At 64.0% G+C, this 55,051-nt stretch carries 57 protein-coding genes and 2 tRNA genes (2 of these 59 only partly in view); 32 read left to right on the top strand and 27 right to left on the bottom strand.

Translation table 11 applies throughout. From position 1 onward, the window contains the following. Positions 1 to 1,143, bottom strand: the beginning of a protein-coding gene (locus tag BGP00_RS14560; protein WP_292691148.1) for a DUF2126 domain-containing protein. 2,217 nt of this gene lie to the left of the window's left edge; only the first 1,143 of its 3,360 coding nucleotides appear in the window; its start codon is at positions 1,141 to 1,143; its stop codon lies off the left edge, out of view. A gap of 157 nt (positions 1,144 to 1,300) precedes the next feature. On the opposite strand from BGP00_RS14560, the gene alr reads away from it, so the two are divergent. Next, positions 1,301 to 2,350: an alanine racemase gene (alr, locus tag BGP00_RS14555; RefSeq protein ID WP_292691150.1), complete on the top strand. Its 1,050-nt coding sequence runs from the start codon at positions 1,301 to 1,303 to the stop codon at positions 2,348 to 2,350. A 41-nt stretch (positions 2,351 to 2,391) separates the two neighbouring features. Here the strand turns inward: alr and BGP00_RS14550 are convergent, their stop codons facing one another. Continuing rightward, positions 2,392 to 4,860 carry a TonB-dependent receptor gene (locus BGP00_RS14550; protein WP_292691152.1) on the bottom strand — a complete coding sequence of 823 codons (2,469 nt, stop codon included), beginning with the start codon at positions 4,858 to 4,860 and terminating at the stop codon, positions 2,392 to 2,394. A gap of 299 nt (positions 4,861 to 5,159) precedes the next feature. Here BGP00_RS14550 and BGP00_RS14545 point away from each other — a divergent pair, with 299 nt between their 5' ends. Further along, complete coding sequence (locus tag BGP00_RS14545) at positions 5,160 to 6,203, top strand: AI-2E family transporter (RefSeq protein ID WP_292691153.1); 1,044 nt, start codon at positions 5,160 to 5,162, stop codon at positions 6,201 to 6,203. Here BGP00_RS14545 and BGP00_RS14540 read toward each other — a convergent pair. From BGP00_RS14540 to BGP00_RS14520, 5 genes are all read right to left on the bottom strand, one after another. Further along, a complete protein-coding gene (locus BGP00_RS14540) occupies positions 6,194 to 8,518 on the bottom strand; it encodes an EAL domain-containing protein (protein WP_292691155.1) in 2,325 nt (774 codons plus the stop codon). The genes BGP00_RS14545 and BGP00_RS14540 overlap by 10 nt on opposite strands. 167 nt (positions 8,519 to 8,685) lie before the next feature. Beyond that, the gene (locus BGP00_RS14535) at positions 8,686 to 9,564 is read right to left on the bottom strand and encodes a CoA ester lyase (RefSeq protein ID WP_292691156.1); all 879 of its coding nucleotides are present in this window, start codon (positions 9,562 to 9,564) and stop codon (positions 8,686 to 8,688) included. A gap of 137 nt (positions 9,565 to 9,701) precedes the next feature. Beyond that, complete coding sequence (locus BGP00_RS14530; protein WP_292691158.1) at positions 9,702 to 10,142, bottom strand: chemotaxis protein CheW; 441 nt, start codon at positions 10,140 to 10,142, stop codon at positions 9,702 to 9,704. A gap of 91 nt (positions 10,143 to 10,233) precedes the next feature. Then, a complete protein-coding gene (locus BGP00_RS14525; protein ID WP_292691160.1) occupies positions 10,234 to 10,728 on the bottom strand; it encodes a flavin reductase family protein in 495 nt (164 codons plus the stop codon). 120 nt (positions 10,729 to 10,848) lie between these two features. Beyond that, positions 10,849 to 13,146, bottom strand: coding sequence for an ATP-dependent helicase (locus tag BGP00_RS14520; RefSeq protein WP_292691162.1), 2,298 nt, complete (start codon positions 13,144 to 13,146; stop codon positions 10,849 to 10,851). A gap of 106 nt (positions 13,147 to 13,252) precedes the next feature. Between BGP00_RS14520 and BGP00_RS14515 the strand changes: the two genes are divergently transcribed. Next, a complete protein-coding gene (locus BGP00_RS14515) occupies positions 13,253 to 14,530 on the top strand; it encodes an MFS transporter (RefSeq protein WP_292691164.1) in 1,278 nt (425 codons plus the stop codon). A gap of 212 nt (positions 14,531 to 14,742) precedes the next feature. Here BGP00_RS14515 and rsmD read toward each other — a convergent pair whose 3' ends face one another. Both rsmD and BGP00_RS14505 read right to left on the bottom strand, forming a co-directional pair. Then, positions 14,743 to 15,303 (bottom strand): 16S rRNA (guanine(966)-N(2))-methyltransferase RsmD, encoded by a 561-nt coding sequence (rsmD, locus tag BGP00_RS14510; protein WP_292691166.1) that lies wholly within the window; start codon positions 15,301 to 15,303, stop codon positions 14,743 to 14,745. Then, on the bottom strand, positions 15,300 to 16,355 hold the full coding sequence (locus BGP00_RS14505) for a pseudouridine synthase (RefSeq protein WP_292691168.1): 1,056 nt from the start codon (positions 16,353 to 16,355) through the stop codon (positions 15,300 to 15,302). Before BGP00_RS14505 ends, rsmD begins: the two co-directional genes overlap by 4 nt. 128 nt (positions 16,356 to 16,483) lie before the next feature. On the opposite strand from BGP00_RS14505, the gene BGP00_RS14500 reads away from it, so the two are divergent. After that, complete coding sequence (locus tag BGP00_RS14500) at positions 16,484 to 18,190, top strand: MFS transporter (protein WP_292691170.1); 1,707 nt, start codon at positions 16,484 to 16,486, stop codon at positions 18,188 to 18,190. Between the two features lie 248 nt (positions 18,191 to 18,438). Here BGP00_RS14500 and BGP00_RS14495 read toward each other — a convergent pair whose 3' ends face one another. From BGP00_RS14495 to trpB, 5 genes are read right to left on the bottom strand one after another with little or no spacing between them, the layout of a single operon-like run. Continuing rightward, a complete protein-coding gene (locus BGP00_RS14495) occupies positions 18,439 to 19,755 on the bottom strand; it encodes a folylpolyglutamate synthase/dihydrofolate synthase family protein (RefSeq protein WP_292691172.1) in 1,317 nt (438 codons plus the stop codon). A gap of 23 nt (positions 19,756 to 19,778) precedes the next feature. Beyond that, positions 19,779 to 20,633: an acetyl-CoA carboxylase, carboxyltransferase subunit beta gene (gene accD / locus BGP00_RS14490; RefSeq protein WP_292691174.1), complete on the bottom strand. Its 855-nt coding sequence runs from the start codon at positions 20,631 to 20,633 to the stop codon at positions 19,779 to 19,781. Beyond that, entirely contained in the window at positions 20,630 to 21,430 is an 801-nt protein-coding gene (gene trpA, locus BGP00_RS14485; protein ID WP_292691176.1) for a tryptophan synthase subunit alpha, read from the bottom strand. The genes accD and trpA overlap by 4 nt, the downstream gene beginning before the upstream one ends. After that, positions 21,427 to 21,606: a hypothetical protein gene (locus BGP00_RS14480; RefSeq protein ID WP_292691177.1), complete on the bottom strand. Its 180-nt coding sequence runs from the start codon at positions 21,604 to 21,606 to the stop codon at positions 21,427 to 21,429. The genes trpA and BGP00_RS14480 overlap by 4 nt, the downstream gene beginning before the upstream one ends. Continuing rightward, the gene (gene trpB, locus BGP00_RS14475; RefSeq protein ID WP_292691178.1) at positions 21,603 to 22,853 is read right to left on the bottom strand and encodes a tryptophan synthase subunit beta; all 1,251 of its coding nucleotides are present in this window, start codon (positions 22,851 to 22,853) and stop codon (positions 21,603 to 21,605) included. Before trpB ends, BGP00_RS14480 begins: the two co-directional genes overlap by 4 nt. 301 nt (positions 22,854 to 23,154) lie before the next feature. Here trpB and BGP00_RS14470 point away from each other — a divergent pair, with 301 nt between their 5' ends. Both BGP00_RS14470 and BGP00_RS14465 read left to right on the top strand, forming a co-directional pair. After that, positions 23,155 to 23,628, top strand: coding sequence for an outer membrane beta-barrel protein (locus tag BGP00_RS14470; RefSeq protein ID WP_168603685.1), 474 nt, complete (start codon positions 23,155 to 23,157; stop codon positions 23,626 to 23,628). 218 nt (positions 23,629 to 23,846) lie between these two features. After that, a complete protein-coding gene (locus BGP00_RS14465; protein ID WP_168603684.1) occupies positions 23,847 to 24,311 on the top strand; it encodes a hypothetical protein in 465 nt (154 codons plus the stop codon). Positions 24,312 to 24,353: 42 nt separating this feature from the next. Here BGP00_RS14465 and BGP00_RS14460 read toward each other — a convergent pair whose 3' ends face one another. The 6 genes from BGP00_RS14460 to radC form a co-directional block, all read right to left on the bottom strand. Continuing rightward, a complete protein-coding gene (locus tag BGP00_RS14460; protein WP_292691180.1) occupies positions 24,354 to 24,998 on the bottom strand; it encodes a phosphoribosylanthranilate isomerase in 645 nt (214 codons plus the stop codon). A 4-nt stretch (positions 24,999 to 25,002) separates the two neighbouring features. Further along, on the bottom strand, positions 25,003 to 25,500 hold the full coding sequence (locus BGP00_RS14455) for a GNAT family N-acetyltransferase (protein ID WP_168603682.1): 498 nt from the start codon (positions 25,498 to 25,500) through the stop codon (positions 25,003 to 25,005). 5 nt (positions 25,501 to 25,505) lie between these two features. After that, complete coding sequence (pyrF, locus tag BGP00_RS14450) at positions 25,506 to 26,183, bottom strand: orotidine-5'-phosphate decarboxylase (RefSeq protein ID WP_168603681.1); 678 nt, start codon at positions 26,181 to 26,183, stop codon at positions 25,506 to 25,508. Between the two features lie 9 nt (positions 26,184 to 26,192). Next, a complete protein-coding gene (locus BGP00_RS14445; protein ID WP_168603680.1) occupies positions 26,193 to 26,513 on the bottom strand; it encodes a lipopolysaccharide assembly protein LapA domain-containing protein in 321 nt (106 codons plus the stop codon). Positions 26,514 to 26,622: 109 nt separating this feature from the next. Beyond that, positions 26,623 to 27,936 (bottom strand): adenylosuccinate lyase, encoded by a 1,314-nt coding sequence (gene purB, locus BGP00_RS14440; RefSeq protein ID WP_168603679.1) that lies wholly within the window; start codon positions 27,934 to 27,936, stop codon positions 26,623 to 26,625. Between the two features lie 92 nt (positions 27,937 to 28,028). After that, positions 28,029 to 28,742: a DNA repair protein RadC gene (gene radC, locus BGP00_RS14435; protein WP_292691290.1), complete on the bottom strand. Its 714-nt coding sequence runs from the start codon at positions 28,740 to 28,742 to the stop codon at positions 28,029 to 28,031. A gap of 181 nt (positions 28,743 to 28,923) precedes the next feature. Here radC and BGP00_RS14430 point away from each other — a divergent pair, with 181 nt between their 5' ends. The 10 genes from BGP00_RS14430 (at position 28,924) to BGP00_RS14385 (ending at position 36,654) form a co-directional block, all read left to right on the top strand. After that, on the top strand, positions 28,924 to 32,100 hold the full coding sequence (locus BGP00_RS14430; protein ID WP_292691182.1) for a YdbH domain-containing protein: 3,177 nt from the start codon (positions 28,924 to 28,926) through the stop codon (positions 32,098 to 32,100). After that, positions 32,097 to 32,420, top strand: coding sequence for a YnbE family lipoprotein (locus BGP00_RS14425; RefSeq protein WP_246870142.1), 324 nt, complete (start codon positions 32,097 to 32,099; stop codon positions 32,418 to 32,420). The genes BGP00_RS14430 and BGP00_RS14425 overlap by 4 nt, the downstream gene beginning before the upstream one ends. Beyond that, positions 32,420 to 32,815, top strand: coding sequence for a YdbL family protein (locus BGP00_RS14420; RefSeq protein WP_168603677.1), 396 nt, complete (start codon positions 32,420 to 32,422; stop codon positions 32,813 to 32,815). The genes BGP00_RS14425 and BGP00_RS14420 overlap by 1 nt, the downstream gene beginning before the upstream one ends. Before the next feature lie 433 nt (positions 32,816 to 33,248). Further along, positions 33,249 to 33,473: an AtpZ/AtpI family protein gene (locus tag BGP00_RS14415; protein WP_310014085.1), complete on the top strand. Its 225-nt coding sequence runs from the start codon at positions 33,249 to 33,251 to the stop codon at positions 33,471 to 33,473. A 93-nt stretch (positions 33,474 to 33,566) separates the two neighbouring features. Beyond that, positions 33,567 to 34,355 carry a F0F1 ATP synthase subunit A gene (locus BGP00_RS14410; protein ID WP_168603675.1) on the top strand — a complete coding sequence of 263 codons (789 nt, stop codon included), beginning with the start codon at positions 33,567 to 33,569 and terminating at the stop codon, positions 34,353 to 34,355. A 62-nt stretch (positions 34,356 to 34,417) separates the two neighbouring features. Next, positions 34,418 to 34,645 carry a F0F1 ATP synthase subunit C gene (locus BGP00_RS14405; protein ID WP_168603674.1) on the top strand — a complete coding sequence of 76 codons (228 nt, stop codon included), beginning with the start codon at positions 34,418 to 34,420 and terminating at the stop codon, positions 34,643 to 34,645. A gap of 156 nt (positions 34,646 to 34,801) precedes the next feature. Next, positions 34,802 to 35,293 (top strand): ATPase, encoded by a 492-nt coding sequence (locus BGP00_RS14400; protein WP_168603673.1) that lies wholly within the window; start codon positions 34,802 to 34,804, stop codon positions 35,291 to 35,293. Continuing rightward, positions 35,286 to 35,840, top strand: coding sequence for a hypothetical protein (locus BGP00_RS14395; RefSeq protein ID WP_168603672.1), 555 nt, complete (start codon positions 35,286 to 35,288; stop codon positions 35,838 to 35,840). Before BGP00_RS14400 ends, BGP00_RS14395 begins: the two co-directional genes overlap by 8 nt. A gap of 78 nt (positions 35,841 to 35,918) precedes the next feature. Then, positions 35,919 to 36,113, top strand: coding sequence for a DUF4169 family protein (locus tag BGP00_RS14390; RefSeq protein ID WP_292691185.1), 195 nt, complete (start codon positions 35,919 to 35,921; stop codon positions 36,111 to 36,113). Between the two features lie 187 nt (positions 36,114 to 36,300). Then, positions 36,301 to 36,654: a hypothetical protein gene (locus tag BGP00_RS14385; RefSeq protein WP_292691186.1), complete on the top strand. Its 354-nt coding sequence runs from the start codon at positions 36,301 to 36,303 to the stop codon at positions 36,652 to 36,654. 10 nt (positions 36,655 to 36,664) lie between these two features. Here the strand turns inward: BGP00_RS14385 and gloB are convergent, their stop codons facing one another. Beyond that, the gene (gene gloB / locus BGP00_RS14380; RefSeq protein ID WP_292691187.1) at positions 36,665 to 37,423 is read right to left on the bottom strand and encodes a hydroxyacylglutathione hydrolase; all 759 of its coding nucleotides are present in this window, start codon (positions 37,421 to 37,423) and stop codon (positions 36,665 to 36,667) included. Positions 37,424 to 37,741: 318 nt separating this feature from the next. Then, on the bottom strand, positions 37,742 to 39,445 hold the full coding sequence (gene rpsA, locus BGP00_RS14375; RefSeq protein ID WP_168603668.1) for a 30S ribosomal protein S1: 1,704 nt from the start codon (positions 39,443 to 39,445) through the stop codon (positions 37,742 to 37,744). A gap of 387 nt (positions 39,446 to 39,832) precedes the next feature. Here rpsA and BGP00_RS14370 point away from each other — a divergent pair, with 387 nt between their 5' ends. Beyond that, positions 39,833 to 40,276, top strand: coding sequence for a hypothetical protein (locus BGP00_RS14370; RefSeq protein ID WP_292691188.1), 444 nt, complete (start codon positions 39,833 to 39,835; stop codon positions 40,274 to 40,276). On the opposite strand, the gene BGP00_RS14365 is transcribed toward BGP00_RS14370, so the two are convergent. Genes BGP00_RS14365 through aroA form a run of 3 tightly spaced genes read right to left on the bottom strand, consistent with a single transcriptional unit; the run spans position 40,273 to position 42,493 of the window. Continuing rightward, positions 40,273 to 40,911: a (d)CMP kinase gene (locus BGP00_RS14365; protein ID WP_292691189.1), complete on the bottom strand. Its 639-nt coding sequence runs from the start codon at positions 40,909 to 40,911 to the stop codon at positions 40,273 to 40,275. The genes BGP00_RS14370 and BGP00_RS14365 overlap by 4 nt on opposite strands. Continuing rightward, complete coding sequence (locus BGP00_RS14360; protein ID WP_168603666.1) at positions 40,908 to 41,192, bottom strand: permease; 285 nt, start codon at positions 41,190 to 41,192, stop codon at positions 40,908 to 40,910. Before BGP00_RS14360 ends, BGP00_RS14365 begins: the two co-directional genes overlap by 4 nt. Further along, positions 41,189 to 42,493: a 3-phosphoshikimate 1-carboxyvinyltransferase gene (gene aroA, locus BGP00_RS14355; RefSeq protein ID WP_292691292.1), complete on the bottom strand. Its 1,305-nt coding sequence runs from the start codon at positions 42,491 to 42,493 to the stop codon at positions 41,189 to 41,191. Before aroA ends, BGP00_RS14360 begins: the two co-directional genes overlap by 4 nt. 250 nt (positions 42,494 to 42,743) lie before the next feature. On the opposite strand from aroA, the gene BGP00_RS14350 reads away from it, so the two are divergent. The 13 genes from BGP00_RS14350 to BGP00_RS14290 all read left to right on the top strand — a co-directional run bounded on the left by BGP00_RS14350 (position 42,744) and on the right by BGP00_RS14290 (position 52,374). Next, on the top strand, positions 42,744 to 43,061 hold the full coding sequence (locus tag BGP00_RS14350) for an FYDLN acid domain-containing protein (protein ID WP_168603665.1): 318 nt from the start codon (positions 42,744 to 42,746) through the stop codon (positions 43,059 to 43,061). Between the two features lie 156 nt (positions 43,062 to 43,217). Beyond that, a tRNA-Ala gene (locus tag BGP00_RS14345) sits at positions 43,218 to 43,293 on the top strand. Between the two features lie 23 nt (positions 43,294 to 43,316). Further along, positions 43,317 to 43,392 (top strand) — tRNA-Ala (locus BGP00_RS14340). A 149-nt stretch (positions 43,393 to 43,541) separates the two neighbouring features. Then, positions 43,542 to 44,981, top strand: coding sequence for a signal recognition particle protein (gene ffh, locus BGP00_RS14335; protein ID WP_292691190.1), 1,440 nt, complete (start codon positions 43,542 to 43,544; stop codon positions 44,979 to 44,981). Positions 44,982 to 45,007: 26 nt separating this feature from the next. Next, entirely contained in the window at positions 45,008 to 45,373 is a 366-nt protein-coding gene (gene rpsP / locus BGP00_RS14330) for a 30S ribosomal protein S16 (protein ID WP_168603663.1), read from the top strand. Further along, on the top strand, positions 45,373 to 45,870 hold the full coding sequence (gene rimM, locus BGP00_RS14325; RefSeq protein ID WP_292691191.1) for a ribosome maturation factor RimM: 498 nt from the start codon (positions 45,373 to 45,375) through the stop codon (positions 45,868 to 45,870). Before rpsP ends, rimM begins: the two co-directional genes overlap by 1 nt. Continuing rightward, the gene (locus BGP00_RS14320) at positions 45,867 to 46,223 is read left to right on the top strand and encodes a hypothetical protein (protein WP_292691192.1); all 357 of its coding nucleotides are present in this window, start codon (positions 45,867 to 45,869) and stop codon (positions 46,221 to 46,223) included. The genes rimM and BGP00_RS14320 overlap by 4 nt, the downstream gene beginning before the upstream one ends. Positions 46,224 to 46,342: 119 nt before the next feature. Continuing rightward, a complete protein-coding gene (locus tag BGP00_RS14315) occupies positions 46,343 to 47,086 on the top strand; it encodes a TIGR04222 domain-containing membrane protein (protein ID WP_168603660.1) in 744 nt (247 codons plus the stop codon). 48 nt (positions 47,087 to 47,134) lie between these two features. Continuing rightward, the gene (trmD, locus tag BGP00_RS14310) at positions 47,135 to 47,884 is read left to right on the top strand and encodes a tRNA (guanosine(37)-N1)-methyltransferase TrmD (RefSeq protein WP_168603659.1); all 750 of its coding nucleotides are present in this window, start codon (positions 47,135 to 47,137) and stop codon (positions 47,882 to 47,884) included. Further along, complete coding sequence (gene rplS, locus BGP00_RS14305; protein WP_168603658.1) at positions 47,881 to 48,261, top strand: 50S ribosomal protein L19; 381 nt, start codon at positions 47,881 to 47,883, stop codon at positions 48,259 to 48,261. The genes trmD and rplS overlap by 4 nt, the downstream gene beginning before the upstream one ends. A 126-nt stretch (positions 48,262 to 48,387) precedes the next feature. Then, on the top strand, positions 48,388 to 50,628 hold the full coding sequence (locus tag BGP00_RS14300; RefSeq protein ID WP_292691193.1) for a S9 family peptidase: 2,241 nt from the start codon (positions 48,388 to 48,390) through the stop codon (positions 50,626 to 50,628). 83 nt (positions 50,629 to 50,711) lie between these two features. Further along, positions 50,712 to 51,737: an aspartate-semialdehyde dehydrogenase gene (locus BGP00_RS14295; RefSeq protein WP_292691194.1), complete on the top strand. Its 1,026-nt coding sequence runs from the start codon at positions 50,712 to 50,714 to the stop codon at positions 51,735 to 51,737. 1 nt (position 51,738) lies between these two features. Beyond that, positions 51,739 to 52,374 carry a DUF2238 domain-containing protein gene (locus tag BGP00_RS14290; protein WP_292691195.1) on the top strand — a complete coding sequence of 212 codons (636 nt, stop codon included), beginning with the start codon at positions 51,739 to 51,741 and terminating at the stop codon, positions 52,372 to 52,374. A 33-nt stretch (positions 52,375 to 52,407) separates the two neighbouring features. On the opposite strand, the gene BGP00_RS14285 is transcribed toward BGP00_RS14290, so the two are convergent. Then, positions 52,408 to 53,076 (bottom strand): hypothetical protein, encoded by a 669-nt coding sequence (locus BGP00_RS14285; protein WP_292691196.1) that lies wholly within the window; start codon positions 53,074 to 53,076, stop codon positions 52,408 to 52,410. A gap of 219 nt (positions 53,077 to 53,295) precedes the next feature. Between BGP00_RS14285 and BGP00_RS14280 the strand changes: the two genes are divergently transcribed. Beyond that, positions 53,296 to 53,598, top strand: coding sequence for a hypothetical protein (locus tag BGP00_RS14280; RefSeq protein ID WP_168603653.1), 303 nt, complete (start codon positions 53,296 to 53,298; stop codon positions 53,596 to 53,598). Between the two features lie 179 nt (positions 53,599 to 53,777). Next, a complete protein-coding gene (locus BGP00_RS14275; RefSeq protein WP_292691294.1) occupies positions 53,778 to 54,557 on the top strand; it encodes an alpha/beta fold hydrolase in 780 nt (259 codons plus the stop codon). Here the strand turns inward: BGP00_RS14275 and BGP00_RS14270 are convergent. After that, positions 54,547 to 55,051, bottom strand: partial view of an energy transducer TonB gene (locus tag BGP00_RS14270; RefSeq protein WP_292691197.1) — the 3' portion only. The gene runs 284 nt beyond the window's last position; 505 of the gene's 789 nt are visible here — the last part of the coding sequence; its start codon lies off the right edge, out of view; the stop codon is at positions 54,547 to 54,549. The genes BGP00_RS14275 and BGP00_RS14270 overlap by 11 nt on opposite strands.

Genomic DNA, 55,051 nt, shown 5'->3' with positions numbered 1-55,051 from the left:
TTTGCCTTGCCCGTGATGCAGCAGCGATCCGGGCGCGAATTCATCACGCAGGCGGCGGATCAGCCGGTCGGCATAGGCGGCCTTGGTGGGGCCGACGGCGTCGCTGTTCCATTCGGGCGCCTCGAAATCGCCGTCTGCGATAAAGGTTGGCTCGCCCCCGATGGTCAGGCGCATGTCCTGCGCGGCAATGTCCTCATCCACCTTGTCGCCCAGCGCCAGCACCGCGTCCCAGCGTTCGTCGGTAAAGGGCTTGGTTATGCGCACCGCTTCATGGATGCGGTGGACGCCCATCTCGAAATGGAAATCGACCTCGGCCGGTTCGGCCAGCCCGCTGATCGGCGCGGCGGATCGGTAATGCGGCGTGGCGCAAAGCGGGATATGTCCTTCGCCCGCCAGCATGCCGCTGGTGGCGTCCATCGCGATCCATCCTGCGCCAGGCACATAGGCCTCGGCCCATGCATGCAGATCGCAGACATCCTGCGAGACGCCCTTCGGCCCGTCGACCGGGATCACATCGGGCGTCATCTGGATCGAATAGCCCGAGACAAAGCGCGCGGCAAAACCCAGCCGCCGCAGCAGATTGACCAGCAACCACGCCGAATCGCGGCACGATCCCGAACCGACCTCCAGCGTTTCCTCCGGTTCCTGGACTCCGGCCTCCATGCGGATCACGTAATTGACCGCCTGATAGACCGCCATGTTCACATCGACGAGGAAATCGACCGTGCGCTGCTTCACATCGGCAAAGCGTTCATAGAGCTTTTCGAACAGGGCCCCTTGCGGTTCGACATCGAAATAGGCGGCCAGATCCTCTTTCAGCGCCGGATCATAGGCAAAGGGGCGTTCCTCGGCATAATCCTCGACAAAGAAGTCGAAGGGATTGATCACCACCATATCGGCCAGCAGATCGACCTCGATGCTGAAATGATCGACCGGATCGGGAAACACCAGCCGCGCCAGCCAATTGCCATGCGGGTCCTGCTGCCAGTTGAGGAAATGGTTTTCCGGGCTGATCTTCAGCGAATAGTTGGGCACCTGTGTCCGGCTGTGCGGCGCGGGGCGGAGGCGGATCACCTGCGGCCCCAAACGGATCGGTTTGCTGTAGCGATAGCGGGTGAGGTGGTGCAGGCCAGCTGTGATCATGAACGGGAGTGTGCGCGAAAGGTTTGTGCGCTGCAATATGGAATTGCGGGCCTTGTCAACAAAGCCGGTTGCGCTTTGCCCCCCTGTGGTCCAGCAGGGCGCGTGCAACTGGAGTGACAGGCAAGTGCAGGCGCAAATGGCCCCCGCGCCGGGGGTTTTGACAATCGATCTTGATGCATTGGTGGAAAACTGGCGCCGCGTGGCGCGCGAGGTTGCGCCCGCGCGGGCCGCCGCTGTGGTCAAGGCCGATGCCTATGGTCTGGGCGCGGCGCAGGTGGTCCCGGCGCTGGCAGCGGCGGGTTGCCGCGCTTTCTTTGTTGCCAATCTGGTCGAGGCGCTGGCCATTCGTGCGCTGGTGCCGGATGACGCTTTGCTGGCGGTGCTCAACGGGCTGCATCCGGGGGGAGAGGCTTTTGCCGCCGATGCGGGAATCACGCCGGTGCTGAACAGTATCGCACAGGCGCGGCGCTGGCAGGCTTTTTGCCGCCCGGCGATGCTTCAGGTCGATACCGGCATGGCGCGCCATGGGCTTGGTTTTGAAGAAGCGGTCGTATTGGCGGGCGATGCGGAATTTCGCGGCGCTGTGCCCTTGCTGGCGATTATCAGCCATCTGTCCTGCGCCGATGAACCCGATCGGGCCGAGAATGCCGCGCAATTGGCGCGGTTTGAGGCGGCCGCTGCACTGTTTCCGGGTGTGGCGCGGTGTTTTGCCAATTCGGGCGGGGTGCAATTGGGCGCGGCCTGGCATGGCGATCTGGTGCGGGCAGGCCTGTGCCTTTATGGCGCCGAACCCGCCGATGGGCGAACCGAGCCGTTCCGCCCGGTGGTGGGATTACAGGCCCGCGTGTTGCAAACCCGCACCGTGCCCGCCGGGACCGGCGTGGGCTATGGCCAGACATGGCATGCCCCGCGTGAAACGCGTCTGGCGCTGCTCTCGGTCGGCTATGCCGACGGTTTCCCGCGCAGCCTGTCGGACCGGGGCGCGGTGTGGGCGCAGGGCGCGACATTGCCCATCGTGGGCCGGGTGTCGATGGATGTGACGGTGGTCGATGCCTCCGCCTTGCCCGAGGGCGCGCTGGCCGAGGGGGAACTGGTCGAGATCATCGGCCCGCATCGCCCGATTGAGGCCGTGGCGCAGGAGGCAGGCACGATTGCCTATGAAATCCTGACCCAGTTGGGCGCGCGGTATCAGCGCATCTATCGCTGATGCGATCCGGCGCGGGCGGACGGCCCGCGCCGGAGGCTGCTTCAGAATTCGAACTTCACCGTCGCGCCATAGGTGCGGGGGTCGCCAAGGTTGGCCGCGATCAGGCCCGTGTTGCCGCTGGCCACGGTCAGCATCTCGACATAATTGGTGCCGGTGGCGTTGCGGACCCAGCCATAGATGTCCAGCCCGCGATCCTGACGCCAGCCTGCGCGGAAATTGTGCAGCGAATAGCCCTTTACCCAGGTGTAGATCGAGGCCGAGGCATTGGACGACCAGCTCGAACGATAGGAGGCGTCATAGCCGACATAGACCTCGCCATCCTTGCCAAATAGCTTGGCCGGAACGTTATATTCGCCGCCCCAGCTCAGCGCATATTTCGACACGCCCGGCAGGCGCTGGCCCGAAATGTCGCAACTGGCCGGGCTGAGCGCGCCTGGTACGCCCGCCGCGCCCGGCGTCTGCGTGCCCGTCACGGTGGTGCCGCCCGACAGTTCGGGCGGGCAGGGGGCGGTGGTGAACTTGCGATATTTCGCATCCGTCAGCGCGGCATTCAGATAGGCGCTGAAACGGTCGCTCGGGCGCACCGAGAAATCGCCTTCCAGACCCTGCGTGCGAACCTGTTCGGCATTGGCCAGATAGCCGCGCAGCACGCCCAGCGCGCCATTGGTCACCTGCGCCTGGAAATTGTCGATGGTGGTGCGGAAGGCGGCCAGATTGACCGTCACCTTACGGTCCAGCCACTGGCTCTTGAAGCCCAGTTCGAAATGGTTGACCGTTTCGGGCTTCACTGTGGCGGCGGCCAGAATGGGCTGGCCGTTGGCGTCCGAGGGCACGCCGTTGAGGTTCACGCCGCCCGACTTGAATGTCTTGGCATAGGTGGCATAGGCCCGCACATCGCGCGAAAGCGCATAGGACAGCGTCAGGTCATAGCTGAAATTCCACGCAGAATAACGCGCCGGGAATTGCTGCGAGGACAAGACGCCTGCCTGCGCGCCCAGCAGCGAATTGGCACCCGTGCCCGATGAGGGGAAGATCTGCGTGCCTGCCGAATTGGTCACGACCGAATTGTACCAACCCTTCTTCTGGTCATAATTGAGGCGCACGCCCGGCTGGATGGTGAAGCGGTCCGTCACCTTCCAGCTCAACTGGCTGAAGGCGGCCAGACTGGTGTTGTTGAGGCGGATGTCATTCTTGGCGGTCAGGCCGTTGAGGATGTCGGGCACGCAGGTGGCCGAGGAGCCGGTGGGGCAGATCGCGTCGATCTGGGCGCTGGACAGCAGAAAGCGGCTCGCCGCGCTGCCCTGCTGCTGGGTGCCGGTGGTGTGGACGGCCTGATTGAAGGCGAAGAGGCCCACGTTCCAGTCGAACTTGCTGGTCGAGAGGCTGTAGCGGAATTCCTGCGTGTACTGTTCCTGCTTGGTCGGGTTCTGGCTCAGCGTGGTGATCGGCAGGCCGGTGTAGTCGCGGTCATTCGACGGGTTCCAGTCCCAGAAACGCCATGCGGTGATGCTGGTGAAGGTGCCTGCGCCGACCTGCGCCTTCACCTTGAGCGAGGCGCCGCCGATACGGTTGGTGGCGCGCAATTCGCTGTCGAGGTCGGTTACACGGGCATAGGGATTGGTGCTGGCGGGTGTATAGCCGAGCAGATTGGCCAGCGCCGGGAATTGGCGAGCGGATGAGCGCTGGGTGCTGCCATAGCCGTAATAGACCGTGGCGCAGCACGAGGGGTTCTGCTCGTTGTAATCGGCGGCCAGCGTGACATCCACCGTGGCCGAGGGGCGCCACAGGATTTGCCCGCGCAGGCCCAGATTGTCCTGCGACTGCACCCAGCTCTTGGTCGTGGTGTTATAGATCGTGCCGCCCCGCCCGGTCGAGGACACCGCGATGCGCGCCGCCACGGTTTCCGACAAAGGCCCCGACACGGCCAGCTTCAACTGGCGATAGCCGTAATTGCCGACGGAGATTTCGCCCCGGCTTTCAAAGTTGAAGGTGGGCGCGCGGCTGGTGATGTTGATCGCGCCGGCGGTGGTGTTCTTGCCATAGAGCGTGCCCTGCGGCCCGCGCAGCACTTCGATCTGGCCCGCATCGAGGAAGTCGAAGGTGCTGGCCGCCGCGCGGCTGAAGTAAACGTCATCGACATAGATGCCGACGCCCTGTTCGATGCCATCGTTGGTCAGGCCGAAGGGCGCGCCCAGCCCGCGCAGATTGGCCGCAGAATTGCGCGGGTTCGAGGAATAGAACTGCAAGGTGGGGGCCAACTGCTGCAGCCGATTGACGTTGAACGCGCCCGTCCGCTCCAGCGTCAGCCCGCCCAGCACCGAGATGGCCAGAGGCACGCTTTGGGCCGATTCGGTGCGGTGGCGCGCGGTGACGACGATGTCGCCGGGGGCTTCGGCCTGCACCTGATCGGCGGCGGCTTCTGCGGCGGGGGCCGCATCCTCGGCAAAGACCGGGCTGGCGAAAAGTCCGGCGCTGGCCACGCTGGCGAGGAAAATCTGGCGCAGTTTCATACTCGATCCTTTACCTTTGCAACGCGACACGCGCGTTCAAGTGATGGTGATCGGGAATGCGCATCAGGCATTCCGGCCGGAGCCGGGCGCGGGCCTCATGCGAATGTCCCCCCTGTGATGCTCGTCCTATTAATTTCTATCAATTAGGTAGAGTTGACCTGCTTCTAATCTCAATCTTAAAAATAGACATTCAAGGAAATCTGTTGAACGCCCAAGTCTGGCTAAACGCCGATCACCCTGTTGCCCTGCGCCCCAGGCAGGCTATGCATAGGGGCTTGGTCAATCGGGAGAACCGCCAGATGCAACCGGCGCGCATGTTTCTGTTGGGGCTGGTGGTGGCGGTTTCGCTGGCTTTCGGCTGGCTGGTGGTGCCTTTTTGGGGGGCGGTGCTCTGGGCGGTGATCGTCGCGGTGCTGTTCGATCCGTTCTATCAACGGCTGATGCGTTCGATGCCGGGCCATCCGGATCGCTGCGCGGCGATGGCTTTGCTGGTGGTGGTGGCGGTTGTGGTGTTGCCCGCGCTGGCGCTGGGGGCGGCGCTGATCGAACAGGCCGGGATGCTTTATGCCCGCATCGAATCGGGCCAGATCGACCCCTTGCGCTTTCTGGCCGGGCTGCAGACGCGGATGCCGCACTGGCTGCGGGGGCAATTGGGGGTCGCCGGGCTGGCCAGTCTGGACGACCTGCGGGGCTGGCTGAGCCGCGAGATGGGCGACCTCCTGCGCAATGTCGGCCCGCAACTGCTGCAATTGGGGCAGAGCACCTTGGGTCTGTTCCTGCAATTGGGCGTGATGCTCTATCTGGCCTATTTCCTGCTGCGCGACGGGCGGGCGCTGGGCGAAAAGATCGCGCGTTCAGTGCCGCTGGAGCGGGCGATGACCGATCTGCTGATCGCCAAATTCCTTCAGGCGATCCGCGCAACCATCAAGGGTAGCCTGATCGTCGCCGTGCTGCAGGGTACGATCGGGGGCTTGAGTTTCTGGGTGCTTGGCCTGCCGGGAGCCTTGCTGTGGGGCGTGGCGATGGGAGTGTTTTCGCTGTTTCCCTCGGTGGGCACGGGCTTCGTCTGGGTGCCGGTTTCGGTCTATCTGCTGGCCACCGGATCGGTGTGGCAAGGCGCGGCGCTGGCGGCGATGGGCTTTTTCGTGATCAGCAGCGTCGACAATCTGGTGCGTCCGATCCTGGTGGGGCGCGACACACGGGTGCCTGATTATGTGGTGCTGATCACTACGCTGGGAGGGTTTGAACTGATGGGTTTCAACGGCTTTGTCATGGGGCCCGTGATCGCCGCGCTGTTCATCGCCATCTGGCAAGTGGTGGGCGAGAGCCGCAATCAGGCCTGACGCAGGTGGAGCAGGGCGCGGGCGGTTTCATGCTCGCGCACATGTGCGGCCACTTCGGTGGCGGGCATCGCCCGGGCGTAGAGATAGCCTTGCCCCGTATCGCAGCCCATCGCGATCAGTTGTTCCTGCTGCTGGATCGTTTCCACCCCTTCGGCAATCACCTCCAGCCCGAGGCAATGGCCCAGATTGATGACGATCGAGGAAATCGCCTCGGCATCGCCCTTGGCGCCCATCTGGCCGATAAAGGAGCGGTCGATTTTCAGCAGGTCCACCGGGAACTGGGTGAGATGCGAGAGCGAGGCATAGCCGGTGCCGAAATCGTCGAGCGCAATGCGCAACCCGTGATGGCTGAGCCGTTTGAGCGCGCGTTCGACATCCAGCGCCCCCTTGTCGAGGAACACATCCTCGGTCACCTCGATCTGCAGGCATGAGGCGGGCAGGTCGCGGGCCTTGAGCCGGTCCAGCACGGTTTCGACAATGCCGCCGGGGCGGAAATCGCCGCTGGTCACATTGACGGCGACATGGCCGAACGGCACGCCCGCCGCCACCCAGCCTTCGATATCATCCAGGATCATCTCCAGCATGTAATCGCTGATCGCCACGCTCAGGATCGGGTCGTTGAAGGCGGCCTTGATCGCATCGGGGCCGCGCACATGCCCGTCGCGGTCGCGCCAGCGCAGCAGCGCCTCGAAACCCACGATCCGCCCGTCGCCCCGTCCTTCGCCGCCCAGACAGACCTTGGGCTGGTAATGCGGTACGATGGTCTTGCGCTTCAGGGCAAAGCGGGCGGCGGTGATCATCGCCTGATGGCGCTCGACCTCGTCCATCATGGCGGGCTCGAAGATCTTCATCTGTGCCCGGCCCGCCGCCTTGGCGGCATAGAGCGCAATGTCGGCCGCCTTCATCACCTCGGACCGGCCCGGTCCGTCCTGCGGGATGAAACTGGCCCAGATGCTGGCGCCGCATTCCATCACGCGGTCGCCATGCAGGATCGGTTCGCGCAATTCCTCATAGATCCGCGCCGCGATGCTATGCAGCGCCTCGGCATCGCCTGCCGCCACGATCAGCGCGAATTCATCGCCCCCCGTGCGCGCTACCAGATCACCATGCCCCACCGCCGCACACAGCCGCGCCGCCAACGCGCGCAGCAGCACATCACCGCCGTCATGGCCCAGCGTATCATTGATCGCCTTGAAATTATCGACATCCACGATCAGCAGCGCATGACCGGCGACACTATCATCGCGGCTCAATTCGTGCGCGCCATCGCCCGTCACCAGCGCGGCATCCAGCCTTTCCTGAAGCACCGCGCGATTGGGCAGGCCGGTCAGCGTATCGTGATGCGCCATCCAGATCGCGCGCTCTTCGGAATGCTTTTGCCGGGTGATGTCGCGGGCCACCACGATAAACCGGCCCGAGGCGTCCGAGGTTTCGTTGACCACCGTGTCAAACCACAGTTTCTCGCCCGAGGGGCGCGTAAAGCATGTGGTGAAGCTGGACAATTCGCCCCGCTGCGCGCGCGCCAGCGCCGCCGCCGCCGCAGGGCGATCCTTTTCCTCCAGCACCGAATAGAAATCGCGCCCCACCAGCGCCGACTGGCAGGCGAGCTGTTCGGGCATACGGTTGCTGAAAATGATCTGATGGTTCTCGTCCAGAATCAGCGTCAGATCGGGGTTCGACTGCAGGATCGTTTCATTGAGCGCTTTGCTGCGTTTCAGCTCCGCCGTGGTGGTCATCCAGGAAACCAGCATCCGGTGCAGTCCGAAAGAGGCGGAAAAGATCGTGGTCATGAAGATCGGCAATTGCACGCTGATGATGCGCAGCGAAGGCTCCTGCGTCATCAACCCGCCCACCGCACAGGGGGCCAGCGCAGCAAAGGTCATGACCGCAGCCAGACGCGGCGTGCCGAAATTGCGCAGGCAAATGCCGCAGACCATCGCCGCGGTCGACAGGCAGGCAATCGTGGCCAGCACCCAGTCGCCGCTGGTCAGGCACAGCAGCGTGCCGATGCCCACCGAGGCTGCCCATGCCACCGACAGCAGACTGGCCAGATGGCGCAGCCGCTCCAGCTTTTCGGGCGGCGCGCTGTGCGAGGACTGGACCACGCCGATCCGCACCAGCCCCAGCACCGCCTCGAACACCATCCAGCCGATGAAGGGGGCGGTGTGCATCCGCCCCGCCGCCACCGCCGCCACCGCCACGCTGTTGATGACCCCGCCGATGAAAATCGGCAGTGATCCGAACAGGCCATTGGCCAATTGTGCGGCGATGGGCGCCGAGACTTTCTCGCCGGTGCTAAGCAGCCAATGGGTCACTCTTGGTATCGGCACGCTCGGCAGGCCCACTCTTGTTGATCCAGACCGAGTGATTCTACGCAAAAAGTGTTAATACATAGGTCAGTTTCGAAAGGATTCACCAATGCATTGAAGGCTTTCCATGCCGCAGGTGCGAAGGACGGTCCGAATCCCCCTTCGCTGCGCCATCAGCCGCGCGCGGCAATTCGCCTTGCCATGGCCAGCAGGCTCTGCGCCTGATCGCGGTGGAGCAGTTCGACCATCCGCCCGTCCAGCTTGATCGCCCCCTTGCCGGCATGTTCGGGCAGGGCAAAAGCCTCGATCACCCGCCCGGCCCATTCCAGCTCGGCGGGCGAGGGGCTGAACACCTCGTTGCAGGGCGCGATCTGGGCGGGATGGATCAGTGTCTTGCCATCGAAACCGAACATCAGACCCTGCGCCGCCTCGGCGCGGAAGATATCCATATCCTTGAATTCATTGCATACGCCGTCCAGAATGGACAGGCCATGCGCCCGCGCCGCCGCCACGGCCAGCGACAGGAAGGGTTGCAGGAAGGTCCGCCCCGCATCGGGCCGCGCGCGCAGTTCGCGGGCCAGATCATTGGGCCCGATCACCCAGAGCGCCAATCGCGTCTGCCGCGCCAGCGAGGCGATGGCGTCGAGCCGCAGCACCGATCCGGCCGTCTCGATCATCGCCCACAGTTGCAGATCCGAAGGCGCATCGGCCAGCGCCTCATGGTAGCGCAGCACGTCCTGCGGGCTGGAAACCTTGGGCACCAGCAGCGCATCGGCCCCCGCGCGCGCCAGAGCCTCCAGATCCTCGGCCCCCCATTCGGTGTCCAGCCCGTTGACGCGCACGGCCACCTCGCGATGGCCAAAGCCGCCGGTGTAGAGCGCCCGCACCGCAGCTTCGCGCGCGGCCTCCTTCTGTTCGGGCGCAACGGCATCCTCCAGATCAAGGATGATGACGTCGGCATCCACCTCGCGCGCCTTAGCCAGCGCCTTGGGGTTGGAGGCGGGCATGAACAGCGCGCTGCGGCGGGGGCGGTCGAGGCGGAGAGCGGGCATGAACGATCCTCTGATGGTTCGGCCAGGGCATCGGGGGTGGCGCCGCGACCTTGATAGGGCTGAACAGGCGCGATTTTGTTCACAAGCCTGGCGGGCGTCAAGCCAGCTTTAGGTAGGGGCAGCAATAAGTCGCGGATCTATTCCCCGCTCGTCAACCAGTCGCGGCCGACCAGTTGCGCCAGATTGAGCACCAGCAACATGCGATTGCCCACCGGCGCCAGCCCGTCGATAAAGGATGTCATCTCCTCCACCCCCAGGCAGGGCGGCGGCTGCAAGGATTCCTCGGCCAGATTGACCAGATCGGATACCGTTTCAACGATCAGCCCGGCCATCAGCGCGCCCATCTGCACCACGACGATGGCATGGCGCTCGGTCGTCTGGGTCGTGCCCCAGCCCAGACGCGAGCCCAGATCGATGACGGGCAGCGTGTTGCCGTGCAGATTGGCCATGCCCGCGATATAGGGAGGCGCGCCGGGAAAGCGCGCAACCGGCGACCAGGCGCGGATTTCGCGGATCGCGGCAATATCCAGTCCGAACAATTGCCGCGATACTTCGAAAGTTATCAGTTCGCGCGTCATGCCACCTCTTCTCGTCCGCACCAGCGTTTGGCGCATTCGAGCAGCATGGCGCAACGCCAGATGGGTTCAAATTGGCGCTGACCTTTTGCCGTTACAGCGCGGCAAAACCGCCATAATTTCCGCGATGAAACAGCAGGGGATCGCCCTCGCGCGCCACATTCATCCGCCGCACCGCGCCCAGCACGAAATCATGATCGCCCGCGGGCAGCGTGGCGCTTATATCGGCCTCGATCGTGATCAGCGCATCGGCCAGCAAGGGCAGGCCCCCTTCGGAAAGCGTGTATTCCACCCCGGCAAACTTGTCGCCCCGCCCGGCGAGCTGGCCGCACAGCGCCGCCTGATCGCTGCCCAGCACATTGACGGCAAAGCGGCCCGTGGCGGCAATCGCCTGCCAGCTTGCCGAAGTGCTGGTCGGCAAAAAGCCCACCAGCGGCGGATCAAGCGAAACCGAGGTAAACGTGCCCACCACCAGCACCAGCGGCGCGCCATCGGCCCCGGTCGAGGTGATCGCGGCCACACCGGTGGGATAATGGCCCATCACGCGGCGATAGTCTGCCGGTTCGATGGCCGTGGCCGATTGCGTCATGGTCTGTCCTTGTCCCCACCGTGAATGTCTTGCGCAACGCCGTGCCAGAGCGCGCGCGATGCTGCAAGTGCGTGGTGGGGCACGGCCTCATGGGAATTGCTTATAGTCGCCTTTCGGAGATCATATGCGCTTCACGAAACTGTCCAGCACGCGCTTGAACCCGCCGCTGTCGAATTCGATCTCCAGCTTGTTGCCCTCCTGCGCCTTGACCGTGCCATTGCCGAATTTTTCGTGGAACACCTTGTCGCCGATGCGGATGTCCAGACGCGGCGCGGCGGCAAAGCTGGCCGCGCTGCGGGTGTTTTCGGCGATCTTGCGGGCGGGGGCAAAGGTGGTCTGGCTGGCGCGCTGCCAGCCGGGGCCGCGCGTTTCCATGCGCTGGGGCTTGTTCTGTGCCAGATGGGCAAAGGGATCGTCCCGCTCGCTCCATTGCGCGCGCCACAGGCTGGCCCCGCCGGTCATCGTACTTTCGCTGTGAATATGGGCGGGGGGCAATTCGCCGATGAAACGGCTGGGAAGCGAGGATGTCCACTGGCCATAGATGCGCCGGTTGGCCGCGTGCAGGATCGTGCAATGGCGTCGCGCCCGCGTGATCGCGACATAGGCAAGGCGGCGTTCCTCCTCCAGACTGGCCAACCCGCCTTCGTCCAGCGAACGCTGGCTGGGGAACACGCCTTCCTCCCATCCGGGCAGGAACACATGATCGAATTCCAGCCCCTTGGCCGCATGGATCGTCATGATCGTGACCTTTTCGGCGTCATTATTCGCCTCATTGTCCATGACCAGCGAGACATGCTCAAGGAAATCGCCCAGCGTCTCGTAATCCTCCATGGCGCGGGCCAGTTCGGAGAGGTTCTCCAGGCGGCCCGCGCTTTCCGCGCTGCGGTCGGCCTGAAGCATGGCGGTATAGCCCGATTCGTCGAGCATCACGCGCGCCAGTTCGGCAGGCGTCGCAGTCTTGGCCAGATCGCGCCAGCGCGCCATGTCGCGCATCAGCCCCAGCAGCGTGTTGCGCGCCTTGGCGGGCAATTCATCCGTATCGGCCATGGCCAGCGCGGCGGCGGCCAGCGGCATCCCATGCGCGCGCGCGAAACGATGCAGCTTTTCCAGCGTCTTGTCGCCAAGGCCCCGCTTGGGCGTGTTATAGATCCGCTCAAAAGCCAGATCGTCGGCAGGCTGGGTAATGATGCGCAGGTAAGCCAGCGCATCGCGGATTTCGGCGCGCTCATAGAAACGGAAGCCGCCGATGATGCGATAGGCAAGGCCGATGCTGATAAAGCGGTCTTCGAACTCGCGCGTCTGAAACTGGGCGCGCACCAGAATGGCGATCTTGTCGAGCGGCAGGCCCTCGCGCTCCAGCCGTTCGATTTCCTCGCCCACACGCCGCGCTTCCTCGGGCGCGTCCCATACGCCGATCACGCGCACCTTGTCGCCGCCGGTCGCCTCGGTCCAAAGCTGCTTGCCCAGACGCTCGCTGTTCTCCTTGATAAGGCCACTGGCCGCGCCAAGGATATGCGGGGTGGAGCGATAGTTCTGCTCCAGCCGGATCACTTTCGCGCCGGGAAAATCCTTTTCAAAGCGCAGGATATTGGCGACCTCTGCCCCGCGCCACGAATAGATTGACTGGTCATCGTCGCCCACCACGCAGATATTGTGCCGCCGTCCCTCTATCCCCTGCGCCAGCAGGCGGAGCCAGAGATACTGCACCGAGTTGGTGTCCTGATATTCGTCCACCATGATATATTTGAACCGGCGCTGATATTCCACCAGCACGTCGCGGTGGCGGCGGAAAATATCGAGCATATGCAGCAGCAGATCGCCGAAATCGCAGGCGTTCACCGCCTTCAACCGCTCCTGATAAAGTCCGTAGAAATGCGCGCCCCGCCCATTGGCATAGGCCTCGTTTTCCACCGCATCCAGATCGCCCGGCCCAAGGCCCCGGTTCTTCCACCGGTCAATGCATCCGGCCAGAGCCTTGGCGGGCCAGCGCTTTTCATCCAGCCCCTCGGCCTGAATCAACTGCTTCAACAGGCGCAATTGGTCGTCGGTGTCGATGATCGTGTAATTGCTCTGCAAACCGGCCAGTTCGGCATGGCGGCGCAGCATCTTGGCCGCGATCGCATGAAACGTGCCCAGCCACGGCATCCCCTCGACCGCAGGCCCGATCAGATGGCCCACACGCTCACGCATTTCGCGCGCCGCCTTGTTCGTAAAGGTCACGCACAGGATTTCCGACGGCCAAGCCAGTCTTTGCGCAATGATCTGCGCCATGCGCGCGGTCAGCGCCGCCGTCTTGCCCGTGCCCGCGCCCGCCAGCATCAGCACCGGACCCTCGGTCGTCAGCACCGCCTCGCGCTGGGGCGGGTTCAGATTGGCCAGCCAGGGGGCGTCATGAGCGGGAGTCTCGGGCATAGTCATCGGGAACGCCTAGAGAACATGCCCGGTCCGCGCAAGAGGGGGTTTTGGGCAGAAAACTGCATTTTGGGTTGACCTGAGGGCAATCCGCCATCAACCCGTTGCGCCCATGAGCCAGAACAGTCCGCACCCGATCCGCAAGAACGCCCGAATCCTGACCGCAGCCCTTGTCGGCACCTCGGTTGAATTCTACGATTTCTACATCTTCGCCACCGCCACAGCGCTGGTGTTCGGCCCGATGTTCTTTCCCGAGGCGGCGCCGGGGCGGCAATTGCTGCTGGCTTTCATGTCGCTTGGCATCGCCTTTGTCGCGCGGCCGGTGGGGGCCATCGCCTTTGGCCATTTCGGCGACAGGATCGGGCGCAAATCCACGCTGGTGGCCTCGCTGATCCTGATGGGTGGCTCGACGCTGGCGGTGGGCTTCCTGCCTTCTTATGCGCAGGCGGGGGTGCTGGCGCCGATCCTGCTGTGCCTGTGCCGCTTTGGTCAGGGGTTTGGCCTTGGCGGCGAATGGGGCGGGGCGGCGCTGCTGGCGGTGGAAAATGCCCCGCGCGGCTGGGAGGCCCGCTTTGGCTGCGCCCCCCAGCTTGGCGCGCCGGTGGGCTTTCTGGCGGCCAATGGACTGTTCCTGATCCTCGGCCTGGTCATGCCCGAGGCTGATTTTAAGGCATGGGGCTGGCGCATTCCCTTCCTGCTCTCGGTCGTGCTGGTGGGCGTGGGCCTGTGGGTGCGATTGAAGATCACCGAAACCGCCGCCTTTGCCGCCGCTCGCGCGCATGAAAAGCCGCCCGAAGTGCCGCTGGGCCTGCTGCTCTCGCAACACTGGAAGCCGCTGATCGCGGGCAGCGCGGGCGTCGTCTCGTGCTTCTCGCTGTTCTATCTCTGCACCGCTTTCGCGCTCGCGCAGGGCACCGGGCCGCTCCACTATCCGCGCACCGGCTTCATGGTCGCGCAATTGGCGGCCAATCTGATGCTGGCCGCCGGGATCGCCTGCGCCGCTGTCTGGTCCGACCGCTTCGGTTCGGGGCGTATCCTCGCATGGGGCGCATCGCTGGGCGCGGTGATCGGCGCGGTCTATTGGGCTGGCCTCTCCTCGGGCAGCCTTATCATCGTCTTTGTCACCCTCTCGGCCGCGCTCTTTGCTATGGGCATGGCCTATGGTCCGCTTTCGGGCTGGCTCTCGGGCCTGTTCCCGGTCGAGGTGCGCTATTCCGGCATCTCCATGGCCTTTAACGCCGGCGGCATCATCGGCGGCGCGCTAACCCCGGTGCTGGCGCAGGCCCTGATCGAAAAGGGGCTGGGCAACTGGATCGGGATCATTCCTGCGGTTGCGGGTGTCGTTACGTTGATAGGGATCGGGTGGACGCGGCGGATGCGGGTGAAGTGAAGGTTTGCCTCCGGCGGGTAAAGGGCGGGGGCCCTTTGCAATCCCGTTAATAGGGTGGGTTTGAGGTCTTGGGCTATTAAAATGAAAGCCTGTGGCGCAGTTAAATAGCGCCGCAGGCTTTCATTTTTCCAACGCCGCGCCCGACCCAAAACGTCGAACTTTTAGCGCGACATAGACAGTAATGGGAGCGCGAGGGTCTAGACCCTCGCATCTTACCCTTCCTGCTTCTCTTCCATCCTGAACAAGGTAATCTTCGCCTTACCCACCTTCCGCTCGGCATCGACCACAAACCCGCGCACCTGCGGATTTTCGGTCGCGGCGGTTTCCAGCGCAACCCATGTGCCTTCCCCGATCCAGCCGAGGCGGCGCAGCTTGTCGATCGCCACCTGTCCCGCGCCGGTGTTATAGGGCGGGTCGAGCAGCACGAGGTCGAGCGGTTCCGTGGTGGCGGTCAGGGCCATCACGCTGCCCGCGCGCACGTCGCAGCGGGCGTGGGCTTTCAGGTTGGCGATATTGGTGCGGATCGCGCGGATCGCGGGGGCGGCTTGTTCGGCAAACAGGCAATGCGCCGCGCCCCGGCTCAATGCTTCAAGGCCCAGCGCGCCCGATCCTGCGAACAGGTCGGCCACGCGTAATTCCTCGAAACCGCCAAGGCGGCTGTTGAGCATGGAAAACAGCGTCTCGCGGGTGCGGTCGGCGGTGGGGCGGGTGTCGTCACCTTCGGGCGCGGCCAGTTTGCGGCCACGCCATTCGCCGGCAATGATACGGATCATTCGCCGCGCGCCTTGGCAAATTTCAGCCCCTTGCGGAAGCGTTCAACCTGCACCTGCGGGATCTGGATCGCCTGCCCGCGAGCCAGATCAAGCAATTCGAACGGCCCGTATTTGGTGCGCATCAGACGGCTGACCTGAAGCCCCAGAGCCTCCAGCACGCGGCGCACTTCGCGGTTCTTGCCTTCGCTCAGCGTCAGTTCGATCCACTGGTTGCGGCCCGTGCGGCGCTCCATATTGGCGTCGATCCGGCCATAGCGGATGCCGTCGACCTCAATGCCTTCCATCAGCTCTTCCAGCCGGTCCTGCGTGATGTCGCCAAAGGTGCGGGCGCGATAGGTGCGCGGAATGCCGCTGCTGGGCAATTCCATCGCGCGCTTCAATTCCCCATCGTTGGTCAGCAGCAGCAGACCTTCGGTGTTAAGATCGAGCCGCCCGATGGGCATCAGGCGCGGCGTCCCTTCGGGCAGGGCGTTGCGCAGCGCGGTGTAGATCGTGGGGCGTCCCGCCGGATCGCGCTCGGCGGTGATGAGGCCGCTGGGCTTGTGAAACGCATAGAGCCGCGCCGCTTCCGGCGCTTTGACCGGATTGCCATCGACCGTGACGCCTTTGAGCGTGGTGAGCAGCGTGGCGGGCGTGGTGACGGTGATTTCGCCCACCTTGACCCGGCCGGCCTCGATCAGGCGTTCCACCTCGCGGCGGCTTGCCACGCCCGCGCGGGCCAGCAGCTTGGCGATACGCTCGCCTTCGCCTTCCAGCTTGTTGATCGGTTCAGGCGCGGGGCGCGGGGGCCGGGGGATGCGCGGCGGGTGGAGCTTGCCGGTGGACTGGGCATTGCCGCCCGCCTTCGACCTGTCGCCATAAGAGGGTTTGTCGCCATAGGAGGGTTTGCCGCCATACGAGGGCTTACCCCCCCGTTCGGCCTGCGGCTTGCCGCTGCGGTCAAATTGCGGTTTCCCGCGGGGGGCGGCGTCGGACGCGCGGCCATTGCGCGAGGCGGGGCCACGCGATGAAGGACCCTTGGGAGGGCCACCGGGATTCTTGGTATAAGACATGGGGCCGCCTTACTCTTCTTCGGGCCACAGGTCAAAAGCGGTGGACGCGCGGCGATTTGCCCTTTCTTTTTGTTCATCATACCGCCTAATCTTGCCGCTTCATTTCCATTATTCAGGACCAAACCCGCATGGCCATCAGCGCCCAGAACAACACCCCGGCGGATGCGGAAAAACCGCCCCGGCCCAAGGGGCTGGCGCTGCTGCGCGTGGCGCTTTCCACGCGCAAGGCAGGGTGTATGCTGGGCTTTGGCTTTTCCTCGGGCCTGCCCTTCGCGCTGCTGATCGGCACGCTGAATGCCTGGCTGGGCGAGGTGGGGATCAAGCTGGCGACGATTGGCGTGCTGTCATGGATCGGCCTGTCCTATTCGTTCAAATTCCTCTGGGCGCCGCTGGTCGACCGGCTGAAACTGCCGGGGCTGGAGGCGCTGGGGCGGCGGCGCAGCTGGATCATCCTGTGTCAGGCGGTGCTGGCCTGCGCGATTGCCGGGCTGGCCATCACCGACCCCACGCGCGCCATCGGCACTTTCGCCATCATCGCCTTCATCGCCGCCTTTGCCAGCGCCACGCAGGACATCGCGCTCGACGCATGGCGGATCGAGAATGCCGATGAGGACACCAGCCTTGAGCTGCTGACCGCGCTCTATCAGTTCGGTTATCGCACGGCCTCGATTGTGGGCGGCGCGCTGGCGCTGATGCTGGCGGCGCGGATGCCCTGGCCGCAGGTGTTCGGCGCGATGGCGGGGCTGATGGCGGTGATGACGCTGGTGACTCTGCGCGCACCCGATACCGAGCGCACGATCACCGCGCGCCTGCACGCCGATCTTGGGCAGCCGGGCGAACTGGCGCCGGGGGTGCGGGCGGTCCTGCTGTTCATTGTGCTGGCCAGTTGGGTCTGGGCGATTGCCACGATTGCCCATTTCATGATTGCGATGCTGGCCCCGGTCGCGCCGGGTGGCAAATTGCCCTCCGTGGCGGAATTTACGAAGACGCAGGGGCCGTGGATCGTGGGGGCCACTGTGTTTGTGCCGCTGATCGTGGCCAGCGTGGCCAACCATTTGAAAGCCCGCGCGATGGGCGTTCTGGCGGTGGAGGATCACGCCCATGGCCCCTCGCGCACCATCGCCAACCATATCTATGCCGCGCTGGTCACGCCTCTGGCGGAGCTGGCGGGACGGCTGCGGGCCGGGGTGCTGGTGGTGCTGGGCTTCATCCTGACCTATGCGTTCTGCTACAATATCTGGTCCAGTTTCGCCTTTCCCTTCTATCTGGACTATCTGCATTACACAAAGGATCAGGTGGCCTTCGCCTCCAAAATCTTTGGCATTATCATGACGATGTTCGGCATTTCGCTGGGCGGATACCTGTTCCTGCGCATCGGGCGCTTTCCCACCGTGCTGCTGGGCGCGATGCTGCCGCCGCTGGGCAATCTGCTCTATGCGGACCTTGCCGACGGCGGCCATGTGATCGACGCCTTTGCCCATGTGCTGATGCTTGACCGGCTGGGCGCGGCGCTGGGGGCCGATGCGCGGATGCTGCGTCTGCTGCTGGCCATAGTCTACGAAAACATCGCCACCGGCCTCGCAGGCACCGCCTTCGTCGCCTATGTCTCCAGCGTGGTGTCCAAGCGCTATACCGCGATCCAATATGCGCTTCTCTCCTCACTGACGTTCCTTGTCGGCACGCTGGGCCGCGGCGTGGCGGGCGAGGCGTTTGACACCTATGGCTATGGGCCGGTCTTCCGCGCCACCGCGCTGGCCGGTGTGGTCAGCGTGTCCTTCGTGCTGATGGAGTGGGTGAGGGTTAGTCGGGCGGAGGCGCGGGCGGTTAAGGGATAAGAGTTTGCCTCCGGCGGGCAAAGGGCGGGGGCCCTTTGCAATCCCATTAATGGGTGGTGGGAGGTTTGCGGCCCTTTGTTATAACTATGAAAGCCTGCGGCGCAGTTAGATTGCGCCGCAGGCTTTCATATTTCAACGCCGCGTATTGGCCACCCCGGCAGAACCTAAAGCGCTAGGTAGACAGTAACGGGATTGCAAAGGGACCGAGTCCCTTTGCCCGCCGGAGGCATTTCAAACCCCCTCAAACCTCAATCCGGAAACTCCAAATTCCGCCGCAACACATCCCCCGCCAGATAAAGCGACCCGGCAATCAACACGTCGCCCTCGGCCGGCAGCGCCCCTAAGGCCTGCTCCACATCTTCAAACGGATGAGCGGGCAGGGCGGTGAAGGGCGCGAAATCCTCGGGCCTATGCGCGTCATGGCCGGGCGCGGGGACAACGGAGAGCGAGAGCAGCTTGCCTGCGAGCGGGGCGATGATCGCGCTGGGATCCTTGTTGGCCAGCATGCCGGTGATGAGATGGAAGGGCGGCGCATCGGCAAAATGGCGCGCGATGGCAAGGCCCGCGTCGGGATTGTGTCCGCCGTCCAGCCACACCGCGCGGCCCCCGGCCAGCGCCGTCAGCGGCCCATCGCCAAGGCGCTGCAACCGCGCGGGCCAGCGTGCGGCGCGAATGCCTGCGGCCATGGCTTCGGGGCTGACCGCCACCGCCGTTTGATGCCGGATCAGCGCGACGGCAAGCGCTGCATTTTCCGCCTGATGCCTCCCGGCGAGTTGCGGCAGGGGCAGCGAGAGCGCACCGCGCGCATCGCGATATTCAATCGTCTCGCCAATATCGGCAAACCAGTCGCGCCCGCGCCGGATCCATGGCGCGCCCGCGTCTGCGGTCAACGCCGCGATCTGCTCCTCGGCCACGGCGGGATAGTCCAGCGTCACCATGGGCGCGCCGGGGCGCACGATTCCGCCCTTTTCCCAGGCAATGCGGGCCAAAGGAACCTCCGGCGCGCCATCCTCGGGGCGCAGCAGGAAACCTTCATGGTCAATGCCCAGCGTGGCAATGCCGGTGGCGACAGGATTGGGGATGACGTTAGTGGCATCCAGCCGCCCGCCCAGCCCGACCTCGATCACGCAGACATCCGCCGGGATGCGCGAAAAGGCGAGGAAGATCGCGGCAGTCGTCACCTCGAAAAAGCTCGGCCCCAGATCCTCGCCCGCATCATTGGCGTCGAGTACTTCGGCCAGCAGGTCGGCCAGCAGATCATCCTCGATCAGCCGCCCGGCCAGCCTGATCCGCTCATTATAGCGCACCAGGTGCGGCTTGGTGGCGCTATGAACCACCAGTCCCTGTGCTTCGAGCATCATGCGCAGATAGGTGCAGGTGCTGCCCTTGCCATTGGTACCCGCGACATGGAACACCGGGGGCAGGCGCCGTTCCGGATTGCCCAGACGCGCCAACAGGCCCTCGATAATCTCCAGTCCCAGCCGCCCCTGCGGTACGGAAAGCTGCTCCAGACGAGCCAGTTGCGCGGCCACGCCGGGGTGGTCCGAGATGGCAAAATCCTTCACCGGATCACCCCGTTCGTCGTGCTTCAGGCCGCCTTGGCGGCGGTGAGATAGGAAAGCACCTGCGCCAGTTTCTCACGCAGCGCGTGGCGATGGACGACCATGTCGACCATGCCGTGTTCATGCAGATATTCCGCGCGCTGGAACCCTTCGGGCAGCTTTTCGCGGATCGTGTCCTGAATCACGCGCTGTCCGGCAAAGCCGATCAGGCAGCCCGGCTCGGCAATCTGCACATCGCCCAGCATGGCGTAGGAGGCCGTCACGCCGCCCGTCGTCGGATCGGTCAGCACGACGATATAGGGCAGGCCCGCATTGTTGAGCCGGCGTACCGCCACCGTGGTCTTGGGCATCTGCATCAGGGACAGAATGCCCTCCTGCATACGCGCGCCGCCCGCCGCCGTGCAGATCACATAGGCGCATTTTTCCTTCAAGGCGCGCTGCGCTCCGGCCACGAAAGCCGCGCCCACCGCCATGCCCATCGAGCCGCCCATAAAGCCGAAGTCCTGAACCCCCAGCACGACCTTGTTGCCCTCGATCTTGCCAAGGGCATTGGTCAGCGCATCGGGATGCGGATTGGCGGCGCGGGCGGCCTTCATGCGGTCCGGATACTTTTTCGTATCGCGGAATTTCAGCGGGTCGTCCTTGACCTTGGGCGTGGGCAGCACAGTAAAGCCGGGATCGAGCAGATGCGCGAAACGCGCGTCCGTGCCGATGCGGCCATGATGGTCACAGCGCGGACAGACCGAGAGATTCGCCTCATATTCCTGAGCGAACAGCATCTCGTTGCAGTTCTTGCACTTGATCCACAGGTTGTCGGGCGTATCGTCCTTCTTCGCGGTGAGCGAGGAAAGCGAGTTGCGAACTTTGTTAAGCCAGCTCATGCCAGCGCCTTAGCGTTATGGACGGCATCTGCCAAGGCGGCGGTCAATTCGTGCACCGGGCCTGCAGCATCGGCGCCATGCTCGGCCACCAGATCGACCAGAGCAGAGCCCACCACCACGCCTTCGGCATGGGCGGCAAAGGCGGCGGCCTGCTCGGGCGTGCGCACGCCAAAGCCCACCGCGATGGGCAGGTCGGTGCCTGTGCGGATGCGGGCAACCGCTTCCTTGATCGAATCCACAGCGGCCTGCTGCTTGCCCGTCACGCCCGCGACCGAGACGTAATAGAGGAAGCCTGACGAGCCATCGACCACGGCGGGAAGGCGCGCGGTGTCGGTGGTGGGTGTGGCAAGGCGGATGAAGCTGATGCCATGGGCGCGCAGGGCAGGGCCGATTTCAGGGTCTTCCTCGGACGGAATATCGACGCAGATGATCCCATCGACGCCCGCCTCGGCGCATTGCGCGGCAAACCATTCGGCCCCGCGCGCCACCATCGGATTGGCATAGCCCATCAGCACCAGCGGCACTTCCGGATGCCGCGCGCGAAAATCGCGCGCGATGCGGAAAATGTCGGCGGTGCGCGTTCCGGCGGCAAGCGCGCGCAGATTGGCGGCCTGAATCGCGGGGCCATCGGCCATCGGATCGGTAAAGGGCATGCCCAGTTCGATCACATCCGCCCCGCCCGCGACCAGCGCATCAAGGATGGCGGGCGTGGCGTCCGGCGTGGGATCCCCCCCGGTGATGAAGGTGACAAGGGCAGGGCGGCCTTTGGAGAAGGCAGCGGAGAGGCGTTGGGTCATAATTGATCCTGTTCGGAAGTCTCGCGGCGATATTTCTTGATGGAACCGGCCAGCAGGCCGCAGGCAATCAAGAAGTCCACCGGGAAATTGATTTTCCCGAGAAACGTATAATCAAGTCCCACAACGGACCACACGATCAACTGCGGTACGACAAGGGCCTTGAAGGCAGGTGTCACAATTTCACGCCCAGCTTTTCGGCCACGGTGAAGATGTCCTTGTCGCCGCGACCGGAGACATTGACGATGATGATCTGATCCTTGCCCATTTTCGGCGCCACTTCGGGCAGCGCGGCAAGGGCATGGGCCGATTCGAGCGCCGGGATGATCCCTTCAAGCTGACAGCACAGCGTGAATGCCTCCATGGCCTGATCGTCGGTGATCGGCAGGTATTTGGCGCGGCCGATATCGTGCAACCAGCTATGCTCCGGCCCGATGCCGGGATAGTCCAGACCCGCGCTGATCGAGTGGGCCTCGGTGATCTGGCCGTCCTCGTCCTGCAGCAGATAGGTCTTGTTGCCATGCAGGATGCCCGGCTTGCCGCCGGTCAGCGATGCGGCATGTTCCTTGTCCAGCCCATGACCGCCCGCCTCGACGCCCAGCATCTGTACGTCGGTGTCGTCAAGGAAGGGGTGGAACAGGCCGATGGCGTTCGAGCCGCCGCCCACCGCCGCAATCAGCAGGTCGGGCAGGCGCCCGGTGCGTTCGAGCAGTTGCGCGCGCGCCTCCTTGCCGATCACGCTTTGGAAATCGCGCACCAGTTCGGGATAGGGGTGCGGGCCTGCCGCCGTGCCGATGATGTAGAACGTGTCATGCACATGCGCGACCCAGTGGCGCAGCGCCTCGTTCATCGCATCCTTGAGCGTCGCCGCGCCGCTGGTGACGGGCACCACTTCGGCACCCAGCAGCTTCATGCGGAACACGTTGGGCTGTTGGCGGGCCACGTCGGTCGCGCCCATAAAGATCGTGCAGGGCAGGCCAAAGCGCGCGCAGACCGTGGCGGTGGCCACGCCATGCTGGCCCGCGCCGGTTTCGGCAATGATCTTGGTCTTGCCCATGCGGATGGCCAGCAGGATCTGGCCGATGCAATTGTTGATCTTGTGCGCGCCGGTGTGATTGAGCTCTTCGCGCTTGAACCAGATCTGCGCGCCATTTTCCGGCTTGCCCTGCTCGGCGGCGATCGCGCGAAAATGCTCTGTCATGCGCGGGGCAAAATAGAGCGGGCTGGGGCGGCCCACAAAATGCTTCATCAGATCGTCGAATTCTTCCTTGAACGCGGGGTCGGCCTTGGCGGCCTTATACTCGCGCTCCAGATCGAGGATCAGAGGCATCAGGGTTTCAGCGACATAGCGCCCGCCGAACTGGCCGAAATGGCCGCGTTCATCGGGTTGCGTGCGCAGCGAGTTTGGGATGGTGGCGGTGTTCATAGCGATAAAACGCCTGCCACGGCGGCGGCGCCAAGTCCAGTCCCGCCAAAAGGGCAAAAGGGGCAGTCAAGGCAGGGTGCCGCATTGGCAATACATTTCGCGACAAATGCGGCGCGGGGGTGCCTCAATGCCGGATTTCTGCGGCAATCGCCCTTCTTTGCATAGTTTTATGAACGAAATCTGACATTTGCCTGACTTTCCCATTCACCGGGCCGTCAGGCGGCGGGGTCCAGACGGGATGCAGGCGCCGATCAACGATGAAATTCTTTGGCGCCCAGGGATAACAAACGGAGTAACGATTATGCGTCTGGTTCTTTTCTCGCTCGCCGCGTCGCTGGCTGTTGCCGCGCCTGCCATGGCCCAGGGCGAAACCAAGGACATGGGGGCCCGTTTTGACGTTCACACCGGCGCCGCATGGAATGATGGTCGCGCCGTTCAGGGGACCGTGGGTGCCACGCTGGGTTACGACATCGCCACGGGCGGCACCACTTTCGTCGGCCTCGAAGAATCGGTCGACAAGGTGCTGACCAGCCAGGACAAGGCCCGTTTCAGCACCACCGCCCGCCTTGGCATCAAGGCCACCCCCCATGACAAGGTCTATGGCCTTGCCGGTTACACCTATGGCACCGGCCCGAACGGCGCGCATATCGGCGCGGGCGTCGAGCACAGCCTTGGCCAGCAGTATTTCACCAAGGTCGAATATCGCCACACCTTCAATGAAGACAATGCCCGCGACAGCAATGCGGCGCTGGTCGGTGTCGGTATGCGCTTCTGATCCAGCTCTGACGGGTTGCGTGTAAAGAGCGGGCGGTCTGCATCGGCAGGCCGCCCGTTTTTTATGGGTGCGTTTGCCATGGACGGCGCGAATGCCGCAGCGCCGGTCCGCCCGATTTATTGAACGCCACGTGGTGTTTAGACCCGACACGTCTGGACAATCCCGCGATCTTGCGGAAAGCGCGGGGGCGGAATTTCAGGGAAGCAGGAACCAATCCTATGCGTCATTTGATCTATGCAACCACGGCCGCCATGGCCGCCTTTATGATGTCGGGCACGGCGCAGGCCGGCGAAATCCGCATTGAGGGGCATGGCGGGGTCAGCTGGCAGGGCAACTCGACCAAGGCGACGGTCGGCGCGGCTGTCGGCTATGACATGTCCGTGGGTGCGCTGGGCAACGGGGTCTTTGCGGGCGTCGAGGAATCGGTGGACAGTGCCGCCGGGGGCAGCGGGACGCGTTGGGGCACCTCGGGACGGCTGGGGATCAAGGTGCTGTCGCTGGGCGCGCTTTATGGCGTTGCGGGCTATCACTATGGTTCGGGGCCGAATGCAACCTCGATCGGCGCCGGTTATCAGCAGGGCCTTGGCCCGGTCTATGGCAAGGTCGAATATCGCCATTACATGAATGAAGGCGGATGGCGTCCGGGGGATGCGCTGACGCTGGGCTTTGGCGTCAAGTTCTGAGGAAACGGGGGCGGCGGGATCAACCTACCGCCCGCACAGCGATTAGCCCGCCGCTCGAACGGCCTCGCAAAAGGCGACGATTTTGCCTGCGTCCTTCACGCCGGGCGCACTTTCGACGCCCGAGGACACATCGACGAAATCGGCCCCCGTAGCCTGGATGGCCTCGCCCACATTGCGCGGATCAAGACCACCCGCCAGAATCCACGGGATGGAATGGCGATAATTGGCCATCAGCGACCAGTCGATCCGCAAGCCCGTTCCGCCCGGAAGGTCGGCCCCTTCGGGCGGCTTGGCGTCGAACAGGACGCGCGTGACACCCTGATAGGCGCGCGCCGCGTCCAGATCGGCCGTCTTGCGCACGCCGATCGCCTTCCAAACGGGCAGGCCTTGCGCGGCCATCACCTGCGCGACGCGTGCGGGGCTTTCCTTGCCGTGAAGCTGGATCACGTCGAGGCGGACGCTCTGGCGCAATTGGTTGAGGAAATCGGCTTCGGGATCGACGAAAAGGCCGACGATCTTTGCCCGGCCCGCCGCATGATGGGCCAGCGCGGCGGCCTGTTCGATGCCGACATTGCGCGGGCTCTTGGCGAAAAACACCAGCCCGATATGGTCCGCGCCCGCGCCGATGGCCGCGTCGAGACTGGCGCGGTCGGAAATGCCGCAGATCTTGATGCCGATGCGTGCCATGGACCTATCCCAGCGCCTTGGTCAGCACCACCATCGTGAGATGGTCGAATTGGGGCAGGGGAAAGGGGCGGATTTCGCCGGTTTGCGCATAGCCGCGCCGTTCGTAATAGGCGACCAACTCGGTGCGGGGCGCCACAACGGTCATTTCCATGACGGTCGCGCCGAAATCGCGCCGGGCGCAATCCTCGGCCGCCGCGATCAGGGCGCGGCCCATGCCGCCCGCCTGCAAGGCCGGATCGACACAGAGCATGCTCATATAGGCCATCCCGTCCGCGCGCCGCGTCACCGTTACCGTGCCGATCAGCGCGCCGTCGCTTTCCATCACCAGCATCCGGCTGCCTGTATCGCCCAGCACCCGCGCAAGTTCGGCCTGTGAGGTGCGCTGCCCTTCCAGCAGGTCGGCCTCATGCGTCCATCCACCGCGCGCCGATCCGCCGCGATAGGCGCTTTCGACCAGCGCATGAAGCGCCGGCAGATCGTCGGGCAGGGCAAGACGGACCATCGCCGTTACAGCGTGCCTTCGATGGCGCGGGCGGCGGCCACCGGGTCTTCGGCGCGCGTGATCGGGCGGCCGATGACCAGTACGCTGGCCCCGGCATCGCGCGCGGCGCGCGGCGTGACCGAACGCTTCTGGTCGCCCAGAGCGCCGTCGGCCGGGCGCAGGCCGGGCACCACAAAGAAACCATCCTTCCACTGACGCCGGATATCGCCCACCTCGTGGCCCGAACACACGATGCCGTCCACGCCCGCGCCATGGGCCAGTTCGGCCAGGCGCAGCGCCTGATCGCCGGCGCGGTTGGCATAGCCGATGGCGCCCATGTCATCATCGTCAAGGCTGGTCAGCACGGTCACGGCCACCACCTTGGTATGCTCGCCCGCCGCAGCCTTGGCATCTTCCAGCATCGCCCGCCCGCCCGAGGCGTGGACCGTGACGATGGCCGGTTGCAGCACGTGGATCGCCTGCATCGCGCCCGCCACCGTATTGGGAATGTCGTGCAGCTTCAGATCGAGAAAGATCGGCAGGCCGACCTTGGCCAATTCATGCACGCCGTGATGGCCATGGGCGCAGAAGAATTCCAGCCCAAGCTTGATCCCGCCCACATGGTCCTTGATCCGCCGCGCCAGCGCTTCGGCGGCATCCAGACGGGGCAGGTCGAGGGCGACATAGATCGGATTATGGTTCATCTTTGCGTCTCAATTCTTCTCGGCAGCGGCATCGAGCTGGGTTGCGGTGGCGATCGGCGGAGTGGGGGTGGCGGCGCGCAGCGTGTTTTCAAGGCCCGCGATGCGGCGGTTCAGCCGCCAGATCTTCGCCTTGGCCAAAAGCCACACCGGCACCATGCCCGCCACAAATGCGGCCATCGCGATCAGCCCCACCGGCCAATCGACATGCAGATAGCCGTTTTCCAGCGGCCACAAATTGATCGAGGTCTTTTGCCAGTTGATCGCCACAAAGGACGAGATCAGCACAGCCGTCAGGATCCAGAGCGCGGTGCGTAAGATCTGCAAGGTCATCCCCTCCTGCGCGGTATAGGCCGGATTATCGTGCCCAAAGGCTTATGCTAGGCCGGAATGTTGCGGATGGAAAGGGGCGCTTGTGGCAGCGCCCCTTGTCCTTGCACCATCAGGCGCCGAACACGCGATCAAAGATCGTGTCGACGGCCTTGAAGTGATAGTCGAGGTTGAACTTGTCCTCGAGCTGCTGCGGGGTCAGCGCGGCGGTCACTTCGGGATCGGCCTTGAGCAGTTCGAGCAAGCTGAGCTGGCCGTCCGATTCCCACACTTTCATCGCATTGCGCTGCACCAGACGATACGAAGCATCGCGCTCCAGACCAGCCTGAGTCAGGGCCAGCAGCACGCGCTGCGAATGGACCAGACCGCCCATACGGTCGAGGTTCTTCTGCATACGCTCAGGGTAGATCACCAGCTTGTCGACCACGCCGGTCAGACGGGCCAGCGCAAAGTCGAGCGTGATCGTCGCGTCCGGGCCGATGTAACGTTCGACCGAGGAGTGCGAAATGTCGCGCTCGTGCCAGAGCGCCACGTTTTCCAGCGCGGGGGTAACAGCCGAACGCACCACGCGGGCCAGACCCGTCAGGTTCTCGGTCAGCACCGGGTTGCGCTTGTGCGGCATCGCGCTCGAACCCTTCTGGCCGGGCGAGAAATATTCTTCCGCTTCCAGAACTTCGGTGCGCTGAAGGTGGCGGATTTCAACGGCCAGACGTTCGATGGACGAGGCGATCACGCCAAGGGTCGCAAAGAACATCGCGTGGCGGTCGCGCGGGATGACCTGCGTGGAAACCGGCTCGACCGACAGGCCCATCTGCTCGGCCACATAGACCTCGACGCTGGGATCGATGTTGGCGAACGTGCCGACCGCGCCCGAGATCGCGCAGGTGGCGATGTCTTCGCGCGCGGCCACCAGGCGCGCACGGTTGCGGGTGAATTCGGCATAGGCCTCGGCCAGCTTCTTGCCGAAGGTGGTGGGTTCGGCATGGATGCCGTGGCTGCGGCCGATGGTGGGCGTATACTTGTGCTCAAACGCGCGGCGCTTGATCGCGGCCAGCAGCGCGTCGATGTCCTCGATCAGGATGTCGGCGGCCTTGGCCAACTGCACCGAGAGCGTGGTGTCCAGCACGTCGGAGGAGGTCATGCCCTGATGCATGAAGCGCGCCTCGGGCCCGACCTGTTCGGCAACCCAGTCGAGGAAGGCGATCACGTCATGCTTGAGGATCGCTTCCTTGGCGTCGATCGCGGCCACGTCGATGGTCGGATTGGTCGCCCACCAGTCCCACAGCGCCTTGGGGCCGCTTGCGGGCACAACGCCAAGCTCGCCCAGCTTTTGCGTGGCATGGGCTTCGATCTCGAACCAGATCTTGTAGCGGGCTTCGGGCTCCCAGATCGCGGTCATCGCGGGGCGGGCGTAACGGGGTACCATATGTGTCTCCGGCGCAGATTCTCTTGGGTGCGCCGCTAGGGCCTCATGCGCCGAAAGGCAAGTTTTGCGTTACAACAGGCCCCGCTGGCCCCTCATAAGAGACCGCGCTGGCGGAGCGATACATGCCCCTCGCGCCCGATGACGACATGATCATGCACACTGATGCCCAGATGGTGTCCCGCCTCGGCAATCTTCTGCGTGATATGGATATCGGCCCGGCTGGGTTCAGGCGAGCCGGAAGGGTGATTGTGGACCAGAATCATCGAGGCCGCCCCCAGATCCAGCGCCTTGCGGATGACCTCGCGCGGGTGGATCGCCGCCTCGTCCAGGCTGCCGTCGCCCAGATGTTCGTCGCGGATCAACCGGTTCTTGGTGTCCAGATAAAGCGCGCGCACCCGTTCGACCTTCAGATGCGCCATGTCGATGGTGAGGTAAGAGATCAGCGTCTGCCAGGTGCTCAAAACGGGCTGTTCGCTCACCTCTTGCCGGGCAAAGCGGCGCGTGGCCATGGCGACAATGCGGATCGCGGCCGCGCTGGTTTCGCCCATGCCCGGATGCGCGGCCAGCGCCGCCGAATCGGCATTGAACACCCCCGCCAGCGAGCCGAACCGCGCCAGCAGGCTGCGCGCCAGCGGCTTGGTGTCGCGCCGGGGGATGGCGGTCATCAACAGATATTCGATGATCTCATGATCGGCCAGCGCGCCTTCGCCGCCTTCGAGCAATCTCTTGCGCAAACGCGCGCGATGGCCGGACGGGTCATGCGCGATCTGCTGCAGCTTTTCGGCCGATGGCGGGACGGGATTCAGGTCCTGTGCAGAAAACAAAGTGCCATGATGCGCCTCTCGCAGGCGGCTGCCGGCCCGGTGATCGGTTGAGGCATCATCATCACTGGTCACATCCGTCCCCCCGATCCATGGCGGCGCCTATCGCGGCAATTGCGTATAAGCATTGCCTTTCCCGGCCCCCTCGCGCAAGAGTCTGTAGGTGATGGATGATTTGCCCACCGATGCCGAAGTGACGCCCCCGCCGCGCGGGCGCGGCCTGTTGCGGGCGCCGCGCGGGCGGCAACTGGCGCTGGCCGGAGCGGGGCTGGTGGCGCTTGCGCTGGGGCTGGGCTGGGCCGAAAGGCTCTCGATTGCCGATGCCGTGCTGCGGCGCGAACTGGTGCGGCTGGGGCTGGCGGCCAGTTATAAGGTGGTCGAACTCGATACGCGCCATGCGGTGCTGGCCGATGTGGTGGTGGGCGATTCGGCCCATCCTGATGCGGTGATTTCCCGTGTCGAGGTCTGGGCCGGTATGGTGGGTCTTACGCCGGGCATTTCGCGGGTGGACCTGACCTCGCCGCGCCTCTTTGCCGCGATCAAGGACGGGCGGGTCAGTTTTGGCGCGATCGACACATTGATGAAAGGCGGTGGCAAACCTTCCGGCCTGCCCGCGATGGATTTGCGGATCAAGGATGGTGTCATGGCTCTGGCCACGCCTGCGGGCGGAGTAGGGGCGGTGGTGTCGGGCCGGGGCAATCTGGCGGGCGGTTTTGACGGCCCGCTGTTGGTGGTTGCGCCGCATCTGCGCGGGGCGGGATGTTCGGGCAGCGGACGGTTTGCCGGGCGTATCGGGGTAAAGAGCGGGTCGCCCACGCTGGAGGGCACGGCCAATCTCATGCCCGCCTCCTGCGGCGCGATCCGGCTGGGCGCCTCGCAGATCGGGGTCAAGGGCAGGCTGGACGAATTGCTCGATGGCGGCCAGGTCGATCTGGCTCTGCGGACCGGCGCGCTGGATATGCCGGGTGCGCGCATCGGCTCGATCACCGGACCCCTGCGATTGGCGCTGCGCGATTCGGCGGTCAATGCGATGGGGCGGATCGCCGCGCATGATCTGGCCACGACCGGGCTGGCGGCCAGCGAAGTGGGGATCGAGGGCCGTCTGCGCGCGCCTTTGACCATGGCACGGATCGATGGCGACGGCACGATTTCGGGCCAGGGTGTGGTGCCCGACAAGGCCGGCTATGCCGCGCTGGGCAAGGCGCGGCGCGGTGCGGCCGGAACACTGGCCGAACCGCTGATCGCGCGGATCGAGGCGAGCCTGCGCAAGGAAAGCCCGCGCAGCCGGTTGGAGGGGCGCTTCAACCTTCATGCGGGCGAGGGGCGGTTCAGCTTTGTTGCGCCCCTGCTGCGGCTGGTCGGGGAATCGGGCATGCCGCTGGTGGATGGCGACCGGCTGACGCTGGTCAAAAACGATGGGGCCAAACCTTCCTTCACCGGCTCCTTGCGGACGGCGGCGCCCGGCCTGCCGCGCGTTCTGGCCGAAATCCCCAAGAACGGCGGGCCGATCCGGCTGAGCATGGCCGAATATCGCGCCGAAAATGGCGCGGCTCTGGCGCTGCCCCGGATGGAGATTGTGGCCAAGGGCGGCGAAATCCGCTGGCGGGGTGAGGCGGTGGCCTCGGGCGCGCTGGCGCCGGGGGTGAGGGTGGCGAACCTGCATCTGCCGCTCGATGGCGTGGGCGGCGCGCAGGGCGCGCGTCTGTGGTCCTCCTGCACACCGATCAGCTTTGCCGGACTGGAGGCCAATGGGTTGAGCCTGAGCGCGGGCAAGCTGGCGGCCTGTCCGCTTTCCGGGCCGTTGCTGGCGCTGGATCGGGGCGGATGGCGCGCGGGCGTTCGGCTGTCCGGGCTGGATCTGAACGGACGGATGGGCGATTCGCCGTTGAAGCTGAACAGCGGGGTGATGGACTTGCGCGCCGGGGCCGGGCGTGACGCCGCGCTCAATGCGCAAAATGTTTCGGTGCAACTGGGCAAGCCGGGCGAGGGAACGGCGCTGAAGCTGGCCTCGGTGACGGCGCAGATGGGCGCGGGCGCTGCGGGCGATTTCAAGGGGCTGGAGGGATCGCTGGCTGCGGTGCCGATGCTGATCCAGAATGGCGCGGGGCAATGGCGCTATGCGGACGGTACGCTGGCGCTGAGCGATGTGGCGATGCAGGTGAGCGATGTGGAAAAGCTGGCCCGCTTTGCCCCGCTGTCCGCGCATGGCGCCAGCCTGACCATGAAGGATGGGGTGATTCGCGCCGATGCAGTGCTGCGCGAACCCAAGAGCGACCGGCAGATCGTGCAGGTTGCCATCACGCATGATCTGGGCGGGGCCAAGGGCTTTGCCGATCTGACGCTGGACGGACTGACCTTTGATGCTGCGCTCCAGCCGGACCGTCTGACGGCGCTGGCGCTGGGCACGATTGCCAATGCGGCGGGGCGATTCGATGGCACGGGGCGGATCGACTGGGCGGACGGCAAGGTGACAAGCCATGGCAGGATCACCACGCAGAGCTTTGATTTCGCGGGTCTTGCCGGGCCGGTGAAGGGTGTGGCCGGGACGGTGGAATTCACCGACCTGCTCGGCCTTGTCACCGCGCCGCATCAGAGCCTGCGCATCGGTTCGATCAATCCGGGCATCGAGGCCACCGATGGCAAGATGCGTTTTACCATGCATCCGGGCTATCTGCTGGAAATCGAGGATGCGCGCTGGCCCTTCCTTGATGGCGAGATGGAGATGCTGCCGACCACACTGCAATTGGGCGGGGCGGCGGTGCGCCGATTCGAATTGAAGCTCTCGGCGGTGAACGCGGCCAAGCTGATCACGCATATGGACGTGTCTAATCTGGCGGCGACGGGCCTGTTCGATGGCCGTATCCCGCTGATTTTCGATCAGAATGGCGGACGTGTCTCGGGCGGCGAACTGATCTCGCGGCCCGGCGGCGGCTCTGTCTCCTATGTGGGGCAGTTGAGCTATCGCGACCTTACGCCCATGGCCAATTTCGCCTTCCGCACCCTGCGCGATGTGCGTTTCAAGGAAATGCGAATCGGCCTCGACGGCGATCTGGCCGGTGAGGTGGTGACGCGCGTGTCGATGAAGGGCCTGAGCCAGGGCAAGGGCGCGTCGAAGAATTTCCTGACCCGTCAGGTGGCGAAATTGCCTTTGCAATTCAATGTGAACATCCGCGCGCCCTTCTATCAACTGATCGGCTCGCTGCGCTCGCTTTACGATTCGAGCTATATTGGCGACCCGCGCGACAAGGGCCTGACCCTGCCGTCCATGCGCATCATGCCAACGCAAAACCCTTTGCCGAAAACTGCAACCATTCAGCCTTCAGTCAGCGAGCATCGTCCATGAAGCGTAATACATTGACCCGCCGCCCCGCCGTGGCAAAAGATTCCCGTATGGACCAGCGGGAAACATTTCAGGGCAGGGCGAAGGGGCCGGACGGACGTCTGTGGCCAGCCTTGCAAAAGGTGTGGCGCAAACGACCCGTCCGGCTGGGGGTTTCGGTTCTTTCGCTGGGCATGGTCACCGCGTTGTCGGGGTGTATTACCGTGAGCGCGCCGGACAAGCCGATCGTGATCGAGCTGAACATCAACATCAAACAGGAAGTCATCTATCGTCTGGCCGCCGATGCGGGCAAAACGATTGATAGCAATAAGGATATCTTCTGATGTCGCGCGTATTTGCTTCTGTTTCGCCCTTTTTGGCCGCGGCGCTGCTGGTTCCGGTGATGGCGGGCGGCGCCCTGGCGCAGGTGCGCGATCCGGCCTATGCCGCCGCGCGCGCCGCCGGACAGGTGGGGGAAATGCCCACCGGCTATCTTGGGATCGTCGGCGCCTCCACGCCTGAACTCAAGCGGCTGGTCGATGACATCAACATCAAGCGCAAGGCGGTCTATGCCGAGCGCGCCCAGGCCCAGCATGCCACGGTGGAGGAATATGCCTTCACCACCGGTTGCAAGCTGGTGATGCAGACCCAGCCGGGGGAAAAGTATCAGACCCCCGATGGCAGTTGGCAGGTGAGGGGCGGGGGCGCCCCGGTCCGCGATAGTCGCTGTCCGGCGTAAACCGGTTTAACCGCTGTTAGGATCGACCGCGTGGGGCATGGTTCCCGCGCGGTTTTTCTTTGCTCCTGCTCGGGCGTGTCATTGATACAGGTGATTCGCGCCCGGATGCGCAGATGTCGGACAATTGCGCGATATTTGCCGGTTCCCGCATTTTCTGTGCATACGTACCCGTCTGAAAATGGCGCGAACGGCTTTATGCTACCTTACTACTACCTAGCGACCGGTTGACTTGGGCCTACCCCCCGCCTAAGGGGCAGGCGCCCTGAGCGGACAGCCGTTGCACAAGGCTCTTTTTGGCCCCACAGTCCACTCCAAGGACAGTAGGCGGGAGAGAGAATTGAGCAACGAGCCGGAGGCACAGGATCAACGCGGTGAGGATGCGCGCCTTGCGGCTCTCGATGAACGGATTAACGCCGTTCGGGAGCGGGAGGAAATGCGTAAAACGCCGAATGCGGGGGCGCAATCTGACGATAGCTATCGTCTGGGCAACCGGGTTCTGGCCGAACTGATCGCGGGGATCGGTGGCGGTGCGTTCATCGGCTGGACTATAGACCAGTTGATCGGGCGCGGCCATTGGGGTCTGTTGGTGGTGATGGGGCTTGGCACCTTTGCCGCTTTCAGGAACATTATCCGGATTTCCACCCGGCGGTCTGAATGATCCTTGAACAGGGCGCGGGCTCTGAACCAGGGTCGCCCCAACGAAGGGGTTAGGAAAGACCGCACATGATGCATAGGCAAGGGGGCATAAAGCGTGGCCGAACAGGGCAAAGTCGATCCGATGCACCAGTTCATGATCGAGCCGCTTTTTGGCACCGATCACTGGACCATTGCCGGGCATAACATTGCTTTCACCAATTCGGCGCTGTGGATGCTGATCACTTTTGTCGTGCTGTTCGCGTTTGTCGCGGGCGGCGCCAAGGGTCAGACCGTTCCCGGCCGCTGGCAGGTGATGGTTGAAGGGCTGGTTGGTTTTATTGACAACCTGCTGGCCGCCAATGTTGGCCCCAAGGGCAAGAAGTATGTGCCCTACATCTTCTCGCTGTTCAGCTTCATTCTCTTCTCCAACGTTCTGGGTCTGCTGCCGCTGGGCCTGATCAAGGGCGTTCATCCCTTCACTTCGACCAGCCACTTTACGGTGACCGGCGTTCTGGCGATCCTGTCCTTCTCGATCGTCCTGATCGTGGGCTTTGCCCGCCATGGCCTGCACTTCTTCAGCCTGTTTGTGCCGCATGGCACGCCGGCATGGCTGCTGTGGCTGATCCCGGTGATCGAGCTGATCTCGTTCCTCGTGCGTCCCTTCTCTCTCGCGCTTCGTCTGTTCGTTGCGATGATGGCGGGCCACGTGCTGCTCGAAGTGCTTTCCAGCTTTGTGATCAGCTCGACCAATTCGGGCATGCTGTGGGGCACTGTTGTCGGCCTGCCCAGCTTTGCGCTGATGATCGCCATCTGCGCGCTGGAAATTCTGGTTGCCGGCATCCAGGCCTATGTTTTCGCGCTGTTGACCTCGCTGTATCTCAACGACGCCGAAAACCTGCACTAAGTTTTCAAGACGTACATCAAAGCCTTTCAACCAACGAAATTCGTTCAAAAGGAGTTATGGAAATGGAACCTGCAAGCGCAAAGCTGATCGGTGCTGGTCTGGCCGCTATCGGCGCCGGTGTGGCTGCCCTGGGCGTGGGTAACGTGTTCGGTTCGTTCCTCGAATCCGCTCTGCGCAACCCCGGCGCCGCTGATGGCCAGCAGGGCCGTCTGTTCATCGGCTTCGCGGCCGCTGAACTTCTGGGTCTGCTTTCGTTCGTCGTGGCGATGATCCTGATCTTCGTTGCCTGAACGAATACCAAGGTGATACTGGCCGGGGCGGTTTGCCCCGGTCGGGATCGTCTTTGATTTTCCCGGCCCGGATTTTGCCTTTGGGCAATGCCGCGGCCATGCGGTGATACCGTTTGGGTCCATCCGGCCCGACGCACAGCGACCGGAACCTAAGTGATGCCTCAGATTGCGCAGCTATCCGCAACCTATGCGTCCCAGATCTTCTGGGCGCTGATCTTCTTCGGATTTGTCTTCTTTGTTGTTGGCCGCGGCTTTGTGCCCAAGGTTCAGGCAACGGTGGCAAATCGCGACAAGCAGATCGCTGATGATCTGGCCGCCGCCGAAGCCGCGCGCCGCGCCGCCGAATCGGACGAGGCCAATTGGGCCGCGACCAGCAACAAGCAGCGCGCCGAAGCGCAGGCCCTGATCGCCAAGGCCAAGGCCGACGCCACCAAGGCAAGCGAAGCCCGTCTGGCGCAGGCCGCCGCCGTGGTGGACGAGCGTATCGCGCAAGCTGATGCGCGCCTTGCCGCCGCCCGTGCCGATGCGCTGGCCGAAATCGAAACCGTTGCCAGCGAAGCGGCCAGCGACATCGTCGCCCGCCTTGCCGGCCTGAGCGTGGAAGGCGATGCCGCCCGCGCCGCCGTGAAGGAGGTCCTCCATGGCTGATCTTGCTACTCTGGCCGTTCTGGCTGCCGGCGCCGGTGAAGCCGGTGGTCATGAAGCCGCAGAACCGCTGATGCTGGGCTTTGCCACGGCGCCGCAGATCGTTGCCGCTGCTATGGCGGTGCTGATCCTGATCGCCATCGCGCTCAAGGTTCCCTCGGTGATCACCAAGGGGCTGGACGGCAGCATTGCCGAAATCCGCAAGCAGCTCGACGAAGCCAAGGCGCTGCGCGCTGAAGCGGATAAGCTGCGCGCTGAATATGCCGCCCGTATTGCCGGTGCCGAAAAGGAAGCCGCGCAGCTGGTCGAGCATGCCAAGCATGAAGCCGAAGCGATCATCGCCAAGGCGGAAGCCGACACCACCGCCGTGATTGCGCGCCGCGAGAAGATCGCCGGTGACAAGATCGAGGCGGCGGAACGCGCGGCTGTTGCCGAACTGCAGAACAAGGCGGCCGAAGCGGCGGCCTCTGCGGCTCGCGGCCTGATCGCCGGTCGTTACGGCGTCGATGCCGACAAGGCTCAGGTGGACGCGGCAATCGCCGGTCTGTAATCCTGATCCTTGCGGATCTGGTGAAAAGCCCCGCTCCGGCGGGGCTTTTTTGCGTTTGGGGCGGGAAAGGGAGCGAGCATGGCGGAGATCATCAATTTGCGCATGGCGCGCAAGGCCAAGGCGCGCGGCGAGGCTGAAAAGCAGGCGCAGGCCAATCGGGCCCTGCATGGTCAGAGCAAGGCCGCGCGTGAGATAGCAAAGGCGGAAAAGGCGCGCGCGGAGCGTCTGCTCGACGGCGTCAAGCGCGAGGATCCGGACAGTTCCAAGCTGTGATGGCCGGAAAATTGGCCTGAAATCAAATATGTAAAAGCCACAATGCAACGATGGCCTATGGTTGCCATTGTCAGCGTCGTGATATGGGCAAGACTACGTCGTCATTCATTGCGAAATGCAAAGAACCTCTGCGCTAAAAGCCTGCGCTCATCGAGCAGGATCATGCACAGAAAGAGACGAATGGGCGATGAATTGTCTGAACCTTGCGGCCATTGGCCTTCATCTTGTTTCAGTGCATGACAAGCCGGGCTATAACGACCAGAATTACGGGCTTTATGCCCAAAGCGAATGCGGCTTTATCGCGGGCGGCTATTACAATTCCTATCGCAGGCCATCCTTCCAGATTGGATGGCGCGCAGAGACGGACCACCTGCCGCTGTTCGTCGAGATCGGTGGCGTCACCGGCTATCCGAACCATCTGGTCGAACCCTATGCGATGGCGGGCGTCAAGCTGGGGCCGCTGCGCGTCGGATTCGTGCCGCATGTGATGGGTGTGAACCGAACTGCCGTTGTCCATGCCATGGTGCAGTTCAAACTGTAACAAGCCTCACTCAAAAGCTGTTCTTGGCCTCACGCAGAGCGGCAAAGGCGCTGACAGGATCCCCGCCCCAGCGGGCCTGAATATCGGCGCTGTCGGCGCGCAGGAAAGGATTCGTGGCCAGTTCGCGCGCCAGCGGGAAGGGGACGGTTGCTTCGCCCCGCGCTCGTCGCGCGGTGATTTCTTCGGCATAGGCGACCAGCGCGGCATTATCCGGGTCGGCATGGAGCGCGAATCGGGCATTGGCGGCCGTATATTCATGCGCGCAATAGAGCGTCGTTGCAGGGGGCAGCGCCTTGATCCGCTCGAGACTGGCCCAGAATTGCGGTGCTGTGCCTTCAAACATCCGCCCGCAGCCCAGCGCAAAAACCGCATCGCCCACAAAGGCGACCCCGGCCTCCGGCAGGTGATAGGCGACATGGCCCAGCGTATGCCCGCCCACATTGATGACCTGTACGCGATAGGCCCCCAAAGCCACCGAATCGCCCTGATCGACTACGCGGTCCACGCCCTCGATCTTGCCCGCATCGCCCGCAGGCGCGGTGATCACGCAGCCTGTGGCGGCCTTGATCGCGCTGTTACCGCCCGCGTGATCCTTATGCCAATGCGTGTTCCAGATCTGGGTGATCATCCAGCTCTTTGCCTCGGCCTGACGCAAGTATTCCTCGGCATCCGGCGTGTCGATACACACCGTTTCGCCCGAGGCCGGATCGTGCAGCAGAAAGCCGTAATTGTCGGAAAGGCAGGGGAACCGGTGGATCTGGAGGGGCATGGGCGCGGTCCTGTGGTGGGGATTCGGGAAGGGCTTATGCCTCCGGCGGGCAAAGGGCGAAAGCCCTTTGCAATCCCGATACTGGTTGCGCTTTGCTTGCGAGCAAGCGTCATGCGGCAAAGCCGCCCTATTTAAAGCCTGCGGCGCGGCAAGCTGGGCGCAAGGGTGAACCTTTGGCGCAACAAGGACAGTAATGGGAGCGCGAGGGTCCAGACCCTCGCATTCTATCCCTAAACCTAAACCCCCAACAAAAAACCCGCCCGGATCGCTCCGAGCGGGTCTTTGTATCTCAGGCAACAGCTCTGAGAAGGTTCAAGCTTACTGCTTGGCCTTCAGAGCGGCGCCCAGGATGTCGCCCAGCGAAGCGCCAGCATCCGACGAACCGTACTGTTCGACGGCTTCCTTTTCTTCGTGCAGCTGACGCGCCTTGATCGAGAAGCTGGGCTTCTTCGAACGGTCGAAACCGGTGACCATGGCGTCGATCTTCTGACCGACCTGGAAGCGGTCGGGGCGCTGTTCGTCGCGGTCGCGACCCAGATCCGAACGCTTGATGAAGCCGGTGGCGCCATCGTCGCCGGCCTGCACTTCGAGGCCGCCGTCACGCACTTCGAGCACGGTCACGGTGACAACTTCGTTGCGCTTCAGGTTCGAACCACCAGCAGGCGACACGCCGCCGGCAGCCGGAGCGCCCTTTTCGAGCTGCTTGATGCCGAGCGAGATACGCTCCTTTTCGATGTCCACGTCCAGAACGATCGCCTTGACGCTTTCACCCTTGCGGTGCAGCGCCAGCGCGTCTTCGCCCGAGATGCCCCAGGCGATGTCCGACATGTGAACCATGCCGTCGACTTCGCCGTCCAGACCGATGAAGAGGCCGAATTCGGTGGCGTTCTTAACTTCGCCTTCGACGCTCGAACCAACCGGGTGACGTTCGGCGAAAGCTTCCCACGGGTTCTGCTGGGCCTGCTTGAGGCCGAGCGAGATGCGGCGCTTGTCCGAATCGACTTCCAGCACCAGCACGTCGACTTCCTGCGAGGTCGAAACGATCTTGCCGGGGTGGACGTTCTTCTTGGTCCAGGACATTTCCGAAACGTGGACCAGACCTTCGATGCCGGCTTCCAGTTCGACGAACGCACCATATTCGGTGATGTTCGTGACGGTGCCGCGCAGCTTGGCGCCGACCGGGTACTTGGCGGCAACGCCATCCCACGGATCCGATTCCAGCTGCTTCATGCCCAGGCTGATGCGCTGCGTGTCCTGGTTGATGCGGACGATCTGCACGCGCACGGTGTCGCCGATGGCGATCACTTCGCTCGGGTGGTTCACGCGCTTGTAGCTCATGTCGGTGACGTGCAGCAGGCCGTCGATGCCGCCCAGATCAACGAACGCACCGTAATCGGTGATGTTCTTGACCACGCCGTCGATGATCTGACCTTCCGAGAGGTTCTGGATCAGGCCGCTGCGCTGTTCTGCGCGGGTTTCTTCCAGAACGGCGCGGCGCGACACGACGATGTTGCCACGGCGACGGTCCATCTTGAGGATCTGGAACGGCTGGGGAACGTCGAGCAGCGGGGTGACGTCGCGCACGGGGCGGATGTCGACCTGCGAGCCGGGCAGGAAGGCCACGGCGCCGTCGAGGTCAACGGTGAAGCCGCCCTTGACGCGGCCGAAGATGACGCCTTCAACGCGCTTGCCTTCGCCAAATTCGTTTTCAAGCTTGTCCCAGGCGGCTTCGCGACGAGCGCGGTCACGCGAGAGCATCGCTTCGCCGTCGGCGTTTTCGACGCGGTCAACGAAAACTTCGACTTCGTCGCCGACCTTCAGGCCGTGGGGCTGACCGGCCATGGCGAATTCGCGCAGCGGAACGCGGCCTTCGCTCTTAAGGCCTACGTCGATGACGGCCTTGTCGTTCTCGATGGCGGTGATGGTGCCCTTGACTACGCGGCCTTCAAAGCCACCGTTGGCGGCGCCGCCAAGCGATTCGTCAAGGAGAGCCGCGAAATCGTCGCGGGTCGGGGTGCTCATAAAAGAGTCCTTCAAATCTAACGTTCTTCCGGCCAGGCGGTTGGGAGTTTTGCTCCGTCCGCCGGTCTTTCCTCCGGCATCGCACCATGCGATGGCCGGGCCAAAAAGGGCCGAACCGCCATGGAGGCCGGATGCCATCCACAGCACCCACCCGCAGCCAGGGCCACGGGCAGACCGGCGGCGACTAGGGCAAACGGGCGCGAAAGGCAAGGAAAATACCGCCCGCCACCTGATCCTTGGTACAGGTGGCGATGGGTGTGGCAACACGGTTCGTCTTGCGCCGGGGGCGGGCCAACGAGGTTTGCCGTTCCGTTCATTTTCCGCACAGGACCGCAGCGGTCTGTTCAGATTTCCACTGGATGGAAACTTTGTGAAGGAGGAGAACCCATGCGTATTTCTTTGGGCCTGATGGGGACGGGTCTGGTGGCGGCGTCTCTCGCGCTTTCGGGCTGTGCCACGACCGGTTCGGTCAAGCGGGCACAGGCGCGCGCAGATGAAGCCTATGCCAGCGCCCAGGAAGGCAATGGCGCCGCATCGCGCGCGCAGGGCACGGCCGACAATGCCCTTGCGGCCTCGGGCCGGGCGCAGAGCGCGGCCGATGCGGCCAATATGGCGGCGCAAAACGCGGGCAACTCGGCCAATTCTGCCAATTCACTGGCCGCGGCGGCCGCTGCCGATGCCCGCGCCGCCCGCGAACAGGTGGCCGTGCTGAAGGCGCGCCTCCATAAGCTGGAAGGGAAGAACAAGAAGCGCCATTATTCCAAGAGCGCGGCCAAGAAAAAGACCGTGGCCAAGGAGGCCCAGGTCACGCAGGCCCAATTTCACCACTAAGACGTTTCACCACTAAGGCAGCGCATCTTTTCGACCAGCGCGATGGCGGCGGCAATCGCCGCCTCGCGCCCCAGATCGGATGTGTCGAGGGTGATCGCATCGGGCGCCGGGCGCAAAGGGGCGGCGCTGCGATTGCGGTCGCGCTCGTCGCGCGCGGCAAGGTCGGCCTCGATCTCGGCAAGCGCTACATCGCGCCCCTGCGACAGCATTTCGGCGTGGCGCCGCGCCGCCCGTGCGGCCACGCTGGCGATCACGAACAGCTTGGCCGTGGCCTCGGGTGCGATCACCGTGCCGATATCGCGCCCGTCCAGAACCGCCCCGCCGCTTTGCGTGGCAAAGGCGCGCTGGCGTTCATACAGCGCCTGACGCACGGCGGGGTGCACCGATACCCGACTGGCCAGCCCGCCCGAAGCCTCGGAGCGCAATTCGGGACCATCGAGCAAACTGTCGGCAAAGCCGCAGGCGGCCAGCGCATCGGCCGCATCATCGGGATTGCCGCCATTTATCGCCACTTGCCGCCCCACCGCGCGATAGAGCAGCCCGGTGTCCAGATGCGGCAGGCCGTAATGCGCGGCCAGCGCCTTGGCGATGGTGCCCTTGCCCGAAGCGGTCGGGCCATCAACGGCGATAATCATGCGTTTTTCCCTTTGGCCATGATGGCGCGGACAAGGCCGACAAAGGCGATGGCCGACCACAGGCTTTCCAGCGCCAGCGAGGCCGGATTGGTATCGACCAGCAACGAAATCACCAGCAGCAGCGCGCCGGCCAGATTGGCGCCATGCTGGACAAACGGATTGGGCTCGCGCGTCTTGCCGGTAAAGGCCGTGGTATAGCCATAGGCAAAGACGCAGAGCGCCATGCCCGCAAAACCGCAGGCGGTGGCAAGCTCCTCGGGAATTCCGGTAATCAGGCTCATCTGGCCACCAGGCTGGCGAGCAGCGATTCGAAATTGGGGAAGCTGGTGGCGATCGGGCTGGTGTCGTCGATGGCCACGCCGTTCATGCTGTTGAGCCCCGCAATGGCCATGCTCATGGCGATGCGGTGGTCCAGATGCGTGGCGACATGATGCGCGCCCGATGTTCCGGGCAAGGGGGCGCCGCCGGTGCCGTCGATGATGAGGCCATCCTCGGTTTCGGTCACATTCGCGCCCGCCAGTTCCAGCGCCACGCGCATCACGGTGATGCGGTCGCTTTCCTTGACGCGCAATTCCTCAAGGCCGGTGGTGACGGTGCGGCCCTTGGCCTGTGCGGCGGCGACAAAGAGGACGGGGAATTCATCGACCATGCTGGGCACGATTTCGGGATCGACCTCGATGCCATGCAATTGCGAATGGCGCACGCGCAGATCGGCCACGGGTTCGCCGCCGACCTCGCGCGTGTTCACTTCCTCGATGCTGCCGCCCATCTGGCGCAGGACCGTGACGATCCCGGCGCGGGTGGGGTTGAGGCCGACGTTCTCGATCAGCACATCGCTGCCCGGCACGGTGAGCGCGGCGACGATGAAGAAGGCGGCCGAGGACGGATCGCCCGGCACCACGATGGTCTGGCCCTTCAGTTCGGCGGGGCCGTGGATCTGGATGGTGCGCGTGCCTTCCTCATCGACCTCGACGGTCAGATTCGCGCCAAAGCCGCGCAGCATACGTTCGGAATGGTCGCGGGTGGGTGCGGGCTCGATCACGGTGGTGATGCCCGGCGTGTTCAGGCCCGCCAGCAGCACCGCCGATTTGACCTGCGCGCTGGCCATGGGCAGGCGATAGGTGATCGGTACGGCGGGCGAGGCGCCGCGCATGGTCAGCGGCAGACGGCCTTCGACGGAGGTGAAATCCGCGCCCATCGTGGAGAGCGGGTCGATCACGCGGCCCATCGGGCGCTTCGACAGCGAAGCATCGCCCACGAAGGTGGCGGTGATGCCATGGCTGGCCACCAATCCCATCAGCAGGCGAGTCGAGGTGCCCGAATTGCCCATGTCGAGCGCGGTTTCCGGTTGCAGCAGGCCGCCTACGCCCACGCCGTTGATGATCCATTCGCCATCTTCGGTTTTCTCGATTTTCGCGCCCATGGCCCGCATCGCGGCCGCCGTGGACATCACATCCTCGCCTTCCAGCAGGCCCGTGACCCGCGTTTCGCCCAGCGCCAGCGCGCCCAGCATGATCGAGCGGTGGCTGATCGACTTGTCGCCGGGGACGCGGATCGCGCCATTCAGCGCGCCGGTGGGCATGAAACGGCGGGGGCGGGGGGTGGCAGAGGCGCTCACGGACAGGATTCCTTAGGGCTATGAAGACTGGGGATGCGAAAAACGCTTGCGTCACGGGCAGGCACCCGTCAGAAGCGCGCGGCTTTTGACAGCGCGGGGGCTCTATGGCAAGGCGCCAGAGCATGGCAAGGCCGGTCAAATGGCCCTTCGCGCCAGTTACGCATAGCAATGGATACCGCCCGCCGCTTTGGCTGGGGCAGACATGAGGAATAGCATGGTCAAGCCAGAATGGGGCGCCAAGCACGGCTGCCCGAAGTGCGGCACCCGCTTTTACGATCTGGGCAAGGACGATCCCGTCACTTGCATCGAATGCGGCTATGCCTGGGTTCCCGAACCGGTTCTCAAGAGCAAGCAGCCGATTCCCTTTGAGGAGATCCAGAAGAAGGACGCCGATGAGGTGGCCGACGGCGATCTGGCCGATGAGGATCTGGACATCGATGATGACGGCGATTCGCCGGACAATGATGTCGACCTGGGCGGCGATGACGACCTGGGCGTGTCGGGCCATGATGAAGAGCCCGACGAAGTGTAAGCTCTTGTCCGGAACCTTGGCGGGGCTTTTTTCAGAAAAATGAAATTTCTCGAAAAAAGTTCTTGCCAAGGTTCCGGGGTCGTCCTAGTGGGGCGGCCCGCCGACGAGGCGGAAGCGAAGCAAACCACCCAGGGATGCCTAGCTTATTGAATGAATGGGGCCTTAGCTCAGCTGGGAGAGCGCCTGCATGGCATGCAGGAGGTCAGCGGTTCGATCCCGCTAGGCTCCACCATTCAAACATATACCCATTGGTAAGGGGCCTTAGCTCAGCTGGGAGAGCGCCTGCATGGCATGCAGGAGGTCAGCGGTTCGATCCCGCTAGGCTCCACCAAAGGGAAAGTATCGCTTCATCAGGCGTTACGCTGGCCGACGAATTTACGTCCGCCGGCGTTTTTCGCTTGATGGGAATATGCGCTGATCGGCGAGGTTTCGCCCATCGGCGTTTTTGGCGTAATTTTGCGCCGCTGTTGGGGTTGGCTGATGTTCGACGCTCTGTCTGATCGCCTTGGCTCGGTCTTTGATCGGCTGAAGGGGCGCGGTGCGCTCAAGGAACAGGATGTGCGCGATGCGATGCGCGAAGTGCGCATCGCCTTGCTCGAAGCCGACGTGGCCCTGCCGGTGGTGCGCCGGTTTATCGACGATGTGACCGAGAAGGCCGTTGGGCAAAATGTGCTCAAGTCGGTCACGCCCGGTCAGCAGGTCGTCAAGATCGTCAATGACGCGCTGGTCGAGATGCTGGGCGGGCAGGATGTCCCCGGTCTCGATCTGAACGCCGCGCCGCCGGTGGTCATCATGATGGTCGGCCTTCAGGGGTCGGGCAAGACCACCAGCACGGCCAAGCTCGGCAAGCTGCTGAAAGAAAAGCACGGCAAGAAGGTGTTGATGGCGTCGCTCGACGTCAACCGTCCCGCCGCGCAGGAACAGTTGGCCGTTCTGGGCGAGCAGGTGAGCGTTTCGACCCTGCCGATCATTTCGGGCCAGATGCCGACGGCGATCGCCGAACGCGCGATCAATTCGGCCAAGCTTCAGGCTGTGGACGTGCTGCTGCTCGACACGGCGGGCCGTCTGCACGTCGATGCGGCGCTGATGGAAGAGATGAAGGCGGTGGCCGCCATCTCGACCCCGAAAGAAACGCTGCTGGTCGTCGATTCGCTGACCGGTCAGGATGCGGTCAACGTTGCGCAGAGCTTTGCGGGCGAAGTCGATCTGACGGGTGTGATCCTCACCCGTATGGACGGCGATGCGCGCGGCGGTGCGGCGCTTTCGATGCGCGCGGTCACGGGCAAGCCGATCAAGTTTGCCGGTATGGGCGAAAAGCTCGACCAGATCGAAGTGTTCAATCCCGGCCGCGTGGCGGGCCGCATCCTGGGCATGGGCGATATCGTCAGCCTGGTGGAAAAAGCGGCGCAGGCAGTTGAGGCCGAGGACGCCGAAAAGCTGGCCGAGCGTATGGCCAAGGGTCAGTTCGATATGAACGACCTGCGCACCCAGCTGCGCCAGATGCAGAAGATGGGCGGGCTGGGCATGTTGGCCGGTATGCTGCCGGGCATGAAGAAGGCGCAGGCCGCCATGGCCAACAGCGGGATGAATGACCGCACGCTGCTGCGCATGGATGCGATCATCGGTTCGATGACCCCCAAGGAGCGTGCCCGCCCCGAACTGCTCAACGCCAAGCGCAAGATCCGCATCGCCAATGGCTCCGGCACGCAGGTGCAGGAAGTCAACAAGCTCCTGAAAATGCATCAGGAGATGGAAAAGGCGATGAAGCAGATCAAGAAGATGGGCGGGCTCAAGGGCCTGGCCGCCTTGTTCGGCAAGGGTGGCATGGGTGGCATGGGTGGTCTTGGCGGCCCCGGTGCCGGCGGCCTTCCCGGCCTTGGCGCGGGCGCCCCGGATTTTACAAAGTTTTTGAAGAAATAAGCTGAATTAATTGGAAAGGTACGAAAATGTCGGTTTCTCTGCGTCTGTCGCGTGGCGGTTCTAAGAAGCGCCCCTATTACAAGATCGTTATTGCCAATTCGACCGCGCCCCGCGACGGCAAGTTCCTGGAGCAGGTCGGCACCTACAACCCGCTGCTCGCCAAGGACAGCGAAGACCGCGTGCGTCTGATCGAAGACCGCGTGAAGTACTGGCTGGGCGTTGGCGCGCAGCCGACCGACCGCGTTGCCCGTCTGCTGGACAAGGCTGGTCTGAAGGAACGCGCCCCCACCAACAACCCGAACAAGGCCGAACCCGGCAAGAAGGCCAAGGAACGCGCTGAAGACAAGGCCAAGAAGGCCGCTGAAGCTGCTGAAGCGGCTGCTGCTGAATAATGAGCCGGCCCGTGACAATGGCCGCTGTTGCGGCGGCCCATGGCATCACGGGCGAGGTTCGTCTCAAGCTGTTTGGTGAAGGTGTGGCCGCGCTCAAGGGCTACCGCACCTTCAACAATGGCGCGCTGACGCTGAAATCGATCAAGGATGACGGCAAGGGGGGCGCTCTGGCCCGCTTTGCCGAAGTCCCTGATCGAACGGCGGCGGAAAAATTGCGCGGGACGGCGCTGACGGTCCCCCGCTCGGCCATGCCGCCGCTGGCGCCGGGTGAGTATTATTACGCCGACCTGCTGGGTCTGGCGGCCCAATCCACCACGGGTGCGATGCTGGGCACGGTGGTCGCGGTCGACAATTTCGGCGCGGGCGACATTCTGGAAATCGAGATGCCTGCGGGCGAGGACGGCAAGAGCCACCGCTTCATGGTGCCCATGCGCGCCGAGGCCGTGCCCGAATGGGACGAGGCGCGGGTGTTGATCGAGGACGCCTACGTCGGGTGACCGAGTGCGAGGCGGAGATTGCCGCCTTGGCGCAGGATCTGTCAGGTTTGCGGCGCGTATGGCCGGATATGGCCGTGTCGCAGGATCTCGGGCTTTACGGCGATGACATCACGGAATTCATAATGGCCTTGGCCGATCGCTATGGCGAGTGGGTCTGGGATTGGCCGTGGGCGCGCTTTGCCGATGACCGTGAAGGTGTGGGTTGCCTCGCCATTTTCGGCTTGCCCTGGCTGCTGCTGTGTTGGCTGTTTCGTGCCCGATCACGCGGTTTGCATCAGGTTCAGGAGCTGGAACGGCTGGAAATCGGCCATATTGCGGCGGTGATCGACCGGGGAGTCTGGTTCGAACCCTGAACACTTATGCTGTTGTTTTGCCAAAACCTCCCTATCCCAAATGCATGATTGTACCGCGCTGGTTTGAAGGTTAAAGACACGCGGGGTCTTCTTCGCCGGAGGGCGGATGAGGAGGGATCATGGCGGGTCTGGACCCGTTTCAATTGAGCGGGGAGCAGTTTCTCGCGATCTATGCCGGGCTGCTGCTGGCGGCGGCGGCGATGGCGTGGGTGTTGCCGCATTGGCTGCGCCCCGATGGCAGAATGCTGGCGTTGCAACATCCTTTTGAACTGGCCTGCCTTTCGGGCGGGCCGACGCGCTATGCCGAAACGCTGGTGGTGGGGCTGATGCAGGCGGGGCATCTGGCCCTGCGCGACGAGCGTCATTTCGAGCCGCTGCGCCCCGCCGCAGGCATCAGCCGGGCCGAGGTGGCGGTGCTGGGCCTGCCGCCCGGGACGGATTGGGCCTTGCTGATGACCAGCCTGTGGAGCGCGGTCCACTGGGTCGAACTGCGCCTGATTGCGCGCGGCCTGTGGCTGGACCGCGCGGAATGGTGGCAGGTTCGTGGCTGGGCCTGTTTGCCCTACATGCTGGTTTTGCTGTTCGGCGCGATTCGCTGGGAGGCGGGCCTGCTTCATCATCGGCCGGTGCCTTATCTTGGGTGGCTTGTGCTGGCGGCCCTGCTGGGCGGGGTGGTGCGCTGCGCCACCATCGATCGGCGGACACGTGGCGGCAGCCGCGTGCTGGCGCGCGCGCGGCACGAGGCGCGCAACCTGCGCCGCGATGGCGAGCAGGTCCAGATCGCGGTCGCCCTGTTCGGCACCGAGGTTCTGGCGGGCACCCCCTATGAGGCGCTGCACAGGCTGCGCATTCGCCGCCGTTGAGGCCCGATGCCCCTTGCAGACCGGCGGCGCAGGGGGCATGGGGGCGCCATGAGCTTTTCCGCCACCGTCCTGACGCTTTATCCCGATATGTTCCCAGGCCCGTTGGGGGTCAGCCTTGCCGGCCGCGCGCGCGAGGAGGGCAAGTGGGCCATTGATGCGGTGCAGATCCGCGACTTTGCCCAGGACAAGCACCGCACCGTGGACGATACGCCCGCAGGCGGCGGGGCGGGAATGGTGCTCAAGGTCGATGTGCTGGCCCGCGCGATTGACCATGCGCGCGCGAATGGTCCGATGGGGCGGCCCGTCATCGCCATGACCCCGCGCGGGCGGCCTTTGACGCAAGCGCGGGTGCGCGAATTGGCCGCCGGACCGGGGGTGATCGTACTTTGCGGGCGATTTGAAGGATTTGACGAGCGGATTTTCGCCGGGCGCGATGTCGAGGAGGTCTCGATGGGCGATATTATTCTCTCGGGCGGCGAACCTGCGGCAATTATGCTTCTGGATGCTTGCATTCGGCTGCTTCCCGGCGTAATGGGCGCGGCCTCTAGTGGGGATGATGAGTCGTTCGAAAACGGATTGCTCGAATATCCCCACTATACCCGACCCAATGATTGGGAAGGGCGATTGATCCCTGAAGTGCTGCGATCGGGGGATCATGGAAAGATCGACGCCTGGCGGAAACAACAGGCGCTCGACGATACTCGGTCACGCAGGCCCGACCTTTGGGAGCGCTACGGTGGTGCTTCGGGTCAGTCTGCCTCTGGCGCGCGGCGCAAAACGAAGGATTTGGGTCAATGAACCTGATTCAGCAGATCGAAGCCGAAGAAATCGCCAAGGCGCTTTCGGCTACGGGCAAGGAAATTCCGGAATTCCGCGCTGGCGACACGCTGCGCGTCGGCGTGAAGGTTATCGAAGGCGACCGCACCCGCGTTCAGGCCTATGAAGGCGTGGTGATCGCTCGCTCGAACCGCGGCATCAACTCGAACTTCACCGTGCGCAAGATGTCGTTCGGCGAAGGCGTGGAGCGCGTATTCCCGCTCTACTCGCCCAACATCGAATCGATTACCGTGGTTCGCCGTGGTGTCGTGCGTCGTGCCAAGCTGTACTATCTGCGCGGCCGCACCGGCAAACGCGCACGTATCGCCGAGCGCCGCGACCCCCGCACGGCAGGCTGAGCCGGAACAGCAGTTCCCCAGCCAACTAGCGGAACATCGTGAAAGGGCGCCTCGGCCAAGACAGCCGGGGCGCCCTTTTGCTTGCGCGCCTTATCTCCAATACTTCGACAGGTCTCTCTCCTTGCCATGCGCTTTCCCGCTCTCCTGCTTGCTGCAGCGGCACTCGTGCCTGCGCCCCTCGCCTTTGCGCAGGGGGCTGCTGTGAACGCGCCTGCCGCCGTTGCGCTGTCGTTCGAGCGGGTCTTTGCCAGCCCTTCGCTCAACGGCCCGGCGCCGCGCGGGGTCAAGCTGTCGCCGGACGGGCGCTATCTGACGCTGCTGCGCAACCGCGCCAATGACCGTGAACGCTATGACCTGTGGGGCTATGACCGCCAGAACGGGCAGTGGCGGATGCTGGTCGATTCGGAAAAGCTGTCCTCGGGCCGCGCCTTGTCCGAGGCGGAGAAGATGCAGCGTGAGCGTCAGCGGATCGGCGACATCAAGGGCATCGTCACCTATAGCTGGGCGGCCGATGGCAAGGGCGTGCTGGTGCCGCTCGATGGCGATCTGTTGTTGGCGGGGCTTGATGGCTCGGTGCGCAAGGTCGAAGGGGCGGGGGCCGATGCGCTCAATCCGCGCCTCAGCCCCAAGGGCGGTTTCGTGTCCTTTGTCCGTGATCGTCGCCTCTGGGTGGTGCCGGTCAATGGCGGCGCGCCCCGCGCGATCACGCCCCCCGAAACCAGCTCGACTGTCCATTGGGGCGAGGCCGAATTTGTCGCGCAGGAGGAAATGGCCCGCCTGACCGGCGCCTGGTGGTCGGGCGATGACAAGCATGTGGCGGTTGAACGCTTTGACGAGGCCCATGTCGGCACCGTCACCCGCGCGGCCATCGGCGCGACCGGCACCAAGACTTTCGACCAGCGCTATCCGGCGGCGGGCACGCCCAATGCCGAAGTGTCGCTCTATGTCGTCAGCCCCGATGGCGGTGTCCCGGTTAAGGTCGATCTTGGCGCGGAGGCTGACATCTATCTGGCCCGCGTCGATTGGGCGCTCGATGGCAAGACGCTCTATGTCCAGCGCGAAGATCGGGCGCAGACCCGCCTCGACATGCTCAAGGTCGATCCGGCCACGGGCAAGTCCGAGGTGCTGTTTACCGAAACCGCGCGGCCCAAGAGCTGGATCAACCTCACTGACAATTACCGTTTCCTGCGCGACGGCAGCCTGATCTGGTGGAGCGAGCGCGATGGTTTCGGCCATCTCTATCGCCTCGTAGGTGGCAAGTGGCAGCAGCTCACCCATGGGCGCTGGATGGTCACTTCGCTGGACGGCGTGGATGAAAAGGGCGGCAAGCTCTTCTTCACCGGCACAAAGGATGATGTGCTGGCGCATCAGGTCTATGCGCTGGATTACAACCATCCGGGCGAACCGAAGCGCCTGACCGATCCGGCCTATATGAACAGCGCGAGCATGGATCGCGCCGGGCAAACGCTGGTCATCACTCGCAGCGCGCAGAACCAGCCCGCCCAGACCTATCTGGCCGATGGCGCGGGCAAGCGTCTGGCATGGGTTGAGGAAAACCGCGTGGATGCGGGTCATCCCTACGCACCCTTCCTTGCCGCCCATCGCGCACCCACTTTCGGCACGATCAAGGCGCAGGACGGCAGCGATCTGCACTGGAAGATGATCACGCCGGTGATGGAGCCGGGCAAGCGCTATCCGGTGTTCTTTGAACATTACGGCGGCCCGCATGTTCAGGTGGTCAGCAAGGGCTGGTCGGGCGCGCTGGCCCAGGCCATCGTGGCCAAGGGCTATATCTATTTCGAGATCGACAACCGGGGCAGCGCGAACCGGGGCGTCGATTTTGAAAGCCAGATCTGGCAGGCGATGGGCACGGTGGAAGTGGCCGACCAGATCGCCGGGGCCGATTACCTCAAGAGCCTGCCCTTCGTGGATGCCAGCAAGATCGCCACCTATGGCTGGTCCTATGGCGGCTATATGACGCTCAAGCTGCTGGAGGCGCATCCGGGCGCCTTTGCCGCCGGGATTTCCGGCGCGCCGGTCACCAAGTGGGAGCTCTATGACACCCACTATACCGAGCGCTATATGGGCGATCCGCGGCAGGTTCCGGCTGCCTACAAGGCTTCGAACGCCATTGATAAATCCGATGCCATCCGCGATCCGCTGCTGCTGATCCACGGGCTTTCGGATGACAATGTGGTGTTTGAAAATTCCTCGGCTCTGATCGCCAAGATGCAGAACGAGGCCACACCTTTCGAGATGATGCTCTATCCCGGCCATACCCACCGCGTGGGCGGGCCCAAGGTCAGCGTCCATCTCTGGAACACGATTTTCGCTTTCCTGGCACGGCATGGAGTGACGCCGCCGTAATTCTCTAGCCAGTTGTTGTAATGCGGCTTTGCGTCTCAGGCCGCGTGAAACAGGTCCCTTTATGGGCCGCAGGAGTGAGTAACATGGGTTATCGGGTTGTCGTCGTTGGCGCCACGGGCAATGTGGGCCGCGAAATGCTCAACATCCTTGCCGAGCGGGAATTCCCCATCGACGAACTGGCGGCGGTGGCTTCGCCTCGTTCGCAGGGCACCGAGATCGATTTCGGCGAAACCGGCAAGAAGCTGAAGGTTCAGAACATTGAACATTTCGACTTCACCGGCTGGGACATCGCCCTGTTTGCCGCAGGTTCGGCGCCGACCAAGATCTATGCCCCCAAGGCCGCCTCGCAAGGCTGCGTGGTGATCGACAACTCGTCGCTCTATCGCATGGACCCGGACGTTCCGCTGATCGTGCCCGAAGTGAACCCGGACGCCATCGACGGCTATACCAAGCGCAACATCATCGCCAACCCCAACTGCTCGACCGCGCAGATGGTTGTGGCCCTCAAGCCCCTGCACGACAAGGCGACGATCAAGCGCGTCGTGGTCGCGACCTATCAGTCGGTGTCGGGCGCGGGCAAGGAAGGCATGGACGAGCTGTTCGAACAGAGCCGCGCGATCTTTGTCGGCGATCCGGTCGAGGCCAAGAAGTTCACCAAGCAGATCGCGTTCAACGTGATCCCGCACATCGACGTTTTCCTTGATGATGGCTACACCAAGGAAGAATGGAAGATGGTGGCCGAAACCAAGAAGATCCTTGATCCCAAGGTGAAGCTGACGGCAACCTGCGTGCGCGTGCCGGTGTTTATCGGTCACTCCGAAGCGCTGAACATCGAATTCGAAAACGAGATCAGCGCCCAGGAAGCTCAGGACATCCTGCGCGAAGCCCCCGGCGTGATGCTGGTCGACAAGCGCGAGAACGGTGGTTACGTGACCCCGGTGGAATGCGTTGGCGATTACGCCACCTTCATCAGCCGCGTGCGTGAAGACTCGACGGTCGACAACGGCCTGTCGCTGTGGTGCGTTTCGGACAACCTGCGCAAGGGCGCGGCCCTGAACGCGGTGCAGATCGCCGAACTGCTGGGCCGCCGCCACCTCAAGAAGGGCTGATATGAACGCTGTCCCTGTCGCTCAGCGCGGGATGCTGGTGGCGATGGCCATCGGGTCCGGGCTGAGCGGCTGGGGCGCGATCTATCCGCAAAACACATGGTTGCAGGTGGGGCCGGTTTTGCTGGCCCTGCCTGTTGCTTTTTGGGCCTTGCGGCGCTGGCCGCTGAGCCATCGCGCGGCGGGGATGGTCACGGGTTTCATCCTGCTGCATCTGCTGGCCGCTTGCTGGTCATACAGTTTTACGCCCTATGATTCATGGGGCAGGTCCTTGACCGGTCATTCGATCGACGCGGCCTTTGGCTTCAGGCGCAATATGTTTGACCGTCTGATTCATCTGTCCTTCGGCCTGCTTATGGTTCTGCCTTTCGCTGAAATCGGCTTGCGCCATGGCGGGCTTTCGCGCCGGGCGGCCCTGTCGATGGCGGTGCTGGGTATTTTTGCTTTCAGCTCGATCTATGAAATCTTCGAATGGCTGCTCACCATCGGCCTCTCGCCCGATCAGGCCGGCGCCTATAATGGCGAGCAGGGCGATATGTATGACAGCCAAAAAGACATGGCGATGGCCAATCTGGGCGCTGTGCTGGCTCTGCCCGCGGCCCGCGCATTGCTTGCCTTCAAACGCCGAAGCGGGTCATGATTCTGCGACCATGACCCGCTGCTCTTTGCGTTTTTAATTCACCCGCTGCGTCACCGTGGTGGTCGTCGTGGCTACGGGCCCGGCGACATGGGCGCTGTGCACCGGCTTTTTCGCCACGCGCGTCTTGACCACCTTCTTGGCGGCCACCCGGCCCGTGTTCTGCGTGGTCACCGTGGTTTCCACGGCGGCCTTCTGATCCAGGGCGGCCTGGGCGTTGGCACGGGCTGCTGCGGCATCCTGCTGGGCGGCCTGCGCGGTTTGCTCGGCATTGGCGGCGCGCTCATTGGCTGCGGCAACCTGTTGGGCGGCGGCCTGTTGCGAAGCCTCGCTGGCCTGCTGCTGGGCAATGGCGGCGTCGGTCTTGGCCGCCTCGACACGGGCTGCGGTGCGCTCGGCCTTCATCCGCTGGGCCTGGCCAAGGTTGGCATCGGCGATCATCGCGGCCTGATTGGCGGTTTCAATGGCCTCTTCCTTGCGGCCTGCCGAAAGGTCCTCGCGCGCATCGGCCAATGCCTGCTTAGCCTTGGCCTGATCCACGGCCAGCAAAGTGTCGGCGCCTGCGGTATCGGCGGCGCTGATCTTGGCCTCGGCCACGGCGATGGCCTTTTTCGCGCGGTCGGCCTTGCCCTCGGCCATGGCCGGGCCGCTCCATGCCACGGCCAACATAGTGGCGGCGAGCAGCGTGCTGTGAAGGGTCTTCATGGGTCTACTCCTCTCGAACATGGACCATGCCCAAGGAAGAGTCCGGCGAGGCGATGGTTCCAAGCGACGAGGCGAGCCGCCCGCGCAGAATAGGCCAGCTTTGTACGAAATGACCGAAAATGCGCGATAAAAGCATGAGCAGAATTGCGCATACCGGACGCCCGTCCGAAAAGCTAGGCCGCGCGGCGCGGGGGTGGGGACTTTCGCATAGGAGGAGTTATGAATATCCGTTTTGGCCTCGCCGCCGTGGTTCTGGCCCTTGCCGGCGCTTCGCAGGCCAATGCCGCCGCTGCCGGTGACACGGCGCTGGCCGAGATCCTGCCCCATGTGCCGCGCGATGCCGATGGCAAGGTCACCCGCGAAGCCTTCGTCGCCTATATGGAAACCGCCTTTGACCGCGCCGATACCGCCAAGAGCGGCCAGATCGACCCGTCCCGGCTGAAGCGTGCCGGTGCGGCGCGCGCCTGTTCGCCGATGTTCGGCCCGCGCTATGTGCCCGGCGCCTCGCTGACCGGCTGCTGAAACAGACGACAGATCATGCAGGGCGGGCGCAACCCGCCCTGTTTCCTTTCGCGCCTTTGGAGCGCCTTTCCTTGATCCATGAATATTTTCAGGCATCGGCTGGCACAAGCCGCTTGCCCCTTTGGCTTTTCCGCGCCTATCGCGATCTCCTTGCCCATTCGCCCGAAGAGGATGTCGTCATGCCCGAAACCGTCACCACCAGCTACTTTCGCGGTTGGGCAGGAACGCGGCTGGCGCTCCACCGGATGGGGCCTGCATCGGGAGGGAGCGGGCGGCCCATGCTGCTGTTCCACGGGCTGTTTTCATCGGCGGCGATCAACTGGGTCAAATATGGCCATGCCGAGCGTCTGGCACAGGCCGGGTTCGAGGTCATCATGCCCGATCTGCGCGCCCATGGCATGAGCGAGGCGCCCCATGACGCCACCGCCTATCCTGAGGACGTGCTGGTCACCGATGCGCTGATGCTGGTGCGCGAACTGGGGTTTGAGCCGGGCGGCTTCGATCTGGGCGGTTTCTCGCTCGGCTCGCGCACGGCCACGCGCGCGGTGCTGGCGGGGCTGGAGCCGCGCCGGTTGGTCCTTGCGGGCATGGGTCTGGAAGGGCTGGCGGGATGGGCGCGGCGCAGCGCCTTTTTCCTCGACGCCATCGCGCGCTACGGCACGATCAAGCATGGCGATCCGGCCTATGTTGCCCAACAGTTCATGAAGGCGCAAAAGGTCGATCTGCGCGCGGCGGAATTGCTGCTGCAATCGGTGGACGATACGCCGCCTTCGGATCTGGCCGGTATCACCATGCCCACGCTGGTGGTCTGCGGCGCCATCGATCAGGACAATGGCAGCGCCCCGCGCCTGGCCCAGACCTTGCCCAATGCGCGCTATGCCGAAATCCCCGGCACGCATATGAGCAGCGTGACCCAGAAGGAACTGGGCCAGCAGATGGTGGAATTCCTTACTTCCTGAGGCTGAAGGGAATTTTCAGGAAGCCGCGCAGCATCACCGCCTCGCCGCCGCGCATCATCGGGGTCCAGCGCCATTTGCGCACAGCCTCCAGCGCTGCCTTGTCGAGGCGGGGGAAGCCGCTGCTGTTGGCCACGGTGATTTCCGCCACGCGCCCGTCCGTGCCGACCAAAAGACCCAGTGTCACCGTGCCTTCCTCCATATTCCGCCGCGATTCCAGAGGATAGGAGGGCGGGGTGAACGAGAGAATCCGCGCGCCCAGATCGCCCACTTCGGCCGGCCCCGCAGGCGCCTTGGGCGCGGCGGTGGCAACCGGGGCGGGGGCCGGAGGAGCAGGCGGGGCGGGGGGCTGCGCGGCTGCTTCCTGACCTACGGCAATGGCCACGGCCAGCGGCGGTGTGGGGGCCTCGGGCTGCGGCTGGGCTACGGCCTGGGGCAGTTGCGGCATATCGACCTCCTTGGCCGCCGGTTTGCTCTGCGGCGCGGAAGGCGGGGGA

Origin of the sequence: Novosphingobium sp. 63-713 (assembly GCF_001898925.1) — a bacterium.
Taxonomy (GTDB): domain Bacteria; phylum Pseudomonadota; class Alphaproteobacteria; order Sphingomonadales; family Sphingomonadaceae; genus Novosphingobium.
The sequence above is the reverse complement of the archived record's forward strand: the minus strand, read 5'-3'. Positions and strand labels throughout refer to the sequence as shown.

Bases quoted from the DNA above. Each gene is read 5' to 3' on its own strand.
- BGP00_RS14550 (WP_292691152.1), bottom strand. From the start codon at position 4,860: ATGAAACTGCGCCAGATTTTCCTCGCCAGCGTGGCCAGCGCCGGACTT.
- BGP00_RS14545 (WP_292691153.1), top strand. From the start codon at position 5,160: ATGCAACCGGCGCGCATGTTTCTGTTGGGGCTGGTGGTGGCGGTTTCG.
- BGP00_RS14535 (WP_292691156.1), bottom strand. From the start codon at position 9,564: ATGCCCGCTCTCCGCCTCGACCGCCCCCGCCGCAGCGCGCTGTTCATG.
- BGP00_RS14530 (WP_292691158.1), bottom strand. From the start codon at position 10,142: ATGACGCGCGAACTGATAACTTTCGAAGTATCGCGGCAATTGTTCGGA.
- BGP00_RS14525 (WP_292691160.1), bottom strand. From the start codon at position 10,728: ATGACGCAATCGGCCACGGCCATCGAACCGGCAGACTATCGCCGCGTG.
- BGP00_RS14520 (WP_292691162.1), bottom strand. From the start codon at position 13,146: ATGACTATGCCCGAGACTCCCGCTCATGACGCCCCCTGGCTGGCCAAT.
- BGP00_RS14515 (WP_292691164.1), top strand. From the start codon at position 13,253: ATGAGCCAGAACAGTCCGCACCCGATCCGCAAGAACGCCCGAATCCTG.
- rsmD (WP_292691166.1), bottom strand. From the start codon at position 15,303: ATGATCCGTATCATTGCCGGCGAATGGCGTGGCCGCAAACTGGCCGCG.
- BGP00_RS14505 (WP_292691168.1), bottom strand. From the start codon at position 16,355: ATGTCTTATACCAAGAATCCCGGTGGCCCTCCCAAGGGTCCTTCATCG.
- BGP00_RS14500 (WP_292691170.1), top strand. From the start codon at position 16,484: ATGGCCATCAGCGCCCAGAACAACACCCCGGCGGATGCGGAAAAACCG.
- accD (WP_292691174.1), bottom strand. From the start codon at position 20,633: ATGAGCTGGCTTAACAAAGTTCGCAACTCGCTTTCCTCGCTCACCGCG.
- trpA (WP_292691176.1), bottom strand. From the start codon at position 21,430: ATGACCCAACGCCTCTCCGCTGCCTTCTCCAAAGGCCGCCCTGCCCTT.
- trpB (WP_292691178.1), bottom strand. From the start codon at position 22,853: ATGAACACCGCCACCATCCCAAACTCGCTGCGCACGCAACCCGATGAA.
- BGP00_RS14470 (WP_168603685.1), top strand. From the start codon at position 23,155: ATGCGTCTGGTTCTTTTCTCGCTCGCCGCGTCGCTGGCTGTTGCCGCG.
- BGP00_RS14465 (WP_168603684.1), top strand. From the start codon at position 23,847: ATGCGTCATTTGATCTATGCAACCACGGCCGCCATGGCCGCCTTTATG.
- BGP00_RS14460 (WP_292691180.1), bottom strand. From the start codon at position 24,998: ATGGCACGCATCGGCATCAAGATCTGCGGCATTTCCGACCGCGCCAGT.
- BGP00_RS14455 (WP_168603682.1), bottom strand. From the start codon at position 25,500: ATGGTCCGTCTTGCCCTGCCCGACGATCTGCCGGCGCTTCATGCGCTG.
- pyrF (WP_168603681.1), bottom strand. From the start codon at position 26,183: ATGAACCATAATCCGATCTATGTCGCCCTCGACCTGCCCCGTCTGGAT.
- BGP00_RS14445 (WP_168603680.1), bottom strand. From the start codon at position 26,513: ATGACCTTGCAGATCTTACGCACCGCGCTCTGGATCCTGACGGCTGTG.
- purB (WP_168603679.1), bottom strand. From the start codon at position 27,936: ATGGTACCCCGTTACGCCCGCCCCGCGATGACCGCGATCTGGGAGCCC.
- BGP00_RS14430 (WP_292691182.1), top strand. From the start codon at position 28,924: ATGGATGATTTGCCCACCGATGCCGAAGTGACGCCCCCGCCGCGCGGG.
- BGP00_RS14425 (WP_246870142.1), top strand. From the start codon at position 32,097: ATGAAGCGTAATACATTGACCCGCCGCCCCGCCGTGGCAAAAGATTCC.
- BGP00_RS14420 (WP_168603677.1), top strand. From the start codon at position 32,420: ATGTCGCGCGTATTTGCTTCTGTTTCGCCCTTTTTGGCCGCGGCGCTG.
- BGP00_RS14415 (WP_310014085.1), top strand. From the start codon at position 33,249: ATGCGTAAAACGCCGAATGCGGGGGCGCAATCTGACGATAGCTATCGT.
- BGP00_RS14405 (WP_168603674.1), top strand. From the start codon at position 34,418: ATGGAACCTGCAAGCGCAAAGCTGATCGGTGCTGGTCTGGCCGCTATC.
- BGP00_RS14400 (WP_168603673.1), top strand. From the start codon at position 34,802: ATGCCTCAGATTGCGCAGCTATCCGCAACCTATGCGTCCCAGATCTTC.
- BGP00_RS14395 (WP_168603672.1), top strand. From the start codon at position 35,286: ATGGCTGATCTTGCTACTCTGGCCGTTCTGGCTGCCGGCGCCGGTGAA.
- BGP00_RS14390 (WP_292691185.1), top strand. From the start codon at position 35,919: ATGGCGGAGATCATCAATTTGCGCATGGCGCGCAAGGCCAAGGCGCGC.
- BGP00_RS14385 (WP_292691186.1), top strand. From the start codon at position 36,301: ATGAATTGTCTGAACCTTGCGGCCATTGGCCTTCATCTTGTTTCAGTG.
- gloB (WP_292691187.1), bottom strand. From the start codon at position 37,423: ATGCCCCTCCAGATCCACCGGTTCCCCTGCCTTTCCGACAATTACGGC.
- rpsA (WP_168603668.1), bottom strand. From the start codon at position 39,445: ATGAGCACCCCGACCCGCGACGATTTCGCGGCTCTCCTTGACGAATCG.
- BGP00_RS14370 (WP_292691188.1), top strand. From the start codon at position 39,833: ATGCGTATTTCTTTGGGCCTGATGGGGACGGGTCTGGTGGCGGCGTCT.
- BGP00_RS14365 (WP_292691189.1), bottom strand. From the start codon at position 40,911: ATGATTATCGCCGTTGATGGCCCGACCGCTTCGGGCAAGGGCACCATC.
- BGP00_RS14360 (WP_168603666.1), bottom strand. From the start codon at position 41,192: ATGAGCCTGATTACCGGAATTCCCGAGGAGCTTGCCACCGCCTGCGGT.
- aroA (WP_292691292.1), bottom strand. From the start codon at position 42,493: ATGCCCACCGGCGCGCTGAATGGCGCGATCCGCGTCCCCGGCGACAAG.
- BGP00_RS14350 (WP_168603665.1), top strand. From the start codon at position 42,744: ATGGTCAAGCCAGAATGGGGCGCCAAGCACGGCTGCCCGAAGTGCGGC.
- ffh (WP_292691190.1), top strand. From the start codon at position 43,542: ATGTTCGACGCTCTGTCTGATCGCCTTGGCTCGGTCTTTGATCGGCTG.
- rpsP (WP_168603663.1), top strand. From the start codon at position 45,008: ATGTCGGTTTCTCTGCGTCTGTCGCGTGGCGGTTCTAAGAAGCGCCCC.
- rimM (WP_292691191.1), top strand. From the start codon at position 45,373: ATGAGCCGGCCCGTGACAATGGCCGCTGTTGCGGCGGCCCATGGCATC.
- BGP00_RS14315 (WP_168603660.1), top strand. From the start codon at position 46,343: ATGGCGGGTCTGGACCCGTTTCAATTGAGCGGGGAGCAGTTTCTCGCG.
- trmD (WP_168603659.1), top strand. From the start codon at position 47,135: ATGAGCTTTTCCGCCACCGTCCTGACGCTTTATCCCGATATGTTCCCA.
- rplS (WP_168603658.1), top strand. From the start codon at position 47,881: ATGAACCTGATTCAGCAGATCGAAGCCGAAGAAATCGCCAAGGCGCTT.
- BGP00_RS14300 (WP_292691193.1), top strand. From the start codon at position 48,388: ATGCGCTTTCCCGCTCTCCTGCTTGCTGCAGCGGCACTCGTGCCTGCG.
- BGP00_RS14295 (WP_292691194.1), top strand. From the start codon at position 50,712: ATGGGTTATCGGGTTGTCGTCGTTGGCGCCACGGGCAATGTGGGCCGC.
- BGP00_RS14290 (WP_292691195.1), top strand. From the start codon at position 51,739: ATGAACGCTGTCCCTGTCGCTCAGCGCGGGATGCTGGTGGCGATGGCC.
- BGP00_RS14285 (WP_292691196.1), bottom strand. From the start codon at position 53,076: ATGAAGACCCTTCACAGCACGCTGCTCGCCGCCACTATGTTGGCCGTG.
- BGP00_RS14280 (WP_168603653.1), top strand. From the start codon at position 53,296: ATGAATATCCGTTTTGGCCTCGCCGCCGTGGTTCTGGCCCTTGCCGGC.
- BGP00_RS14275 (WP_292691294.1), top strand. From the start codon at position 53,778: ATGCCCGAAACCGTCACCACCAGCTACTTTCGCGGTTGGGCAGGAACG.